At 64.4% G+C, this 57254-nt stretch carries 55 protein-coding genes and 2 pseudogenes (1 of these 57 running past the window's edge); 40 read left to right on the top strand and 17 right to left on the bottom strand.

Translation table 11 applies throughout. The annotated features are described in order from the left end of the window. Positions 1 to 27: 27 nt before the first annotated feature. Positions 28 to 171: a tautomerase family protein gene (locus tag ACQP2U_RS15530; RefSeq protein ID WP_433716476.1), complete on the bottom strand. Its 144-nt coding sequence runs from the start codon at positions 169 to 171 to the stop codon at positions 28 to 30. A 28-nt stretch (positions 172 to 199) separates the two neighbouring features. Here ACQP2U_RS15530 and ACQP2U_RS15525 point away from each other — a divergent pair, with 28 nt between their 5' ends. After that, a complete protein-coding gene (locus ACQP2U_RS15525; protein ID WP_433716827.1) occupies positions 200 to 838 on the top strand; it encodes a hypothetical protein in 639 nt (212 codons plus the stop codon). A gap of 177 nt (positions 839 to 1015) precedes the next feature. Here the strand turns inward: ACQP2U_RS15525 and ACQP2U_RS15520 are convergent, their stop codons facing one another. From ACQP2U_RS15520 to ACQP2U_RS15505, 4 genes and pseudogenes are all read right to left on the bottom strand, one after another. Further along, positions 1016 to 1651, bottom strand: a complete 636-nt coding sequence (locus ACQP2U_RS15520) for a hypothetical protein (protein ID WP_433715299.1) — start codon at positions 1649 to 1651, stop codon at positions 1016 to 1018. A gap of 302 nt (positions 1652 to 1953) precedes the next feature. Further along, a pseudogene (locus ACQP2U_RS15515) lies at positions 1954 to 2037 on the bottom strand (LysR family transcriptional regulator); the annotation flags it as partial. A 132-nt stretch (positions 2038 to 2169) separates the two neighbouring features. Continuing rightward, positions 2170 to 2874 carry a hypothetical protein gene (locus ACQP2U_RS15510; protein ID WP_433715298.1) on the bottom strand — a complete coding sequence of 235 codons (705 nt, stop codon included), beginning with the start codon at positions 2872 to 2874 and terminating at the stop codon, positions 2170 to 2172. 358 nt (positions 2875 to 3232) lie between these two features. Beyond that, a complete protein-coding gene (locus ACQP2U_RS15505; protein WP_433716475.1) occupies positions 3233 to 4762 on the bottom strand; it encodes a phytoene desaturase family protein in 1530 nt (509 codons plus the stop codon). 151 nt (positions 4763 to 4913) lie between these two features. Between ACQP2U_RS15505 and ACQP2U_RS15500 the strand changes: the two genes are divergently transcribed. The 3 genes from ACQP2U_RS15500 to ACQP2U_RS15490 are packed head-to-tail and all read left to right on the top strand — an operon-like array spanning position 4914 to position 10129. Further along, entirely contained in the window at positions 4914 to 6464 is a 1551-nt protein-coding gene (locus tag ACQP2U_RS15500; RefSeq protein ID WP_433715297.1) for an amino acid permease, read from the top strand. 43 nt (positions 6465 to 6507) lie between these two features. Continuing rightward, positions 6508 to 8901, top strand: coding sequence for an ATP-binding protein (locus ACQP2U_RS15495; protein ID WP_433715296.1), 2394 nt, complete (start codon positions 6508 to 6510; stop codon positions 8899 to 8901). A 58-nt stretch (positions 8902 to 8959) separates the two neighbouring features. Further along, the gene (locus ACQP2U_RS15490; RefSeq protein ID WP_433715295.1) at positions 8960 to 10129 is read left to right on the top strand and encodes a glycoside hydrolase family 19 protein; all 1170 of its coding nucleotides are present in this window, start codon (positions 8960 to 8962) and stop codon (positions 10127 to 10129) included. Between the two features lie 5 nt (positions 10130 to 10134). Here ACQP2U_RS15490 and ACQP2U_RS15485 read toward each other — a convergent pair whose 3' ends face one another. Together ACQP2U_RS15485 and ACQP2U_RS15480 are read right to left on the bottom strand one after the other, a co-directional pair. After that, complete coding sequence (locus ACQP2U_RS15485) at positions 10135 to 10749, bottom strand: dihydrofolate reductase family protein (protein WP_397034120.1); 615 nt, start codon at positions 10747 to 10749, stop codon at positions 10135 to 10137. An 83-nt stretch (positions 10750 to 10832) separates the two neighbouring features. Continuing rightward, positions 10833 to 12029: pseudogene (locus ACQP2U_RS15480) on the bottom strand (PucR family transcriptional regulator); the annotation flags it as partial. Positions 12030 to 12208: 179 nt separating this feature from the next. Between ACQP2U_RS15480 and pruA the strand changes: the two are divergent. The 11 genes from pruA to ACQP2U_RS15425 all read left to right on the top strand — a co-directional run bounded on the left by pruA (position 12209) and on the right by ACQP2U_RS15425 (position 25474). Further along, positions 12209 to 13855 (top strand): L-glutamate gamma-semialdehyde dehydrogenase, encoded by a 1647-nt coding sequence (gene pruA, locus ACQP2U_RS15475; RefSeq protein WP_433715294.1) that lies wholly within the window; start codon positions 12209 to 12211, stop codon positions 13853 to 13855. Next, a complete protein-coding gene (locus ACQP2U_RS15470; protein WP_433715293.1) occupies positions 13855 to 14814 on the top strand; it encodes a proline dehydrogenase family protein in 960 nt (319 codons plus the stop codon). The genes pruA and ACQP2U_RS15470 overlap by 1 nt, the downstream gene beginning before the upstream one ends. Before the next feature lie 164 nt (positions 14815 to 14978). Beyond that, complete coding sequence (locus ACQP2U_RS15465) at positions 14979 to 16412, top strand: amino acid permease (RefSeq protein ID WP_433715292.1); 1434 nt, start codon at positions 14979 to 14981, stop codon at positions 16410 to 16412. Positions 16413 to 16542: 130 nt separating this feature from the next. After that, positions 16543 to 16875 (top strand): divalent-cation tolerance protein CutA, encoded by a 333-nt coding sequence (gene cutA, locus ACQP2U_RS15460; protein WP_433715291.1) that lies wholly within the window; start codon positions 16543 to 16545, stop codon positions 16873 to 16875. Between the two features lie 534 nt (positions 16876 to 17409). Next, a complete protein-coding gene (locus ACQP2U_RS15455; RefSeq protein ID WP_433715290.1) occupies positions 17410 to 18210 on the top strand; it encodes an NAD-dependent epimerase/dehydratase family protein in 801 nt (266 codons plus the stop codon). Beyond that, positions 18153 to 19712 (top strand): sugar porter family MFS transporter, encoded by a 1560-nt coding sequence (locus ACQP2U_RS15450; protein ID WP_433715289.1) that lies wholly within the window; start codon positions 18153 to 18155, stop codon positions 19710 to 19712. The genes ACQP2U_RS15455 and ACQP2U_RS15450 overlap by 58 nt, the downstream gene beginning before the upstream one ends. Next, positions 19709 to 20713, top strand: a complete 1005-nt coding sequence (locus ACQP2U_RS15445) for a lactonase family protein (RefSeq protein ID WP_433715288.1) — start codon at positions 19709 to 19711, stop codon at positions 20711 to 20713. Before ACQP2U_RS15450 ends, ACQP2U_RS15445 begins: the two co-directional genes overlap by 4 nt. A gap of 124 nt (positions 20714 to 20837) precedes the next feature. Continuing rightward, on the top strand, positions 20838 to 21728 hold the full coding sequence (locus ACQP2U_RS15440; RefSeq protein WP_433715287.1) for a LysR family transcriptional regulator: 891 nt from the start codon (positions 20838 to 20840) through the stop codon (positions 21726 to 21728). A gap of 10 nt (positions 21729 to 21738) precedes the next feature. After that, on the top strand, positions 21739 to 22653 hold the full coding sequence (kdgD, locus tag ACQP2U_RS15435) for a 5-dehydro-4-deoxyglucarate dehydratase (RefSeq protein ID WP_433715286.1): 915 nt from the start codon (positions 21739 to 21741) through the stop codon (positions 22651 to 22653). Positions 22654 to 22752: 99 nt separating this feature from the next. Then, the gene (locus tag ACQP2U_RS15430) at positions 22753 to 24195 is read left to right on the top strand and encodes an aldehyde dehydrogenase (NADP(+)) (protein WP_433715285.1); all 1443 of its coding nucleotides are present in this window, start codon (positions 22753 to 22755) and stop codon (positions 24193 to 24195) included. Between the two features lies 1 nt (position 24196). Then, positions 24197 to 25474, top strand: a complete 1278-nt coding sequence (locus ACQP2U_RS15425; protein ID WP_433715284.1) for a glucarate dehydratase family protein — start codon at positions 24197 to 24199, stop codon at positions 25472 to 25474. Here the strand turns inward: ACQP2U_RS15425 and ACQP2U_RS15420 are convergent. Both ACQP2U_RS15420 and ACQP2U_RS15415 read right to left on the bottom strand, forming a co-directional pair. Then, entirely contained in the window at positions 25460 to 26128 is a 669-nt protein-coding gene (locus ACQP2U_RS15420) for a cyclase family protein (protein ID WP_433715283.1), read from the bottom strand. The two genes, ACQP2U_RS15425 and ACQP2U_RS15420, sit on opposite strands and share 15 nt — an antisense overlap. Positions 26129 to 26193: 65 nt before the next feature. Beyond that, the gene (locus tag ACQP2U_RS15415; RefSeq protein ID WP_433715282.1) at positions 26194 to 26751 is read right to left on the bottom strand and encodes a TetR/AcrR family transcriptional regulator; all 558 of its coding nucleotides are present in this window, start codon (positions 26749 to 26751) and stop codon (positions 26194 to 26196) included. Between the two features lie 94 nt (positions 26752 to 26845). Between ACQP2U_RS15415 and ACQP2U_RS15410 the strand changes: the two genes are divergently transcribed. The 5 genes from ACQP2U_RS15410 (at position 26846) to ACQP2U_RS15390 (ending at position 31600) form a co-directional block, all read left to right on the top strand. After that, a complete protein-coding gene (locus ACQP2U_RS15410) occupies positions 26846 to 28441 on the top strand; it encodes a GMC oxidoreductase (protein ID WP_433715281.1) in 1596 nt (531 codons plus the stop codon). A 253-nt stretch (positions 28442 to 28694) separates the two neighbouring features. Then, on the top strand, positions 28695 to 29099 hold the full coding sequence (locus ACQP2U_RS15405; RefSeq protein WP_433715280.1) for a hypothetical protein: 405 nt from the start codon (positions 28695 to 28697) through the stop codon (positions 29097 to 29099). 263 nt (positions 29100 to 29362) lie between these two features. After that, positions 29363 to 29878 (top strand): gluconokinase, encoded by a 516-nt coding sequence (locus ACQP2U_RS15400; RefSeq protein ID WP_433715279.1) that lies wholly within the window; start codon positions 29363 to 29365, stop codon positions 29876 to 29878. Next, complete coding sequence (locus tag ACQP2U_RS15395) at positions 29875 to 30648, top strand: SDR family oxidoreductase (protein ID WP_433715278.1); 774 nt, start codon at positions 29875 to 29877, stop codon at positions 30646 to 30648. The genes ACQP2U_RS15400 and ACQP2U_RS15395 overlap by 4 nt, the downstream gene beginning before the upstream one ends. Before the next feature lie 25 nt (positions 30649 to 30673). Next, a complete protein-coding gene (locus tag ACQP2U_RS15390) occupies positions 30674 to 31600 on the top strand; it encodes a D-isomer specific 2-hydroxyacid dehydrogenase family protein (RefSeq protein WP_433715277.1) in 927 nt (308 codons plus the stop codon). Here the strand turns inward: ACQP2U_RS15390 and nac are convergent. Continuing rightward, positions 31594 to 32505 (bottom strand): nitrogen assimilation transcriptional regulator NAC, encoded by a 912-nt coding sequence (gene nac, locus ACQP2U_RS15385; protein ID WP_433716474.1) that lies wholly within the window; start codon positions 32503 to 32505, stop codon positions 31594 to 31596. The genes ACQP2U_RS15390 and nac overlap by 7 nt on opposite strands. A gap of 276 nt (positions 32506 to 32781) precedes the next feature. Here nac and ACQP2U_RS15380 point away from each other — a divergent pair, with 276 nt between their 5' ends. Genes ACQP2U_RS15380 through ACQP2U_RS15345 form a run of 8 tightly spaced genes read left to right on the top strand, consistent with a single transcriptional unit; the run spans position 32782 to position 40511 of the window. Continuing rightward, entirely contained in the window at positions 32782 to 33588 is an 807-nt protein-coding gene (locus tag ACQP2U_RS15380) for a LamB/YcsF family protein (protein WP_433715276.1), read from the top strand. Further along, positions 33576 to 34286 (top strand): 5-oxoprolinase subunit B family protein, encoded by a 711-nt coding sequence (locus ACQP2U_RS15375; RefSeq protein ID WP_433715275.1) that lies wholly within the window; start codon positions 33576 to 33578, stop codon positions 34284 to 34286. The genes ACQP2U_RS15380 and ACQP2U_RS15375 overlap by 13 nt, the downstream gene beginning before the upstream one ends. After that, entirely contained in the window at positions 34279 to 35367 is a 1089-nt protein-coding gene (locus ACQP2U_RS15370) for a biotin-dependent carboxyltransferase family protein (protein WP_433715274.1), read from the top strand. The genes ACQP2U_RS15375 and ACQP2U_RS15370 overlap by 8 nt, the downstream gene beginning before the upstream one ends. Continuing rightward, positions 35364 to 36722, top strand: coding sequence for an MFS transporter (locus tag ACQP2U_RS15365; protein WP_433715273.1), 1359 nt, complete (start codon positions 35364 to 35366; stop codon positions 36720 to 36722). Before ACQP2U_RS15370 ends, ACQP2U_RS15365 begins: the two co-directional genes overlap by 4 nt. A gap of 38 nt (positions 36723 to 36760) precedes the next feature. Then, positions 36761 to 37516, top strand: a complete 756-nt coding sequence (locus ACQP2U_RS15360) for an SDR family oxidoreductase (protein WP_433715272.1) — start codon at positions 36761 to 36763, stop codon at positions 37514 to 37516. A 14-nt stretch (positions 37517 to 37530) separates the two neighbouring features. Beyond that, complete coding sequence (locus tag ACQP2U_RS15355) at positions 37531 to 38571, top strand: L-idonate 5-dehydrogenase (protein ID WP_433715271.1); 1041 nt, start codon at positions 37531 to 37533, stop codon at positions 38569 to 38571. Between the two features lie 30 nt (positions 38572 to 38601). Then, positions 38602 to 39810, top strand: coding sequence for an aspartate transaminase (locus tag ACQP2U_RS15350; RefSeq protein ID WP_433715270.1), 1209 nt, complete (start codon positions 38602 to 38604; stop codon positions 39808 to 39810). A gap of 29 nt (positions 39811 to 39839) precedes the next feature. Beyond that, a complete protein-coding gene (locus ACQP2U_RS15345) occupies positions 39840 to 40511 on the top strand; it encodes a 4-carboxy-4-hydroxy-2-oxoadipate aldolase/oxaloacetate decarboxylase (protein ID WP_433715269.1) in 672 nt (223 codons plus the stop codon). A gap of 3 nt (positions 40512 to 40514) precedes the next feature. On the opposite strand, the gene ACQP2U_RS15340 is transcribed toward ACQP2U_RS15345, so the two are convergent. Then, positions 40515 to 41519 carry a LacI family DNA-binding transcriptional regulator gene (locus ACQP2U_RS15340; protein ID WP_433715268.1) on the bottom strand — a complete coding sequence of 335 codons (1005 nt, stop codon included), beginning with the start codon at positions 41517 to 41519 and terminating at the stop codon, positions 40515 to 40517. Between the two features lie 165 nt (positions 41520 to 41684). On the opposite strand from ACQP2U_RS15340, the gene ACQP2U_RS15335 reads away from it, so the two are divergent. The 7 genes from ACQP2U_RS15335 to ACQP2U_RS15305 all read left to right on the top strand — a co-directional run bounded on the left by ACQP2U_RS15335 (position 41685) and on the right by ACQP2U_RS15305 (position 47981). After that, positions 41685 to 42680: a sugar ABC transporter substrate-binding protein gene (locus tag ACQP2U_RS15335; protein ID WP_433715267.1), complete on the top strand. Its 996-nt coding sequence runs from the start codon at positions 41685 to 41687 to the stop codon at positions 42678 to 42680. Then, the gene (locus ACQP2U_RS15330; RefSeq protein ID WP_433715266.1) at positions 42677 to 43645 is read left to right on the top strand and encodes an ABC transporter permease; all 969 of its coding nucleotides are present in this window, start codon (positions 42677 to 42679) and stop codon (positions 43643 to 43645) included. Before ACQP2U_RS15335 ends, ACQP2U_RS15330 begins: the two co-directional genes overlap by 4 nt. A 9-nt stretch (positions 43646 to 43654) precedes the next feature. Continuing rightward, positions 43655 to 44425: an ATP-binding cassette domain-containing protein gene (locus ACQP2U_RS15325; RefSeq protein ID WP_433715265.1), complete on the top strand. Its 771-nt coding sequence runs from the start codon at positions 43655 to 43657 to the stop codon at positions 44423 to 44425. Then, positions 44422 to 45366, top strand: a complete 945-nt coding sequence (locus tag ACQP2U_RS15320) for a ribokinase (RefSeq protein ID WP_433715264.1) — start codon at positions 44422 to 44424, stop codon at positions 45364 to 45366. The genes ACQP2U_RS15325 and ACQP2U_RS15320 overlap by 4 nt, the downstream gene beginning before the upstream one ends. Before the next feature lie 26 nt (positions 45367 to 45392). After that, complete coding sequence (gene rbsD, locus ACQP2U_RS15315) at positions 45393 to 45782, top strand: D-ribose pyranase (protein ID WP_433715263.1); 390 nt, start codon at positions 45393 to 45395, stop codon at positions 45780 to 45782. A 180-nt stretch (positions 45783 to 45962) separates the two neighbouring features. Then, positions 45963 to 47351, top strand: a complete 1389-nt coding sequence (locus ACQP2U_RS15310) for an amidase (protein ID WP_433715262.1) — start codon at positions 45963 to 45965, stop codon at positions 47349 to 47351. Positions 47352 to 47411: 60 nt separating this feature from the next. After that, positions 47412 to 47981 carry a DJ-1/PfpI family protein gene (locus ACQP2U_RS15305; RefSeq protein WP_433715261.1) on the top strand — a complete coding sequence of 190 codons (570 nt, stop codon included), beginning with the start codon at positions 47412 to 47414 and terminating at the stop codon, positions 47979 to 47981. A gap of 108 nt (positions 47982 to 48089) precedes the next feature. On the opposite strand, the gene ACQP2U_RS15300 is transcribed toward ACQP2U_RS15305, so the two are convergent. Next, the gene (locus tag ACQP2U_RS15300) at positions 48090 to 49004 is read right to left on the bottom strand and encodes an EamA family transporter (protein ID WP_433715260.1); all 915 of its coding nucleotides are present in this window, start codon (positions 49002 to 49004) and stop codon (positions 48090 to 48092) included. Positions 49005 to 49239: 235 nt separating this feature from the next. Here ACQP2U_RS15300 and ACQP2U_RS15295 point away from each other — a divergent pair, with 235 nt between their 5' ends. Further along, complete coding sequence (locus ACQP2U_RS15295) at positions 49240 to 49755, top strand: Lrp/AsnC family transcriptional regulator (protein ID WP_433716473.1); 516 nt, start codon at positions 49240 to 49242, stop codon at positions 49753 to 49755. Here ACQP2U_RS15295 and ald read toward each other — a convergent pair. The 3 genes from ald to ACQP2U_RS15280 form a co-directional block, all read right to left on the bottom strand. After that, positions 49752 to 50861, bottom strand: a complete 1110-nt coding sequence (gene ald, locus ACQP2U_RS15290) for an alanine dehydrogenase (protein WP_433715259.1) — start codon at positions 50859 to 50861, stop codon at positions 49752 to 49754. The genes ACQP2U_RS15295 and ald overlap by 4 nt on opposite strands. A 537-nt stretch (positions 50862 to 51398) precedes the next feature. Further along, a complete protein-coding gene (locus tag ACQP2U_RS15285) occupies positions 51399 to 52376 on the bottom strand; it encodes a quinone oxidoreductase family protein (RefSeq protein WP_433715258.1) in 978 nt (325 codons plus the stop codon). A gap of 53 nt (positions 52377 to 52429) precedes the next feature. After that, a complete protein-coding gene (locus ACQP2U_RS15280) occupies positions 52430 to 53167 on the bottom strand; it encodes a PP2C family protein-serine/threonine phosphatase (protein WP_433715257.1) in 738 nt (245 codons plus the stop codon). Between the two features lie 168 nt (positions 53168 to 53335). Between ACQP2U_RS15280 and ACQP2U_RS15275 the strand changes: the two genes are divergently transcribed. Continuing rightward, positions 53336 to 54160 (top strand): class I SAM-dependent methyltransferase, encoded by an 825-nt coding sequence (locus ACQP2U_RS15275; RefSeq protein WP_433715256.1) that lies wholly within the window; start codon positions 53336 to 53338, stop codon positions 54158 to 54160. Between the two features lie 81 nt (positions 54161 to 54241). Further along, positions 54242 to 54433: a hypothetical protein gene (locus ACQP2U_RS15270; RefSeq protein WP_062987240.1), complete on the top strand. Its 192-nt coding sequence runs from the start codon at positions 54242 to 54244 to the stop codon at positions 54431 to 54433. Positions 54434 to 54464: 31 nt separating this feature from the next. Here ACQP2U_RS15270 and ACQP2U_RS15265 read toward each other — a convergent pair whose 3' ends face one another. After that, positions 54465 to 54860: a hypothetical protein gene (locus ACQP2U_RS15265; protein ID WP_397034190.1), complete on the bottom strand. Its 396-nt coding sequence runs from the start codon at positions 54858 to 54860 to the stop codon at positions 54465 to 54467. Positions 54861 to 55035: 175 nt separating this feature from the next. On the opposite strand from ACQP2U_RS15265, the gene ACQP2U_RS15260 reads away from it, so the two are divergent. Next, positions 55036 to 55887, top strand: a complete 852-nt coding sequence (locus tag ACQP2U_RS15260; protein ID WP_433715255.1) for an alpha/beta fold hydrolase — start codon at positions 55036 to 55038, stop codon at positions 55885 to 55887. A gap of 19 nt (positions 55888 to 55906) precedes the next feature. Here ACQP2U_RS15260 and ACQP2U_RS15255 read toward each other — a convergent pair whose 3' ends face one another. Next, complete coding sequence (locus tag ACQP2U_RS15255; protein ID WP_433715254.1) at positions 55907 to 57118, bottom strand: FAD-dependent monooxygenase; 1212 nt, start codon at positions 57116 to 57118, stop codon at positions 55907 to 55909. A 94-nt stretch (positions 57119 to 57212) separates the two neighbouring features. On the opposite strand from ACQP2U_RS15255, the gene ACQP2U_RS15250 reads away from it, so the two are divergent. After that, on the top strand, positions 57213 to 57254 hold the start of the coding sequence (locus ACQP2U_RS15250; protein WP_433715253.1) for a TetR family transcriptional regulator. It continues 702 nt past the right edge of the window; 42 of the gene's 744 nt are visible here — the first part of the coding sequence; the start codon lies at positions 57213 to 57215; the stop codon falls past the right edge of the window.

The raw sequence follows: 57254 nt of genomic DNA, 5'->3' as shown, positions 1-57254 counted from the left end.
GGTCGGGCTTCGGCATTCTGCGGTCGGCTATTTCTTATCGACGGTCAGCTGTCCGGCCGCGCCCCAGCTGTCGGCGGGCGTCTCGTGAATCCACACCTGGACGGTCTCGGCCGGAATCTGGTAGGCATCGACGAAGGCGTCGGTGATTCGGCGGACCAGATCCCGCTTCAGTTCGACGGTGCGCGGACCCTGCTGGACGGTGACGATTAAGTTGGCGCTGCCCCGACCGCCGGAAGTGGTCGCTCCCCATCGATGGGTAGAGGCTGCCAGTCTTGGGAATGCAGCTCGTGAGCGGCCGAGCGTCGCGATGTACCGTTTTCCTCGCCATGTCGGATGCCCTTGCTGTGCAGCGGAATCAGTCGTGTGTCGTTCGCCTCTGCGCAATCGACAGCAGCACACGACCATAGCGCAGCAACAATACAACTTTGGTTACATTGCCGTTGAAGCGAGGGAAATGATCGCAGTAAAAATACTTGCGTGGGGCTTGGTTGCGGGATTTGTCCACACGCTGGTGATGATGGTTGTATACGGAAATCCGCGGGTGGCACGGATACATGCCGGTCAAGGCTGGTCGAGCGTTGGCGATGATACTCGACGGCGGAGGCCGCACTATTTCAAGCTTAATTTTTGGGGTACTCAAATCGAGGCGTATGTGATGACCATCGGATATGTCTGGTTACATCCTCTACTGCCATTGAACGGAATGATCGGGGCGATGTTGCTGGCCGTGCTCTTTGCGGCGTTGCGGGTCTGCGCTCCGGTCTGGGCGCAATGGATGGAGGGTACCTACTCCAACAGCTACCTTATCGTAGAGATTTTCGCGGGGGGTGCTCGGTAGCATCGTCATTGCGTGCGTGCTCTATGTCCTCACGTGAGGACTACTGCGGATCGATCTATGCCGCCCTGGCGGGTCGGCCGGGAATCCGCCTAATCGAGAAGTGCGAGCCGTTCGGTGAGGTCAACGGCTAGGATCGGGCCGACGCCGCAGGTCTGCGAGACCGCTGCGACGACGCGACTATTCGGCCCATCCGGACAGTGCCCGGCGTTGCCAGAACCGCTGTTCGACGGATTTGACATACGTGGAAGGTTCGACTGCGGGTGACGTTTGCTCGAGTTCTCCGTCGTCGGTGACGTAGTAGGTCTCATCGATGCGCTGACGCTTGAGCGCGGAGATGTACACAATCCAGCCCACGATCCAGCCCACGCTGAAGCGCTCGGCCACCAATCTTCCCGGTGAACCTGCGTTCGTATCGAAATTACGGCTGAGTAGGTGCTTGCGGACCTTCGCAATCGCCTGCGCCTCCAGCATGGGTTCAACTCCATCGTCAGGAGAATTATCTACTCCGACAGTTGGACCTTCCGTGGGGTTCGGCTCCTCGATGCGACCGGGTTCTGCGTCGAGCTCGTTCTTTTCACCACTATCAGTGGTAACCGCCTCTGCAAGCGCCCTGACTCGACCATGTGTAACTCGTGGATCTTCTATTGAGACGCGACTTCTGTCGGCAGGGGAACCCGTATTATCATTGTCGCTGGATGGCGATTCCGGATTCGACGACCGACCGAATGGGTAGGCGACAACAGGAGTTTTCCTCAGATCGATAATTTGGTGATCACCAGAGGTGTATAGCCAGTTTTGAGGTCCACCATTCATACTAGCTTCCTCTTCGTCGCATATCGGCAGCAGCGGCTCGTGATCGGGCTTCAAGCGTAAGCCCGTGCCAGCTCGAGGTTGTTCCTGCTGTTGGTGGTGCCGTCCGGCGGTCGCGCCCGCATTTCGGCTCTGGGTGGCGGTGACGGCCCGAGCGAGACCATCCCGCCACGAGATGGGGCACGGCGTGAGGGTTACCGAAGTCTCGCGGGCCGCGGAAGTCGCTGCAAACGAATGCACGGTCACCTCCTCCTCGAGGCACGCGAATGTCAGTCATGGCAGGTGATCTGTCAAGTATCGCGCCGCGCCGTTAGCAGCCGCTCAGCCGCGCGCCCGAAGTGCAGTTCCTCGGCCACGGTGACGAAATAGCGCAATTGGCGCAGCTCCATGGGGCAGGCTCCTCGGGATAGCGGTCCTTGTCGATTGACACTGCACGCTAGCTCGGCGACCGGCAACTTCGGGACAGACAGAACAAATCGGCGGGCGCTCGGTTCGAGCGCCCGCCGATTTGGGTGTCGGGGTTACTTCGGTGCCGTAAAGGGCTGATTGATGGTGGTGAAGTACTGGATTGCGGCGGCGATGGCGACCGGGGCCGTGACGAAAATCTGTCCGGCGAGGGTGCCTAGCGCGCCAACGGCGATGATGCCGCCGATGCAGCCGATTGCCGCGGCCGGGATGAATGGGCCGAAGAGTCCGACAATGGTGGCTGCGGCGACGGTCGCGCCCGCGATACCGCCGAGGACACAGCCGACAGCGCCGCCGCCGAGGCCGCCGACCAGGGTGCCGACGGTGGCGCCCATGCTGATGGTACTGGTCAGGCGGTTCCAGGCTGCTTGCTCACGGTCGTAGTCGGACTTCCACGGGGCCTTGTCCTCGAACGGCAGCGCGACCGGCTTGTACACGGCATGGGCCATATCGAACTGCGGAGTGAGCGTCGCACTGTGATCCTGGATATCCGCTGCGATCGGGAAGACGAAATCGTCCACCCGGAACGACAGGTCGGTGCCCGCAACGGTGGTTCCGTCGACGGCCTTGATCTTGAAGACACCCTTCTCGTCGACCAGCGAACCGACATCGGTCTTGATAATGGTCGAGGACGGGGTCGTGGTAGCCGTGTAGTTCACGACGCCGTTGTCGGTTTCGGGAGCGGCATTCACGGTCCCGGCCGTGACACCGACCGCCGCGATCACCAGCGCCGAGGTCGCGGCGAATTTCCTCATCAACATGCTTTGGTTCCTAACGGGGTGGACTTCGGAAGCAGCCCCATTAAAGCCGCAGCACGCCAAGGGTGCGTGATCAAATTGTTATCATTTGCCCATCAATTGCCACTGAGTCATGCTCGGATCGATCATGATGAGATCTACATCACATCAACACCCCGCTTGGCGTTGACACCAACCGATGGCAACCTCGTGCGGGAAATCGGAACGCCGCAATCGGATTCCATCATGCGCAAACCGAATCCTCCACCAAAAACCGCCGTGACACCATCCAGCTTCAATCACTCCACGCGGGACGGTAATGCGTAATACGCATGAAACAATTCCAAATGTGATTCCGCCCACATTGGCGACCCGCTCGCAGTCAGCGCGTTTCGAGAACCGCCATTGCGGCATTGTGGCCAGGGATACCGCTGACGCCGCCGCCCCGAATCGCGCCCGCACCGCAGATGAAGACGTTGGGGACGTCCGTAGCCACACCCCAGCGAGCCGCCGGAGTGTCGGCGTCCTCGCCGCGATAAGGGAACGCCAGGTCGCGGTGGAAGATATGCCCGCCGGGAAGACCGACCTCACGTTCCAGATCTACCGGCGACTTGGCCTCGATACAGGGGGCACCGTCCTCGTCGAGCGCGAGGCAATCGACCAGTGGTTCGGCGAGTACCGCATCCAGTTGGGCGAGCGCGGCCTTCACGGCCATCGCCTTCGCCGCCTCTGGATCGGACTCGAAAAGTCTTGCCGGAGTGTGTAATCCGAACAAGGTGAGGGTGTGCAGATCGGAATCGGTCGCGAGTATCGACGGATCGGTCAGGGTGTGACAGTAGATCTCCGATGGTGGCACCGAAGGAATCCGCCCGGCGCACGCTTCGCGATATGCATGCTCCAATTGCGAATACGACTCGGCTATATGGAAGGTTCCGGCAAACGCCTCGCGTGGATCTGTCGAAACATCGCGCAGCCGAGGTAACCGGCGCAGCACCATATTCACCTTCAATTGGGAGCCTTCGGGTTTCGACTCCCCCGGTATTCCGAGCAACTGCGTGAGCTCATGCGGTGCCGCATTGACAAGCACATGCCGGGCACCGACCACACCGTCCGCATAGCGCACTTCGGCTGTGAAGTCGTCGGATTCGATCTCGGCCACGGCACATCCGGTGATCAGCTCCGCACCGGCCGCGCGAGCGGCGTCGGCGAGTGCGTCGGTGAGCGCGCCCATCCCGCCGATCGGCACATCCCAGTCGCCGGTGCCACCACCGATCACGTGGTAGAGCAAGCACCGGTTCTGCCGCAGTTCAGGATCGTGCGCATGGGTGAAGGTCCCGATGAGCGCATCGGTGAGAACGACCCCGCGCACTGTGTCGTCGGAAAAGGTGGACTCGACCGTCTCCCCCAGCGGCCGCTCGAACAGTGCCGCCCAGGTCGCGGGATCATCGACAACTCGCTCGAGCTCCGAGCGCGTCGGCAATGGTTGCGTCAACGTAGGAAACACCCGCTGCGCGAGCCGCCCGGTCGCGCCGTAGAACTCCTGCCACGCCCGGAAATCTCGCTCCGATCCGGTGAGCCGTACGAAGCTTTCCCTGGTCCTGGCCTCGGAACCGGTATCGACCAGCAGTCCATCGTCCCCGACCGGCGTATACGACGAGATCCGCCGACGCCGCGTTGTGAACCGTAGCCCCAGATCCTCGATGATCCGACGCGGCAGCAGACTGACCAGATACGAATACCGCGACAACCGCGCGTCGACACCCGCGAACACCCGCTCCGAAACCGCGGCCCCACCGGTGTGCTCTCGGCGCTCCAGCACCAGCACCGAACGCCCGGCTCGCGCCAGGTATGCGGCGGCCACCAGCCCATTGTGACCACCACCGACCACCACCACGTCATAGGAGGAGCGCATCGGTCGCATCCGTCCTGCCTACCACGGAATGCGCGATTGCCGAGAGATTACGGCCCGGTTTCCATATTTCCCTGCGATTGACCAGCACTCACTTCACACTTAGCTTCTGGCAAACGCCGTATGAGGGCTGCGTTTTCACCTGGGAGCGATCATGACCGAAGCCACCACACCATCCGATGACGAACGGCGCCTCGCCGAACTCGGCTACAAACAGGAATTGGCCAGATCCTGGTCCGGATTCTCCAACTTCGCCATCAGCTTCACCATCGTCTCCATCCTTACCGGCGGGTTGGCCAGTTATGGCATCGGTCTGGCCAACGGCGGCCCGATCACCATGGCGTGGGGCTGGCCGCTGGTCTCGGTCATGGTGTTGTTCGTCGGCCTCGCGATGGCCGAATTGGCGTCGGCCTACCCGACTTCCGGCGGTCTGTACTGGTGGGCGTCGGAATTGGGCGGCCCGGTCTGGGGCTGGTTCACCGGGTGGTTCAATCTGATCGGCCAGATCGCGGTGACCGCGGCCATCGACTACGGCGCCGCCATCTTCACCACCGCGGTACTCAATGTGATCGGTATCAATATCGGAACCGACCGCACCGCAATCTTTTTGGTATTCACCGCGATTCTGGTCCTGCACGCCGTACTCAATGCGATCGGCCCGCATCTGTCCGCGGTGATCAACAATATTTCGGCCTGGTGGCATGTCGGTGGCGTGGCGATCTTCGTCGTCGTCCTCGGTTTCGGGGCGAGCCACCATCAGAGCGTCGGCTTCGTCTTCACCGAAACCGTCGACAACAGCGCGGTCGGCTTCGGCGGCGTGGCATTCAGCTTCCTGCTCGGATTGCTGCACGCGCAGTACACGTTCACCGGCTACGACGCATCCGCGCATATGTCGGAGGAAACACACGACGCGGCGCGCACCGCGGCGAAGGGCATCATCAATACCATCGTCGTCTCGGCCGTCGCCGGATACCTGCTCATCATGGCAGTGACCTTCGCCATCCCGAATCTCGACGATGCGCTGGATCCGACGAAGAACAGCGGCTATCCGGTGATCTATATCCTGGAGAACTCGCTGAATTCGTTCTGGTCCGGTCTGCTACTGATCATCGCCGCGATCGCGCAGCTGTTCTGCGGCTACGCCTCGGTCACCTCGGCCTCGCGCATGCTGTTCGCCTTCTCCCGTGACGGTGCGGTGCCGGGATCGGCCTACTGGTCGCGACTTTCGGTACGCAAGGTGCCGGTGCACGCGGTGCTGTTCATCTCGTTCTTCTCGTTCGTCCTGCTGATCCCCTCGATGCTGGTGCCCGCGGAGAACGCACCGACCGCGTATGCGGCAGCCACTTCCGTCGCCACCATCGGCCTCTACATCGCCTACGGCATCCCGATCCTCTTGCGTCAACTACATGGCAGCCGATTCCATACCGGCCCTTGGCAACTCGGCGCCTGGTACCGACCTATCGGCATTATCGCGCTGATCTGGACCGCGTTGATCAGCCTGCTGTTCATCCTGCCGACCGATGACCGCGGCTATCCTTGGAACAGCGAATTCACTTGGAACACCGTCAATTACGCACCGATCACCCTGGTCGGCGTGGTCGGCGCGATCGGCATCTGGTGGCTCGTATCAGCCAAACACTGGTTCACCGGACCCAGGCGAACGGTCGCCGAGAGCGGCGAGTCCGAGGCGCCGGTACAGGCCTGACCTGCCCATATCGCTGGACGCACGGTGGGGATAGAGTCGATATGTGTCCGTGGAACTCGATTTCCGCGCCGTGTTCGAGTCCGCACCAGGTCTGTACCTGGTACTCGATCCCGACCTGTCTATCGTCGCGGTGACCGACGCATATGCCGCCGCGACGATGACCGAACGCCAGCACATCCTCGGCAAGAGCATTTTCGAGGTATTTCCGGACAATCCAGACGATCCGACGGCAGAAGGAGTCCGCAACCTGCGGGTTTCGCTGGAACGGGTGCTGCATGACCAAGTCACCGATGCGATGCCGATACAGCGCTACGACATCCGCAGGCCCGACGGCACCTTCGAACAGCGATTCTGGAGCCCGACCAACTCTCCGGTCCTCGGTACCGACGGCGAGCTGCGCTATGTCATCCACCGCGTCGAGGATGTCACCGATTTCATTCGGCTCGAAGCATCCGATGCGGCGAAACAGCAGGAAACGGCCGCGCTGCGGGCTTCGAGGCAGGAAATGGAACAGGAGGTGTTCGCCCGAGCCCACGAGGTCGCCGAAACCAGCCGACAGCTCAAGGAGGCCAATGCCGAGCTGGCCCAGTTGTACGCTCGCGCGAAGGAGCTGGACGAACTGAAGAGCCAGTTCGTCGCCAATATCAGCCACGAGCTGCGAACCCCACTCATGTTGATCTCGGCGCAGACACAAAAGTCGCTCGACCGGTGCGCGCCCGGCGACCGCGATGGGCTCGAGTTGATCCTGCGCAATGCGCGCATACTGCGGCGTCAGATCGACGACCTCCTCGACGCCTCGAAGCTGGAGACGGATGCGATACGACCCGATTACGCCTGGATCGATGTTACCGAGCAGGTCCGGGTCGGCTCGGCGTTCTTCGAGTCCATGGCCGTTGACCGCGGCATCCGCTTGGCCGTCGACGCGCCGCAGCCCGTTCCCGCCGCGCTCGATCCCGACCACTTGCAGCGCATCCTGCTGAATCTGCTGTCCAACGCCTTCAAGTTCGTCACCGAAGGAGGCGTTATCCGCTGCACGGTGCGCCCTGCCGAGGAGGATGTGGTCATCGAGATCGCCGACAGCGGCCCAGGCATTCCGGCGTCGCACCGCACCGCGGTCTTCGAGCGGTTCCGTCAGGTCGATGGCGGGGCGACCCGTTCGGTGGGCGGCACGGGTTTGGGTCTGAGCATCGTCCGCGATCTGGTGCGTCTGCACCGTGGTGACATCACCATCGGCGACGCACCGGAGGGCGGGGCGGTGATCGTTATCGAGCTACCGCGAGCCGCCCCTCCCGGCACTCCGGTCCGCCGGTCGGACACCGAGCCGACACCGATTCGGACAAGTAACGCCGCCGACGCGGTGATCGCGGAGCTGACGCCCGAACGTGGCGACCGCACCACCGTCGTGGATACCGGATCGGATGAGTCGGAACCGAAGCCGTCGGTCATTGTCGTCGAGGACAACGCCGATCTCAACGCCCTGATTCGGGAAGCGCTTTCCGATTCCTATCGGGTCGTCACCGCCGATAACGGCGGCACGGGACTGCGGCTGGCGCGAACCCACCAGCCGGATCTGATCCTCTGCGACATCATGATGCCGGGCATGAGCGGCGACGAACTTCTGCGCGAGGTACGCAACGACCACGAGCTGCGGAACACCCCGGTATTCATCGTCAGCGCACGCGCTGACGAGCAGTCACGATTGGATCTGCTGCGTGCCGGTGCCAACGACTACCTGCGCAAACCATTCGAGCTCGCCGAACTCCGAGCACGGGTGGACCATCTGGTCAACCTCCGGCTGGCCGAGACGCGACTGCGGGCATTGCGGGTCATCAACGAACGCGACCGCATCGCCCACGAACTGCATCGCACGGTGATCGATCAACTGTTCGGCATCGGGATGCGATTGAGCGGGATCCGCCCCCTGGCCCGCGTACCGGCCGTCGCCGCCCGCATCGATGCCGCGGTCCAAGAACTCGACGCCGTCATCCATCACATCCGCCATACCGTCACGGGACTCGCCTCGGAGGTCGAGAACGAGACCCCGTTCCGCACGCAGATCATGGAGTTCACCAGCGAGGCCGCCGAGGCACTCGGCGCACAGTCCCAAGTCTGCTTCGAAGGACCGGTCAACGACCTCGATCCCGCTCTCGCATCCGCCGCGCTCGAAGCCGTGGAACGGGTACTACGGACATTGAGCCAGCGGGCAGTCGCCGAGGATATCCGGGTCAATGTCACCCTCGATGATCGTCAACTTGCCATCGATACGCACGAAATCACTTGGGCACCAACTAATCTCGCAATAGCCGACGATGCACCCGGACCATTGCCGGAAACACTTGTCAGCTACGGTGCGACCCTGACTGTGACCACGCCCGCCCCAACCGAAACCACTTGGACCCTCGCCGTCCCGCGCACCGAGCAGGCGCTGAGCGAATAGCGCCTAGGCCCACCGCTGGGGAGTCGAGGCCCGAAAGCGCAGAGCCTATTGTGCGACAATGCCGCGGGTGGACGGCCCCTACGATCCGATCGAGCTCGATCCTTGGGGTAAAGCGAAATATGGACTGCTCACCCCGAAAGCGCTGAAGCAGACCGCATCGCCGGTAGTGGCCGAGGCGCGCGAGCAGATCGACAAACTGGCGGCACCGCCCGGCTCTTCGAGGACCGTGCAGCACGCGGTCGAGCTCGCTCGGACGGCATTTCGATTGATGGTCGACCAACTCGGCACCGGGAATCCCTCCGATATTCCTGATCTGACGGCCCTGCTCGATGCGGCGAACCTCTACGATGTGGCCAACAAGTCCGTGGTGACAGCGCATTACAATACGAAATCGGCCGAACTCGCAGAGCTGACCGCCGGTTTGAAAGAGCGCGATACCAAGCTCTCGGGCAAAGTTGGGGATGTCGCGGGCGATAATGCCAAGATGGCCAAAGAGATCCGGGACGAAGCGCAAATGCTGGGGTTGGTACTGCAGGCGGCTTCGTTGGCTGTTTCCGCACGATCGAACAAGTTGACGGCGACTGAGGAAAAATCGCTGTTGGCCGAAATTGTCACGAAGGTCCTGCATGTGGAGAACGACTTCCGCGACCTCCTCGGAACGAATTCGGAACGGGCCGGGAAGATGATTCCGGTGACCTTGGAACAGCTCGCAGCGATCTTCCCCCACACGCCCAAGAGCAAACTGGAGAAGTATCTGCCCTACCTCGACCAGGCGATGCGTGACTACGGGATCGATACGCCCGAGCGCGCGGCCGCATTCCTCGCACAGGTCGGAGTGGAGACGGACAATTTGAAAACCCTCGAAGAATACGGTGACAAGGCCTACTTCGAGGGAAATTACGGGGCACGTAAAGACCTCGGAAACAAGCAGTCCGGCGATGGCAGCCGCTTCCGTGGTCGGGGCGCCCTGCAACTTACCGGACGCACCAACTATCAGAAGGCCAGCGATGCCCTCGAGGTCGATTTCGTCGCAAACCCCGACTTGGCCAAAGACCCCAAGTACGCCTTCGCCACCGCGGGATGGTATTGGGATGATAAGGATTTGAACGACGACGCCGATAAATCGGACATCGGCGCGATCACCCAAACGATCAACGGCGGCAGTAATGGGAGCGCGGAGCGCAACCAGAACTACAGCCGCGCTCGCAAGGTCCTCGACGCGGATTGAAAATCTCAATCCTCTTGGGGCAGGAACTGTTTCGCGTATTCGTATCCTTCTGCGCCTTCAGCCGCCGCCTTGGCGTAAACCAGATGGATGACACCGGTTTTGAACGTGTCGGACGAAAGCAGTTGCAGCGGAAGCGCGGAATCGGTTTCCTCGAACAATCGCAAACCCTTGCGCACCGCGATCGGGTGCACCAGCAGGTGCAGTTCGTCCAAGAGCCCGACCTCGAGCAGCTGGCGGACGATGGATACCGAGCCGCTGATTCCGATGGGTGCTTCGCCGGGTTCGTCCTTCAGCGCCGTCACAGCCTCCACCAGATCACCCTTCAGCACTTCGGAATTGCGCCAGGTGAAGCTGAGATCCTGATGCGTGACCACGATCTTGCGCGCGTCGCCGAGCTTCTTGGCCATTTCGGCGTCCACATCACCAGCGGCCTCCCGCTCCGGCCATGCCCCGGCGAAACCCTCGTAGGTCTTGCGGCCCAACAGCAATGTATCGGCCGCGCCGAGCTGGCTGTCGACGGCCGCGCCCATCTCCTCGTTGAAGTATGGGAAGTGCCAATCCTGGGGGTTTTCGACAACGCCGTCGAGCGCGATGAACAGTCCGGCGGTGATTTTCCGCATCGGTATCTCCTTGGTCGGTTATTGATGCCGTGTCACCAGATCAGACGGACCGGAACCGGAATAATCATCGCTCGCGCGCTCCCCTATTCGGCTGATCGGCGATGCAAGGCGAGTTGGAGTTCGAGCAAAAGACGATCGGCGGGATCGGTGAGGTCCATCCCGACAATGTCCTCGACCCGGCGGATCCGGTAGCGCAGAGTGTTCGGGTGCACCTGCAGTGCCGTCGCGGCATTGCGCACATCGCCGTGCTCGCGCAGGTAGGTCTCGACGCTCTCGCACAGATTCGCGGAGTGCTTGCGGTCGTAGTCCAGCAGCTTGCGCAGGCGCGGATCGTGCAGTTCGGGCCGCGTGCGGACGAGATCGAGGATTTCGGCGAGCAGTACCGCGGTGCGCGATTCAGCCAGCGTGGTCACCCGACCCCGCGGATAGGTCGCGGCCGTGCTGTCGAGGACACGGTCCACCTCCGAACGCGCGCCCGCGACATGCGCCAGATCCGGTATGGGACAGGCGATGGCGGCGCGCAATTCGAGTGTGGCTTCGAGTTGTTCGACCAGCTGACGGGTCCACGCGGTCACCGCATGCGCGGATCGGTATTGCGGCAGTAGCACATACACCCGATCGCCGAGGATGGTTGTCACCGAATCACCGCGAAATGAACTGGCGCGCAAGCGAAGCATATTGCCGAAGGCGGCGGGGGACTTCCCGCCGGGAGCGACCGCGAAGCCGACCACCGCTGCCGGACCGGTCAGCGGCAGATTCAACGCACTCGCTACTGCAGGCACGTCCGTGGTCCCACCACCGGTTCCGAACAACCGTTGAATCAGCAGCGCCTCGGTGGATGGCGCGTCCAGATTGCGCGAAATCAGGCGGGCGGCGATGGCCGACGCGCCGCGCAGGATCTCCGCGGCATCCGGCTTGAATGGCCGGTCGCCCTGTTGCAGCCAGATCGAACCGAGCACCCGCGGGGCATTGTCCTCGGCGTGCTCGCGAATGCTCACCACCAGGCGGCGCTTGATATCCAGTTCTTCGTGCGCCGGTATGTCGATGACATCGTCGGTTCCGCGCAGCCGATCGAACACACCCCACTTGCGCAGCACCTGCAGATAATCCCGCGGTCCCTCCCGGCCGAGGATCGACAGCACCCGCAGTTGATCGGCCGCTTGATCCGAGGCCGAATACGCGAGCACATGCGATTGCGGGTCCTCGATGGACACCATCCCGCCGGCATTCTGGGCAACCATCTGCGCCAATCCGAACAGGTCCAGGTCCGCGGCCACCAACTCACCCTCGCTAGCCACGACCACTGCCCACTTTCATACGACTCGCCAATCCGGTCATCCCATCTTTGTCCGCTTGTCCGATTCTGCGGGCTGTTTTGCGGTGTTGACTTCGGCTCACCGTCATATACCAGCACCGCCAGCGATTGCTTGCAGGTCGCTCGAACAGCACAGGAGGACCCATGGACGCCATCGTGTCCACGCCACGCCCGGCCAATGAGCCGGTCGGCACCTTCGCACCGGGCAGCGCCGAACGCGCACGACTGCGGGCGAAGCTGACCGAACTGGCCGCGACACCGACCGAGATCCACCATGTTATCGGCGGCGAGCACCGGCGCACCTCGGGTAAGAGCATCGACGTCGTGCAGCCGCACAACCATGCCGCCGTACTCGGCACGCTCACCACCGCCGAGGCCGGTGATGTCGAGGATGCGATCGCGGCCGCCACCACCGCCGCGCCCGGATGGCGGGCGCTGTCCTTCGAGGATCGCGCCGCGATCTTCCTGCGGGCAGCGGATCTGCTGTCCGGTCCGTGGCGCGAAACCATTGCCGCGGCAACCATGTTGGGGCAGTCCAAGACCGCTTATCAGGCCGAGATCGACGCACCGTGCGAATTGGTCGACTTCTGGCGTTTCAATGTGCATTTCGCCCGCCAGATCCTAGCTGACCAGCCGATCTCCACCCCGGGTGTGTGGAACAAGGTCGAATACCGCCCGCTCGAGGGTTTCGTCTACGCGATCACCCCGTTCAACTTCACCGCGATCGCGGGCAATCTACCGACCGCACCCGCCCTGATGGGCAATACCGTCTTGTGGAAGCCGTCGCCTACGCAAGCGGTGGCCGCGTATTGGACGATGAAACTGCTCGAGGCCGCGGGTCTGCCGCCCGGTGTCATCAATATGGTGCACGGCGCGGGACCGAAGATCTCCGATGTCGCGCTGACCGATCGGCGGCTGGCGGGCATCCACTTCACCGGTTCGACCGCGACCTTCCAGCATCTGTGGCGTTCGGTCGCGATGAATATCGCCGACTACAACACCTACCCGCGGCTGGTCGGTGAGACCGGAGGCAAGGATTTCGTGCTGGCGCACAGCTCGGCGGATCCGGATGTGCTGACCACCGCGCTGATCCGCGGCGCATTCGACTATCAGGGCCAGAAGTGCTCGGCCGCCTCGCGTGCCTTCATCCCGAAGTCGGTGTGGGCCAAGATGGGTCGCGATCTCATCGATAAGGTCGGCGCGCTGAGCTACGGCGATGTCACCGACTTCTCGCATTTCGGCGGCGCGGTCATCGATCAGCGCGCCTTCGATCGCAATGCCGATGCCATCGCCCGCGCCAAGGCCACCTCGGGTCTGACCATCGCGGTGGGCGGACATGCCGACGACTCCGTCGGATATTTCGTCGACCCCACCATCCTGCTCGGTGACGATCCCACCGACGAGGCATTCAGCACCGAATATTTCGGCCCGATTCTCGCGGTCCACGTCTACGACGATTCGGTCGCCGGATCCTTCGAGGCGGCGCTCGACCTGGTCGACGGCGGTTCGGCGTACGGCCTGACCGGCGCGATCATCGCCGACGACCGCGGTGCGGTGGCCAAGGCGACCGAAAGCCTGCGCTTCACCGCGGGCAACTTCTACATCAACGACAAGCCCACGGGCGCGGTCGTCGGTCAGCAACCCTTCGGCGGATCTCGCGCGTCGGGCACCAATGACAAGGCCGGGTCGCCACAGAACCTGTTGCGCTGGACCTCCGCCCGCACCATCAAGGAAACCTTCGTCCCGCCGACCGAGCACACCTATCCGCACCAGGCACCCGAGGAGATCTGATGGCTATTTCCGGTCTGCTTCGCCCCGCCATGCTGGCCGCCTCGCGCTCGCCGCGCATGGAACGCACCGTCACCCGCATGTCGACCACCAAGAAACTGGTGGACCGCTTCGTCGCCGGTGAATCCGAGCCGAATGCGGTTGCGGCCGTGGAGAATCTGCTGAGCTCGGGTCGGTACATCTCCGTCGATTACCTCGGCGAGGACACCACCGATATCGAACAGGCACGCAATACGGTGACGCACTATCTGTCACTGCTGTCGTTGCTCACGTTGCTGCGTGAGTCCGGAACCGTTGGACCACTGGAGGTTTCGCTCAAGCTCTCGGCGCTCGGCCAATCCTTGCCAGTGGATGGCCATGCGATCGCCTGCGAGCACGCGCACCAGATCTGTACCGCCGCAGCGGATGCGGGCGTGCTGGTCACCATCGACGCCGAGGATCACACCACCACCGATTCGACGCTGTCGATCGTGCGGGAGCTGCGTGCCGACTTCCCCTCACTCGGCACCGTTCTGCAGGCCTATCTGCGGCGCACCGAGGCCGACTGCCGAGACTTCTCCGGTCCGGGCTCGCGAATTCGCCTGTGCAAGGGCGCATATCGCGAACCCGCGTCGGTGGCATATCAGAGCCGGGCCGAGGTCGACCAGTCCTATCTGGACTGTCTGCGGGTGCTGATGAACGGTGACGGCTATCCGATGGTCGCTACCCACGATCCGGCACTGATCGAGGCCGCTGGGGTATTCGCTACCACAAACCGGCGCAGCTCCGATGATTTCGAGTTCCAGATGCTCTACGGCATCCGCGACGCCGAACAACGCCGACTCGTCGGCGAAGACCGCCACGTTCGGGTCTATGTGCCCTACGGCGATCAGTGGTACGGCTACTTCATGCGCCGTCTCGCCGAACGACCGGCCAATGTGGCGTTCTTCCTGCGCTCGCTGCGACCGGGCAGCCAGCGCTGATCCCCAGCTCGGCGGCCTTGTCTGTGCAGTCGGACAAGGCCGCCGAAGTTTATTTATCCAACTCGCCGATCACAGCGCGTTTATGGTCCGATTAGCTGAGTGCTGCTGAGAATGTGATCTGCGTTACTGATGTCGGGTAACGCAGAGGATCGAAAGGAAGACCCATGTCCCTCGCGGAGTTGCGCAGCCAGATGTTGCGCCGCAAACCCCTCGAGCAGATCGAGGAGGAGGCCGGGCCCGCGGACGAGCAACTGAAACGCTCACTCGGGCTGTGGCAGCTCACGGCGATCGGCGTCGGCGGCATTATCGGTGCGGGCATTTTCGCCCTGGCCGGTTCGGTCGCGCATTCGGTCACGGGCCCGTCGGTGCTCATCTCGTTCCTGATCGCCGGTGTCGCCAGCGCTTGCGCCGCGCTGTGCTACGCGGAATTCGCCGGGATGGTGCCGAAGGCCGGATCCGCCTACACCTACGGCTATGTTTCCCTCGGCGAGATCGCGGGCTGGTTCATCGGCTGGGATCTGCTGCTGGAGTACATCGCAGTGGCTGCGGTGGTGGCGATCGGCGTCTCCGGATACTTCAGATTCCTACTGGGACAAGTCGATATCACGCTGCCGGATTGGATGATGGGCGCGCACGGCACCGGCGAGGGCCACGTTATCGACGTCTTCGCGGTGCTGTTCTGTCTGGGCACCGCGTGGTTGCTCTCCCGCGGCATCAAAAGTGTCGGCCGCTTCGAGACGGTCGCCGTCGGTATCAAGGTCGCGTTGGTCGTGCTGATCATCGTGCTCGGCGTCTTCCATATCGACAGCACCAACTACACCCCGTACTTCCCATTCGGCGCGGGCGCGGTGTGGACCGGTGCGGCAACGGTCTTCTTCGCCGTCTTCGGCTATGACGCGATGAGCACCGCCGCCGAGGAATCCGTCGACGGCAAGAAACATCTGCCCAAGGCCATCATCTACTCGCTGGCCATCGCGATGGTGCTGTACGTACTGGCCACGCTGGTGCTGACCGGGATGCAGAAGTACACCGAAATCAGCCCGACCAGCGGTTTCTCCACTGCCTTCGAATCGGTCGGCATGCCGGGCGTCGCCAATATCATCGCGATCGGCGCGATCGTCGGCATCATCACGGTGGTGCTCACCTTCATGCTCGGCGTGACGCGCGTGTGGTTCGCGATGAGCCGCGACGGACTGCTGCCGGAGTGGTTCGCCAAGACGCATCCGGTGCGCAAGGTGCCGACCCGGGTGACCTGGATCGTCGGCATCGGATCCGCGACCATGGCCGGTCTGCTCGATATCACCGTGGTCGCCGAACTGACGAATATCGGCATTCTGATGGCCTTCATCGTGGTCTCGGTCGCGGTCATGGTGCTGCGCCGCACCCGCCCCGATCAACCGCGCGCGTTCACATTGCCGCTCATGCCGGTGGTGCCGCTCATCGGCATCGGCTTCTCGATCTACCTGATCTGGTCGCTCCCGTGGGAGACCTGGGTGCGCTTCTTGGTGTGGCTGGTGATCGGCCTCGCCGTGTACTTCGGGTACTCGCGAATGCATTCCAAGTTGGAGCGCAGCGGGGACGTCACGCTGGCGAAGTAGAGCGAATCCGGTTGGGCGGGTGGACAAATGGCGACCCGCCCAACCGCAGGGCACTGCGGCGACGAAACGCACGATCACTCGCGTCGCGTGTGGGTGACCCTGCGTGATGAGACCGCCTAGGGTGATTGCCATGACGGCAGCACGAGTGTGGTCGGTTACCTCGACAACCCCCACCGAAGACGACGCGCGAGCCATCGCGAAGGCGGTTGTCGGCGAACGGCTGGCGGCCGGTGCCGAGATCACCGGACCCGCGGTGTCGGTTTTCTGGCATCGCGGCGAACTCGGCGAAGGACTGGAGTGGCGGGTGACGCTGCGCACCGCCACCGCTGGCCGTGAACGGCTGGCCGCGCGTATTGCCGAACTGCACCCGTGGGACAGTCCCGAAGTAACCGCGATTCCGGTCGAGTGGTGTCTGGACAGCTACGCCGAATGGGTCGAGCGCACTACAACTCTGTCAGAATAGGCATCCGTGCGGCAGCGGCACGACGCGCGAGCTCGGCACCGCCCGCGCCTCTGGTGGCACACCGCTGCGCGACTTCTCGCACTCGTGCCAGCGGGCGCACCGATGCGACGCGGCCAGCCAAAGTGAGCGCCTGGTCGGCGGCCGTGATGGCACGCGAGTCGTTGCCTGCATCCAGATAGGCGTCTGCAAGCCCATGAGTTTCGCGAGATGGGCGACGGTACGAGGACCAGGGCAACTCGGATGAGCGGCTGGCTCGGGTTGCTACTGGCAGTCGGGCCGCCATTGGCGGTGCTCATCTGGGCGATTTACTGGCCGCGCCGATGAATGGCCTACGTAAGTGATCAACCGATACCCGTGTGGCATCGGTCGATATATAAACGGTGTTGGACAGGCATCAATTCGACGCCATACCCTTCTGGCACGTTCGAACGGAAGTGACCTACCCCACACTTTCGCTCGCACACAGGAGGACACAATGTGCGAAAACAGCAGTTCTGTCGGCATTTTCGGTTGTATGAGCGAGACCGATGCCGAATGAATGAGCACCGAATTCTGATTACCGGCGCCGGGGGCGGTATCGGCACGCTTATGCGGCCCCGGCTGCGGCGTCCCGATCGCATTTTGCGGCTACTGGATCTGACCGAACTTCCGGCGCCGACCGCAGGCGAGCGGGTCGAGCTCGTCACCGGATCGCTGACCGATCCGACCACCATGGCCGCGGCCTGCCGGGATGTGGATGCGATCATCCATCTCGGCGGAATCAGTCGAGAAGACAGCTGGGACAACGTTCTCGCCGTCAATATCGATGGCACGCATACGGTTCTGGAGGCGGCGCGGCAGGCCGGTGTGCCGCGGGTCGTGCTCGCTTCGACTAACCATGCCGTGGGATTCCGCGCCGTCGGCGATGAACCGATTCCCGGTGACGCCGCCCCTCGACCCGATACCTATTACGGTGTCAGCAAAGTGGCCGTCGAGGCACTCGGCAGTCTCTATCACTCCCGCTTCGGCATGGACGTGATCTGCATCCGGATCGGCTCGTGTTTCGAACGTCCACACGATGCGCGCGGACTGTCGATGTGGTTGTCGCCCAACGATTGTGCGCGACTGTTCGAGGCGTGCTTGGCCGCCGAGCGACCCGGCTATCGGGTGATCTGGGGTGTCTCGGCCAATACCCGTGCCGTCGTATCCCTCCGCGAGGCCGAAGAGCTCGGCTACCACAGCCGAGACGATGCCGAACAATTCGCCGCCGATATTCCCACTGTCGGCGATCCCAGTCCGTGGCTTATCGGTGGCCCCTTCGTGGAAACCCCGCTCGGCAAACCGAATCCGCTCTGACCTCACCGAAAACGCAGCCCGATACAGAGACGGAATCGTCTTTCTCCGAACCTTCGCACCATCAGCATGTGACGCTGATGAGCTTTGCTCCACCGCGAAAGAAGTACAGCACAATGCAATTCAATACAACGGCCGCGCCGAAATCGGCACTCGCGTCCAATGTCAAATTTCTCTATTTCTTCGGCGCTCTCGGCGGCATTCTCTTCGGCTACGACCTCGGAGTCATCTCCGGTGTGCTGTTGTTCATCAAGAAGTCCTGGCATCTGTCCTCGGTGACGCAGGGTGTGATCGGAGGCTGCCTGGCCGCCGGTGCGGTGATCGGCGCGGCCATTGCCGGACGGATCACCGATCGGCTCGGGCGCAGGCGAACCATCATGTTGGCGGCCGCGGTCTTCTCGGTCGGCGCGCTGGGCTGCGCCGTCGCGCCCAATGTGACGGTGCTGGTGATCGCCCGTTTCATTACCGGTATCGCGGTGGGATGTTCGTCGGCGACGGTACCCACCTACCTGTCCGAACTCGCCCCGACCAGGGCGCGCGGTGCATTGTCGACTCTGAACCAGCTGATGATCGTGTCGGGCATCCTGATCGCCTACATCGTGGACTGGGCGCTGTCCGGCAGCGGTAACTGGCGCATGATGTTCGCTGTCGCGGCGATTCCCGCGGTAGCGCTGTTGGCGGGTATGTCGGTGCTGCCGGAGACACCGCGTTGGCTGGTTCATGCCGGGCGCGAGGAAGAAGCGCGGGCCGTGCTGGCGGGTACCCATCGCGCCGATGAGATCGAATCGGAGATCAGCAGTATTCGTTCGGTCATTCGATTGGATGAGCAGCAGAAGGGGCGGTTGCGCGATCTTTTGGCACCGTGGGCGCGCCCCGCATTAGCGGTCGCGCTTATTCTCGCTGTCGGACAACAGTTCTCGGGCGTCAATGCCGTGAATGTCTACGCGCCGACGATGTTCAAGGATCTCGGCTTCGGGAATTCGACTTCGCTGCTGGCTTCCATTGTGCTGGGTGCGATCAAGGTAGCATTCACGGCCTGGGTGATCTTCGTCGTGGACCGTTGGGGCCGAAAGCCTTTGCTGCTGCTCGGCAATGTGTGTATGGCCTCGTCGCTGTTCCTGCTCGGCGCCATTGTGCTCGGCGTGCACAATCACACGATTACTGGACTCACCACGCTGATTCTGCTCAATGTCTATCTCGCGGGTTACGAATTGGGTTGGGGCGCAGTGGTATGGGTGATGATGGCCGAAATCTTCCCGCTGCGGGTACGCGGTGTCGGCATGGGCGTCGGCAGTGTCGTGCTGTGGAGTTCGACCTTCGCCATCACATTCCTGTTCCCGGTGATGAACGATCATCTCGGACTCGGCTATTCGGCCTGGATCTTCGCCGCGGTCAGCGTGGTGATGTTCATCCTGGTGCAGCGATTCGTGCCGGAGACCAATGGTCGCAGTCTGGAGCAGATCGAGTTGGAGCTGCGGGCCCGGGTCAGCGGTAAATCCGCATGAGCGTGGTCTATGTCTCGAATGCCGACAGTCGCGAAATCTCGGTGCTGCGACTCGATGACGACGGTGCACTGACGCTCGTCGAGTCGCAGCCGGTGGCCGGTGCGGTGATGCCCATGGCGATGAGTCCGGACCACCGGTACCTCTACGCATCACTGCGCTCGGCACCCTTCGCGGTGGCGGTATTCGCCACAGATCCGGTGACGGGGCGATTGACACCACTGTCGACCGCGCCGTTGCCGGACAATATGGCCTATCTGGCGACGGATCGGAGCGGGCGTTATCTGTTGAGCGCTTCGTATTCGGGCGACAAGATCGCGGTCAGTCCGATCGCATCCGATGGTGGCATCGGACCGCCGGTCGCGGTGGAATCCACACCGCCGCATGCGCATTCGATACTCACCGATCCGTCGAACCGGTATCTGTTCGCGGCATCACTCGGCGGTGATGTGATTCTGCAGTACCGCTTCGATGCCGAAACCGGGCGGATCACACCGAATGAGCCGCCGGGGGTCGAGACCGCGGCTGGGGCTGGTCCACGTCACATCCTGTTCCATCCGACCGGCTCGTTCGCCTTCGCGACGAATGAGCTGGACGGCACGGTGAACAGTTACCACGTCGAATCCGCGGCGGGCACACTGACGCTCATCGCATCGACACCCGTGCTACCGCCGAATTCCGGTGGGCCACCCTGGACTTCGGAGCTGCGCTGCACACCCGACGGCCGCTATCTGTATGTGTCCGAGCGGACATCGAGTACGACCACCGGCTTTCGCATCGAACCGACAACCGCGCTGCTCGTTCCGCTCGGACACACACCCACCGAGACCCAGCCGCGCGGATTCGCCATCGATCCGAGCGGGCGGTTCCTGGTCGTCGCGGGGCAGAAATCCGGGTCCGTCACCAGCTACGCCATCGACCCCGCGACCGGCTCGCTCACCCCGCGACAACAGCTCGGCGTCGGCCGCGACCCCAATTGGGTCGAGATCGTCGCACTCGTATGAATACCTTCAAGGTATCGGTTGATGCCGAATTGGCGTTGGACGAGTATCAGTAGCAAGCCATAGCCTGCGGAGAGCGCAATCTGCGGGCGAGGCGGAGTGCACGCCACAACGCAGGAGGAAAACGATGTCGATGCTGTCGCTGGAGCAGGTCCGCGGCTTCGTCACGGTGGCCGAGGAGGGCAATTTCCGCCGGGCGGCCGAACGCCTGCGGATGACGCAGCCGCCGCTGAGCCGTCAGATCCAGAAGCTCGAGCGCGATATCGGCGTAGAACTGTTCGACCGCACCCAGCGCCAGGTGCAGCTGACCCCGGCCGGGGAGGTCTTCCTGACCGAGGCGCGCCGCCTGCTGGCCCTGGCCGGTGCGGCGCCGGGCACCGCCCGCCTGGTCGCCGCTGGCGGGGCGGGCACGGTGCGGATCGGGTTCACCGCCGCGTCGGGTTTCGGGTTCCTCGGCCGGTTCCTCAATCACATCGAGGCCGGACTCGACCGCGTCGAGATCGTGCTGCGCGAAATGGTCAGCTCCGACCAGTTCGAGAACCTGCGCAGCGGCAGTCTCGATCTCGCGCTGGCCCGCCCGCCGTTCGACCGCACCGAATTCGATTCGCGGCTGGTGCATTCCGAAGGCCTGATGCTGGCGGTTCCGCAACAGCACAAGCTGGACGGCGACGGTCCGATCGCGATCGAGGAACTGGGCGGGGAAACGCTGCTGGTCTATGCGCCGGGCCCGGCCCGCTATTTCGCCGATCTGGTCTCCGGCATCCTCGCCGCCGTGCCCTACACCGCCACCCACGAACTCACCCAGGTACACACCATGCTCGCGCTGGTGGCCGCCGGGCGCGGCTTGGCCCTGGTACCGGAAACATCCACCCATCTGCATCCCGACGGCGTGCGGTTCCGGCCGCTCATCGGTGTCGAGGATCCTGTTGTCCTACACGCGATCTGGCGACGCGACTGCGCCAATCCGGCCATGCGCCGAGTCATCGAACTGCTCGACTCGCTGCCGCCCGCTCCATGAAAGGATCCGCATGTCCCATCTGTCCGCCGACGAGCTGGGCCCGGCACTAGGCCGCGGGCTATTGTCCTTCCCCGTCACACATTTCGATGCCGAACTGGCCTTCGACGAGGCCGCCTATCGCAAACATATCGCCTGGCTGTCCCAATACGAGGTGGCGGGTCTGTTCGCCGCGGGCGGTACGGGTGAGGGTTTTTCGCTGACGCCACCCGAGATCGATCAGGTGGTACGCGCCGCGGTCGCCGAAACCGGTGGCCGGATCCCGGTGATCGCACCGGCCACCGCGGGCACCGCCGCGGCGGTCGAACAGGCCCGCTCCGCCGAAACCGCCGGCGCCGAAGGCATTCTGCTCATGCCGCCGTATTTGACCGAGGCCGGACCCGACGGGCTGGTCGAACATGTCGCGGCCGTTTGTGCCGCCACCTCGCTCGGTGTCATCTTCTACAGCCGCGCCAATGCCACCTGCAATGACGTGACCTTGGCCAGGATGACCGAACGCTGCCCCAATTTGGTCGGGTTCAAAGACGGTGTCGGCAATATCGAGACGATGACCCGCATCTATGCCCGGCTCGGTGACCGGCTCACCTACATCGGCGGGCTACCGACAGCGGAGACCTTCGCACTTCCCTATACCGAAATGGGTGTCACCACATACTCTTCCGCGATCTTCAACTTCGCGCCGGAGTTCGCGCTCGACTTCTACCGGGCCGTGCGGGCCCGGGATCGCGACGAGGTCTACCGACGGTTACGCGATTTCGTCATCCCGTATCTGGATATCCGTGACCGTGGTCCTGGATATGCGGTCTCGATCGTCAAGGCCGCACTGACGGCCATTGGCCGCCCGGCCGGGCCGGTGCGGCCGCCGCTGACCGATCTCACCGGGCCAGAGCTCGCCGAACTGACCGCACTGATCGCCACGATCGCATGAACAGCACCACGCCCAGCGCGGCCACCACCATCACCATCAGCAACCAAACCCGCACCCAACACACCATCCAGGCATACCGACTACCTTCGGGAGATCTTCATGGACACCGCTCCTGACGAACTGCAGCGAATCATTGCCGAAGCGACCGCCGCCGCAGGCGGTCTCGCCGACACCACCCCCACCGAACGCGGACAGTGGCTCACACATATCGCCGACGCCATCGACGCCGCCGCCGATGAACTCGTCCCGCTCGCCGCGGCCGAGACCCATCTGCCCGAAACACCGCGCCTGCGTGGCGAATTGACCCGCACCACCTTTCAGTTGCGACTGTTCGCCGAGGTGCTCGCCGACGGCGAATTCCTCGCCGCCACCGTCGATCACGCCGATCCGAGCTGGCCGATGGGACCGCGCCCCGATATCCGGCGCAGCCTCGTGCCGATCGGCCCCACACTCGTTTTCGCGGCGAGCAACTTTCCGTTCGCGTTCAGTGTCGCAGGCGGCGATACCGCCTCGGCACTGGCCGCGGGCTGTCCCGTTGTCCTCAAAGCACATCCAGGTCACCCCCGCCTCTCCGAACGGACCGGCGCGATTGTGCGCGAAGCATTGACCACGGCCGGTGCCCCGGCAGGCACCTTCGCGGTCATCCACGGCGTCGAGGCGGGCACCAGCGCCCTGCGTCATCCGGATATCGCCGCCGCTTCGTTCACCGGCTCCCTGGCAGGTGGCCGTGCGCTGTTCGATATCGCATCGTCGCGACCGCGCCCGATCCCGTTCTACGGCGAACTCGGCAGCGTCAATCCGGTAGTGGTGTTTCCTGGCGCGATTCGCGAGCGCGGACAACAGATCGTCGAGGGTTTCGTCGGATCGTTCACCCTCGGTGCCGGGCAATTCTGCACCAAACCCGGTGTGCTGCTGCTGCCTTCGGGTCATGAACTCACCGATGCGCTGACTGCCGCGGTCGCCGCCGTGCCGCAACGGCCGCTACTCAACGAGCACATCGCCAAAGGCTTCCGATCACGCGTCACCACCCTGCGCGAAAGTCCCGCAGTCACTGCCCTTTCCGCACCCAAGGACCTGCTCGCTGCGACATTACTGAGCGTGCACGCCACCGATTTCCGCTCAGGCGGTGCGGCCCTGCAGGCGGAATGCTTCGGCCCGGCGGCACTGATCGTCGAATACTCGAATCCCGTTGAGTTGGAGCAGGTTCTGCACGAGCTCGAACCCGGACTCACCGCGACTATCGTTGCGGAGAACTCCGAGATCGACGACGTGCGCCCACTCCTGCCCGCACTCACCGCACTCGCGGGCCGACTGCTGTGGAACGACTGGCCAACCGGTGTCACCGTCAGCTGGGCCCAACAGCACGGCGGACCCTACCCGGCCACCACCGCACCGACCACCACCTCGGTGGGTACCGCGGCCATCGCCCGCTTTCTGCGCCCGATCGCCTGGCAGGGCTTCCCGGATGAACTGCTTCCACCCGCCCTGCGCGAAGCCAACCCGTGGCGGCTGCCGCGCCGTGTCGACGGAAAGCGAGACTGAGATGTCACCCGTTATCACCGATGTTCGTCTGACCCCGATTCTGATCGCCGACGCTCCCCTGCTCAACGTCGGCGGCGTGCATCAGCCGTATACGCCGCGTCTCATCGTGGAGATCGAAACCGATAGCGGCGCTTGCGGTCTCGGCGAAACTTATGGCGATCGCGTCTATCTCGATCGTGCTGGCGACCTCGCCACCCAGTTGATCGGCATGCCGGTGGCCGCGATCAACGCCATCCGCCTGGTCGGCGCGAACACCACCGGGGAGGTGCTGATCGACAACCCCATCGCGGGTGGTCTGCGCGGCACCCTCACCACCGACAAGGTCCGACTCAGCGTGATATCGGCCTTCGAATCCGCCGCACTCGACGCCCACGGTCGCGAACTCGGGCTGCCGGTGCACGCCCTACTCGGCGGCAAGGTTCGCGACCGGGTCGACTACTCCGGCTACCTGTTCTACAAGTGGGCCGACCATCCGTTCCCCGACGCACCGACCGACGACTGGGGCGAGGTGATCGACCCTGACGGCGTCGTCGGCCTAGCCGAAAAGTTCGCCGCCCACGGCGGATTTCGCTCGTTCAAACTCAAAGGCGGCGTCTTTCCGCCCGAGGAGGAAATCGCCGCGATCCAGGCGCTGGCCAAGGCATTTCCGGATCATCCGCTGCGGCTGGATCCCAATGGCGGTTGGTCGCTGAGCAGCGCAACGACTGTCGCCGAACAGCTTTCGGGCGTGGTCGAATATCTGGAAGACCCCACCGCACGCCGCGAGGATATGGTCGAAGTGCATCGCCGCACCGGAATGCCCTTGGCCACCAATATGATCGTCACCTCAATCGAGGAGGTGCGGCCAGCCTTCGATATCGATGCCGTCCAGATCGTGCTGTCCGACCATCACTTCTGGGGCGGACTCTTCGCCACCCGCGACCTGGCCGCGGTCTGCCATGCCTACGGCAAGGGTGTTTCGATGCATTCCAATACCCACCTCGGAATCAGCCTCGCGGCAATGACCCATGTGGCCGCCACCGTTCCCGAGTTGACCTACGCCTGCGACACCCACTACCCGTGGCAGCCCGAGGATGTGATCACCGAACCCTTCGTCTTCGAGGAGGGTGCCGTCACCGTTCCCGACGCGCCCGGCCTCGGCGTCCAGCTCGATACAGACGCACTCGAGCGCCTGCACAACCGCTGGAAAGCCTTGCCGCAGTGGCACAATCGTGATGACATCGCGGGCATGCGCCTGGTCGATCCGACATACCGGCCGCCGACCTCACCCAAATACTGAGAGATCGATCCAGGCAACAGCCCGCACCGGAAACGAGCCCATGCCGTGCACCGGCGCCGGGAGCGCGACCAGCCTGGCACCGGTGTCGGGGACCGCGTCCAGATTGGTCAACTGCTCGATGATCGGGATCCCCGCCCCCAGCAGGGTGTGGTGGCACGGCCGCGTCGGCAGGGACGTGTCGTCGACGTCGAGCGAGTCGATGCCGACCAGTGCCACATTGGCGGCGACCAGTGCATCGGCGACCTCGCCGACCAAATACGGATGCCCGGGGTCTCGATAGTCGGACGAACCCCATCGCGCCGACCAGCCGGTGTGCACGAGCACCGCCTTGCCCCAGAGCCGTGCCGGATCGCCGAGCACATCAGGTCCCACGACGCGGATACCCGTAGCGCGGATCATCACGATCGGCACGTTGAACAGCCGTTCCAGCGGCAGCTCGGCGATATCTGCGCCTTCGGCATGGAAATGGAAGGGCGCGTCGATATATGTCCCGGTCTTGCCGAGGGTATCCATGCGGGCGATCTCGTAGGTCATACCGATCAGCGCCGATCGGTCCCGCGCAATATGTGTGGTGACTCGCGGTCCGGGCAGGTCCGGATAGGTGAGCATGCCGTGCGAGATCGGATGAGACAGCTCAACTATGGCCTTGCTCATGGTGCTGACCGTACTCGCCGATCCACGTCCACGCGGCGAGCTACCGCACACTCTGGCCACGGGCATCACGTGCGCAGACCGCGCTCCAATATCGACCATGCCTGCCGGGATGTGGCCTGCCGGGATTTCAAGTCGGTCTTCGCCAGCAGGGCCGCCAGCATCGCCACCGCGATGACGATGTCGGTGGCCGTGACGTCGGCGCGGATATCGCCGCGCTTGCCGGGGTCGTCGAGCATCTGGGCGATCAGGCCGAGCAGCCGCCATGCCGCGCCGAGCAACTGCTCGTCCTCGGTGTTCGACGGATAGATCATGGCGAGAAAGGCCGCGGAGGCGGTCAGCTGATCGACGATCAGGGCCAGCACGTCCCCGACCGTGGTCGCCGGGTCGGCGGCAAGTACTTCGATCTCGACGATATTCTCTTCGAATACCGCGATCGCCATGGTCTCCCTGGTGGGAAAGTGCCGGTACAGCACGCCCTGCCCGACACCTGCCGCGCGCGCTATCAAACTGAATGGTGCGTCGAAACCATTCTCCGCGAACACAGTTCGAGCTGCTCGAATCAGAGCCGCCCGGTTTTCGGCAGCGGCTTTCGGTCCGGGGTTCGCTCGCCGCGACGCTGTCATCCACCCAACGCTACCGCTTGACTCCGCCGACGGTCTCCAGCAGACTATCGAGCCAACCGGACAAGACCGTCCGGTTAAGTGTGTAAGGAAGAGCATGTCGGTGATCACCCGCCGGACCCTGTTGACCGCGACCGCAGCTGCCGGGGTCGCCATCCTCGGCTCACGAAACACCACCCCGACGCCCGGTATCGCCGCACGGGTCAACAGCGTCCCGCTCACCCGGGAGGAACGCCGGGTCGTGGTGATCGGATCCGGATTCGGCGGCGGGGTGACCGCGCTGCGCCTGGCCCAGGCAGGGGTCCCGGTGCTACTGCTCGAGCGCGGAATGCGCTGGCCGACCGGGCCCAATGCGGAGACCTTTCCGCACGCCTCGGCGCTCGACAAACGGGTGCTCTGGTATCGGTCCAGTCCGACCCTGTTCGGTAGGCCACTGGTTTTCGAACCCTATACCGGCCTGGTCGAAGCGGTGCCCGGTGACAACATGACCGCACTGTGCGCTGCGGGCCTCGGCGGCGGCTCGCTCGTCTACCAGGGCATGTCACTGCAGCCCACACAGCCGGTATTCGATGCGAATCTGCCCGAGGAACTCGACTGGGCGACCATGGATCGAGTGCACTATCCGAGGGTGGCCCGCATGCTCGGCCTCGCGGTGGCGCCGGACGAGTTGATCGCGGACCGAAACTACACGGCCGCACGCGTATTCGGTGACCGCGTACGCCAGGCCGGACTGCCGCTGTCGAAGATCCCGATGCCCATCGACTGGAACTACGCACTCGCCGAGTTGCGGGGTGAGATGAAACCGTCGTACACCAACGGCGACGGCGCGATGGGTGTGAACAACGGGGGCAAACATTCGGTCGATGTCACCTACATCGCCGCGGCCGAGGCGACCGGACGGGTCGAGGTGCAGACGCTACACCAGGTCACCGATATCGAACGCGCCGCCGACGGCCGCTGGGTCGTGCATGTCGAACGGCTCGATACCTCCGGCAATGTGCTGGAAAACAAGATCATCACGACCAATGCCCTCGTGCTGTCGGCAGGCAGTCTGAACACCACCAAGCTGCTGGTGCGGGCCGGTGCGAAGGGGAAGATTCCCGATCTACCCGATGAGCTCGGGCAGCAGTGGGGCACCAATGCCGACCGGATCTACGCGTGGACCGACCCCATCGCCGATTTCGGTGCGGCACAGGGCGGTCCGGTGGTCTACGGAAGTAAGAACTGGGACGATCCTCAGGCCGCGTTCACCGTCATCCAGGCATCCATGCCGCCGATGCAGATGGACGCCAAGAGCACCATGTTGGTCGGATACGGCGTCAGCGCGGACCGCGGCCGGTTCATCTACGATTCGGCGAACGATGACGCGATCCTGCAGTGGCCGAAGAACGGCGACGCGAGTATCCAGAACAATCACATCGACCCGACCGTGCGCCGAATCGCCGGTCCGACAAGCATTTTGATCGACACCAACGCCGTGTTCCCGTCTACCTGGCATGCCCTCGGCGGCGCGAGCATGGGGTCGGTCTGCGATCTCGATGGCCGGGTCCTGGGTCAGCGTGGCCTCTATGTGGTCGACGGTGCGCTCCTGCCGGGCAATGCCGCGGCCTGCAATCCGTCGATGACGATCGCCGCCGTCGCGGAGCGAGCCCTCGACCATCTGGTCACCCACGACATCGGCACCGAGATCTGACGCCTACGGGCGCGGCCAGGAGTCGGCTAGCGCCAGAAGTTTGCCGAATGGCCCACTCCGAGAATTGATTAGGCTCACCATCCGCCACGACCGGGCCCTGATGCGGTGTGCGGGTTCTCAAATCTGGGAGGCCGCAAATTCCCAGTGACCAACTGCTGCCGTAGGTTCGGCGTCGCAGCCGCGCGAGTTTGCATGCAGAGCGGGCGGGGTAAAAAGCCGAACGCTAGATGTCACATGGAGGAAGGGTTCAACATTGATCAACGCCAAAAAGCCGATCGCCGTGTTATCGGCCGCGATCGGGATCACTGCCGGGATGGCGGTATTCCTCCCGGGCACTGCATCCGCGGCAACATACGGCGGCCAGTGCGGTGAAGGCTTCAATGTGATCGACAAACACGATTTGAAGGGCGGCACAGTCTTTCTCACCTACAACGGTCGAACCAACTGCGTAGTCACCGTCCGCGATAAGCCGGGCGAGCCGATCTCGATGGGCGCCGCCGTACGACAGTCGAAGGACCACTCCCAGGTCGTCATAAACGACGACCGCACCTTCACCGACTTCGCATACGCCAAGGTCGAAGCCGAAGGCAAATGCATCGACTGGGGCGGCCGCATCAAAGACGACCTCTGGGAAGAATTCGGAGTGCACTGCGGATAACGAGCCTCTGCACACCGACGGTCTCGCGGCCGTCGGTGTGGCTTGCTACCAGCCCACTGCCGCTCAGTGTATTTCTTCTTTACGCGGCTGGTATCCGGGCCGCGAGCTTGCTCGGCGGCTGCGTCGGTCGCCGACCAAAGCGTTCAGCCCTCGTCTTTCGTTATGACGTCCTACAGAACCGGTATCGCCTGATCATTGCCCTGATGTAGCGGGTTCGGGCATGGTCGATCTGCATATCTGGACATCGGCGGACGGGAAAATTCATGGGCAGCGATCGCCAACCCCACATCGTCGTGATGGGCGTGACGGGTTGCGGGAAGTCGACGATCGGGCGGCAGGTTGCCGAGCTGACGGGCGGGGAGTTTCTGGATGCCGATGACCTGCATTCCCCATCGAATGTCGCGAAGATGGCCGCGGGCATCCCCCTTACCGACGCGGACCGGGCACCATGGCTCGAGGCTGTGCGCGACTGGATGGGCACGCGAAATGCTGGCGTGGTGGCGTGTTCCGCGCTGCGTCGGCGGTATCGGAATGTGCTCCGAAATGTCACTGCGCCAGTCGCTTTCGTGCACCTCGACGGTGCGCCAACTACTATTCGGTCACGGATGGCGGCACGTCGCGGACATTTCATGCGGCCCGTCCTGCTCGATTCTCAACTCGAATTGCTCGAGCCCCTCGAGCCGGATGAGTTCGGGGTCGTATTGGATGTCGGGACGGGGCCGGACGAGATCGCGCAATCGGTGGTCGAATTCGCGCGGGAGCGGGCGATGGCGCGGTGAGTGCGCATCGGAGTTTCGATATCGAGGGCAAGGTCGCCCTCGTCACCGGCTCGAGCCGCGGGATCGGATATGCGCTGGCAACCGGGCTCGCCGAGGCCGGAGCAACGGTCGTCCTCAATGGCCGTGACGTGGCGGTACTCGCCCGCAGCCGGGACGAGATCGCAGACAAGACCGGTGCGGTAGTCCACGTTCGCGCGTTCGATGCGACAGACTCCACGCAGGTGACCGCCGCAGCGCAGCGGGTCGAAGACGAGATCGGCCCGGTGGATATCGTCGTGAACAACACCGGAGTCCAGCATCGCAGCCCGCTGCTCGGATTCTCCGACGCAGATTTCCGTCGCGTGCTCGATACCAATCTCTTCAGCGCCTTCTGCGTGGGGCGCGAATTCGCCCGCGCGATGGTCGAACGTGGACGCGGCAAGATCGTCAATATCTGTTCGGTGCAAAGCGAATTGGGCCGGGCGGGTATCGCCCCGTATGCGGCGAGCAAGGGCGGACTGAAGATGCTCACCCGCGGCATGTGCGCGGATTGGGCTCCACTGGGACTGCAGATCAATGCGATCGCGCCCGGCTACTTCGATACCGAGTTGACGTCCGCGCTGGTGAACGACGCCGATTTCAGCGCCTGGCTCGCCAGGCGCACACCGGCCGGACGCTGGGGACGTACCGAGGAATTGGTCGGTGCGCTGCTGTTTCTCGTTTCGCCCGCATCGGATTTCGTCAACGGTCAGATCCTCTATGTCGATGGCGGTTTGACCGCCGTCGTCTGATCCACTTCCAGCTCGAAAGGCAACCGTGCCGAATATCAGCCGTCCCCGAATCCATCTCGGTCCCGATTCCGACTCCGCCCTCGCCAAGGGCATCGAGCAAGGTGGCGGCATTCTCGTTCCACTCGCCGACGCGGACGCGGTGGTGTGGACGCAGGGACCGGTCACCTTTCCCGACCGGCTGCCCGATGCAGTGCGCTGGGTGCAGTTGCCCGCCGCCGGCGTCGAACCCTGGATCTCCGCTGGGATCATCGATGAGACTCGCGTCTGGACCTCAGCGGCCGGTGCGTACGCGCGCAACGTCGCCGAGCACGGCGTCCTGCTGCTGCTCGCCGGTGTACGGGTCCTTGCCGAGCAGATACGCGCGACATCGTGGCGCAAGACGGATTTCGATCCACGGGTCGGGACGCTGTACGGCTCGAGCGTGGCAATCGTAGGCTGTGGCGGCATCGGCCGCGCCATGATCCCCTTGCTCACCGCATTCGGTGCGCAGGTGCTGGCAGTCACCCGGTCGGGCGCGCCGGTGCCCGGCGCCGCCGAGACGGTCGCCGCGGATCAGACAACTGAAATCTGGTCGCGGGCAGATCATTTCGTACTCGCCGCACCGGCCACACCGGACACCGCACACCTCGTGGATGCGGACGCTCTCACCGCAATGAAGTCGACCGCTTGGATCGTGAATGTGGCTCGCGGCTCGCTCATCCACACCGATGCGCTGGTACGCGCACTCGAGCACGGATCGATCGGCGGCGCCGCCCTGGATGTGACCGAACCGGAACCACTTCCGGCGGGTCATCCCCTCTGGATGTTGCCCAACGCCATCGTCACCCCGCATGTCGCCAATCCCGCGACGGGCCTCACCGCGGTGCTCGCCGATCATGTCACGGCGAACGTCGAACGGTTCGCCACCGGAGAACGGCTGCTCGCGACCATCGACATCCGACGGGGTTATTGAGCCGTACGGCCCCCACTGTTCCTGACGTAGTTGGCGACGACGGCGCGCAATATCTCGCGCACGGCCTCCGCCGGTTTGGACAGCGGCTGATTGGTCGGGGTGCCCAGCGACACCTGGATCGTGATCGCCGGTTCGATGCGGCGCAATTCCAGATTCTCGACCGTCATGATCCGACGGGCGACCGACAATGGTAAAACAGTGGCCCCCAAGCCATTTCGCACTGCCTGCGCCATCAGCGCCACCGACTCGACCTCCCCCACGACATGCGCATGTTCGAGCGCGTGGTCGTATGCCTGCTCCACGACCTTCCGGATCGTGTGCATCGGGCCGGGCAGCAGCAGCGGCAGGCCCTTCAACTGCGCGATCGAGACCGCGGAACCGGTCGTACCGGGCAGGCCGGTTCCCGTCGGTGCGACGACCATCAGTTCTTCGGTGAGCAGTCGCTCGAAGGTCACCCCCTTGATCGGCCCGGCGTCGTACAACAGCGCCATATCCATCCGGCCGGTCATCATCGCCTCGCTGAGCACTCCGCCGAAGTTCTCGTTGATGTGCAGCAGGATGCTCGGATACCGCTCACGCACCGCGGTCAGCAATGGCAGAGCGATCGCGTTGACCGTGCTGTAGGGTGCCAGCCCGACGGAAACACCGCCCGCCAGTTCGCGGCCGACCACACTCACCTCGGCCTGTGCGCTCTGCACCTGACGCAGGATGATCTGCGCGTGCCGGTACAGCGCCCGGCCCGCATCGGTGGGTTCGACGCCTTGTTTGTGCCGGATCAGCAACTGCTGACCGAACTGAGCCTCCAGGGCCGTCATCTGCTGGCTCAGAGCGGGCTGGGCGATGTGCAGGATATCCGCGGCACGGGTGATGCTGCCGGCATCCACGATGCGCACGAACGAAAACAAGCGTCGGGTATCCACGTCGTCGATCCACCTCTCTCGCAGCAACGTCGTCGCACGCGATGATTTCCGTATTGTTGCTCTGCGGAAACGCGCCGGTACCGAATTCCCGGCCAACAATGTGAGCCCGCCGCATAGTGGCTGCTCAAACACCATAGAGGTTCGTTATCGCCTCACCCGAAACCGGTATTACCCGCGCCAGGACGAACCTGCGTAGCGTCCTTTTCACACCGCACGTTCACTCATACGGTGCTCGCAGTTTCCCACCCCGCGGAGGCATCCATGGCATGGAAGATCGATCTCGTCGCCGATATCGGTGAGAGTTTCGGGGCGTGGACGATGGGCGATGACAACGCACTGCTCGACGTCCTCACCTCCGCCAATATCGCCTGCGGCTTCCACGCGGGCGATCCGCAGACCATGGACCGGACGGTCCGTCAGTGCGTTTCCCGCGGCATCGGTATCGGCGCGCACCCCAGCTTCCCGGATCTGGTCGGCTTCGGTCGGCGGGCCATGGACCTCTCCGCCGACGAGGTGCGCACCGATGTGCTGTACCAACTCGGCGCGCTGCACGCCTTCGCCGTCGCACACGGCACCACGATGTCGCATGTGGCACCGCACGGCCGCCTGGGCAACCTGGTGGCGACCCGCGCCGACTACGCCGCCGCCGTGGTCGACGCCGTCGGGTCGTTCGATCCGAACCTGATCGTGCTCGCCCAAGACGGCGAACTCGCCGACCACGCCCGCGCACAGGGACTTCGCGTCGGCATCGTCGGCATCGTCGATCGCGCTTATCGCGCAGACGGCACCCTCGTCCCGCGATCCGAGCCGGGTGCAGTTATTCACGACCCCGAGGTACTCGCCCGCCGAGCGGTGCGCATGGTGACCGAGGAGATCATCGAATCCGTCGACGGCACAAGCCTTTCCGTCCGTCCGAACACACTGCTTCTGCACGGCGACAACGCAGACGCTGTGCGCAGTGCACGGGCGATCCGGACCGCGCTCATCGCGGCGGGTGTGCACATCGTCGCGCTGCCCGAGGTACTCGCGGATCGTGCCGGTAAGGAAAGCGAACCATGTCCGGCGTAGCGGGAGTCGCCTTCCACGTCGCGGCCTGCGGTGACTCCGCCGTACGCGTCACCGCGCAGGGTGCCGACCGAGAAGAATGCTGGCGAGCTGTGCACGCGATCGCGGCCGCGATGGACACCGATGCGGACCGCTTCGCGATTACCGGCCTCATTCCGACCTACGACGCCGTGCTCATCGAATTCGACTGCGCGGCAGGCACTCACGACGATATTCGACAGCTGCTCGCGAATCTCGTACGAGAATCGGTGGCACCGATACCACGCCCGGTCCGGCATTTCGATATCCCGGTGGTCTACGGCGGCGAGTACGGTCCGGATCTCGACGACGTGGCCGACCAGCTCGGGCTGTCCCCGACCGAGGTAATCCACGTGCACGGATCCTCACCGCTCACCATGCGCTGCTTCGGATCTCCGGGCGGCGCGCCGATGCTCGACGGTCCCGCCTTTCCGCGGCCGGTACCCCGACGTGTCGTCCCGCGCCCGCATGTACCCGCCGGGGCCGTGGCAGTGGCCGGTCGACAGGCTGTCGTTTCGGCACGGCCCGCGCCCGGCGGATGGCCCGTCATAGGTCGAACCCCGCGCACCATGGTCGACCCGACGACCGAGCCGTTGTCCGCCTTCCAGCCCGGCGACACGTTTCGGTTCCATGCCATCGCGGCCCACGAATGGGCCCGGTTCGAGGGGGTGCTGCGTGGCTGAGACCATCACCGTGACGACCCCGGGGATCACCACTGTTCAGGATCTGGGTCGCCGACGGGCCTCACGGATCGGCCAGCTGACCGGCGGTGCCCTCGACCAGTACAGTGCCGAGGTCGCCAACGCCCTCGTCGGCAGTGCGGCCACCGCACCGCTGCTCGAACTGGTCGCGCTGGATTTCGGTGCCGTCGCGAGCACCGATCTGCTCGTCGCGATCACCGGTGCACCCGCCGACGTACGCGTCGACGGTGTCACCCGCGCCCAGTGGGAACCGTTCATCTGGGCCGCAGGCACCGAGCTCACCGTTCGCGACATCCGCGACGGTCTTCGGGTCTACATCGCGGTGCACGGGACGATTTCGGCGAACTATTTGCTCGACAGCTGCGCTCCGGATCCGGTACTGGGTTTCGGTCGACAACTGACGGAGGGTGCGAATGTCGACGTCGAGACCGACGGGCCGCTACTCGACCACCCACATTTTCGAATTCCGTTGTTCCACTTCGACATTGCCCGCCCCACATGCACCGGAAGTTGGACCATCGATGTCACCGATGGACCCGATATCGCCGAATTCGGCAGCACCGCCACGCGACTGTTCGAGACCTCGTTCGTCGTCGGCGACAACAGCAATCACATCGGACTCCGGCTCAGTTCCGATGGTGCCGTCCCGCAACGAGAGAGCCGGACCGAGATCTTATCCCGGGGCGTACCGATCGGAGCCGTCGAAGTGCCCGCCGGAAAAGAAGTGCTCGTGCTGCACCGTGGCCGCGGCGTGACAGCGGGCTATCCAGTGCTCGCAGTCGTCACCGCAACCGGCTTGTCGCAACTGGGACAGGCCCGGCCCGGTCAGCGAGTCCGATTCCGGCACATCGGTATTCCCGACGCGGTGCGGCGCTACCGCGCACAGCAGGCGGCGATCGATCGACTACGCACCCGTGTGGCAAATGCCTACGACTGCCTCCGAATTCCCGTCCACACCAACACTTGCCACCGGCCTGCTCAGGCCCCGAATGCGGCAGCTTGCGTAACCACGCAGGGGCCCCGCGCAGACCACATCCGCCACAGTCACCTGGAGTACCCATGACCGACACGATCTCTCCGGCCCCGGCCGGGTCCGTGCCCACCGACCACACGCATCCGGCGCCGTCCGGCTCGATCCGCAAGGTCGTACTGGCCGGCTGCGTCGGCATCTTCGTCGAGCTATACGACAACGGCATCTTCGCCTTCATGGCAACTGCCCTTGCCATCGTGTTCTTCGATGTCTCCAAGTCGAGTGACGCATTGCTGCTGGTCTTCGCCGGATATGCGATTTCCTTCTTCGTGCGTCCGCTGGGCGCGGTGATCTGCGGCATCCTCGGCGACAAGATCGGCCGCCAGAAGATGCTCGTCTTCGTCATCATGCTGATCAGCGTCGCGACGGCGGGTATCGGTGTGCTGCCGACCTATGCGGCCATCGGCGTCGCGGCACCCGCGTTGTTGATCGCTTTGCGGTTGGCACAGGGATTCTCGGTCGGCGGTGAGGCCGCCGGTGCGATGACCTTCCTCGCCGAACATTCGCCCGAGGGCAAACGCGGACTGATCACCAGCTACGCCCAGATCGCCTCCTTCCTCGCCCTGCTGACCGGCACCCTGGTCGCCTTCACGATGTCCCCGTGGTTGAACGCGAGTGCCATCCACGGCGGCGGATTCGGCAGCTGGGCCTGGCGGATTCCATTCCTCATCGCGATCCCGATGGGCCTGATCGGCTGGTACATCCGCCGCGCCATCAGCGACACCCCGAATTTCGGCAAGCTCAAGGAATCCGGCGGCCTGTCACGCAACCCGCTGAAAGAAGCGTTCGCGTCGCCCGAACACCGTAGGGCGATGCTCCTTGCCCTGTTCATCCCGTTGATGAACGGCTCCGGCTATTACGTCCTGTTCTCCTACATGCCGACTTTCCTCAAGGGCGACAAGATCGGATTCTCCACCGGCACAGCACTTATCGTCACCGCCGCCAGTCTGGTCGCGATCAGCATCGCGATTCCGTTCATGGGTGCACTGTCGGACAAGCTAGGCCGTAAGAAGGTGATCGCCGGTGCCGCGATCGCGATGGCCGTCGGCGCTATCCCCTGCTACGCCCTCATCGCGACCGGCAGTTTCGCACTCGCGGTGCTCGGCGCCTGCATCATGGCCGTCATCTTCGCCGGGCACACCGCGGTCATCCACATCCTCATCGTCGAACTGTTCCCGACCCGGGTCCGGTACTCCGCCTACGGGCTCGGCTACAACATCTCCTCGGCGCTGTTCGGCGGCACCGCACCGCTGCTGATGACCTGGCTCATCCCGCATTTCGGCATCTACGTCCCGGCCGTCTATGCCGTCGCCACCGCACTCGGCACGCTCGCGGCGGTCAGCACCGTCACCGACCGTGCCCACCTGCCGCTGCGCGACACGCTCTGACCACAAGCAGAACGGCCTCACCCGAGACAAGGAGTGTCATGCCTTTCGACGACTACCGAACCGCACTCGTCACCGGAGCCAATACCGGGATGGGAGCCGCGATCACCGAGACGCTCGCCAAGCGTGGCCTCACCGTGTATGGCGTCGCCCGCGACGCCGCACGGCTCGACGAGGTGGCCGCACGGACCGGGATGATCCCGCTCGCTGTCGATGTCACCGATACCGTCGCACTGACCAGTGCGGTCGGCCACCTCGAAATCGACATCCTGGTCAACAACGCCGGGGTATCGGCCACCGGGAATATCCTCGACGCAGCACCGGAATCGGTCGATGCCATGGTCGATGTCAATCTCCGTGCCGTGCTGCATCTGTGTCGGCTGTTGATGCCGGGCATGGTCGAACGAGACCTCGGCCATGTCGTCAATATCAGCTCCATCGCGGGTCTGTACAACTTCTACGGCCACACGGCCTATCACGCGACAAAGGCCGCGATCCACCAGATCTCGCGCCAGCTCCGCAACGATGTCATCGGCAGGCGTGTCCGGGTCACCGAGATCTGCCCCGGCCGGGTGGAGACCGAAATCTTCGGACGCAATCTCGGCGGCACACCCGAGGCGATGCGGGAGGCCTGGCAGACCTATTACGAAGGCTACGAATCCATTACGACGAAAGACATCGCCGACACCATCGAATTCGCGATCGACGCGCCGCGGCATGTGAATTTGGGCCTGATCGAGATCACGCCGACGTTCCAGGTGCCCGGTGGGCTCGAATTCGTCCGGCGGCAGGATTGAGGTCGCCGCTACCGATGGCCGAATTGCCTTCTCACACATTGGGAGTCGTGGCGCATGCGGCGGGCGATCTGCGCGTCGAAGCCATTGCTCTTACCCTACCGGGACCGTCCGATACGGTGGTGGAAATCGCGTACGGCGGCATCTGTGGATCCGACCTGCATTACTGGACCCATGGAGCCGCCGGCGAATCGATCCTGAAGGTACCGATGCTGCTCGGACACGAGGTGGTCGGCACGGTGGTACAGCAGGCCGCAGACGGCGGCGGACCCGGACCGGGCACCCGGGTGGCGGTACATCCGGCGACACCGAGCGGCAACAGCCCGCGCTATCCCACCGATCGTCCCAACCTGTCGCCCGGGTGCACCTATCTCGGCAGTGCGGCTCAATTCCCTCATACACACGGAGCATTCACGCGTTATGCGGTGCTGCCGTCCCGGATGCTCCGACCGCTGCCCGATGGTCTTCCGCTGCGAACGGCAGCCGTAGCGGAACCGGCTTCGGTTGCCTGGCATGCGGTTTCGCGCGCGGGGGACGTCGCGGGAAAGATCGCGCTGGTGATCGGTTGCGGTCCGATCGGCGCGCTGGTGGTGTCGGTGCTGCGCCGCGCCGGTGCCGCCACGATCACGGCAGTAGACATCCATGATTATCCACTGGCTATTGCTCGCGAACTCGGCGCAACCACACTGTTGAAGGCAGACGACACCGACATGATCGCCGCGGTGGACGCCGACATCGTCATCGAATGCTCCGGCAACCGGTTCGGACTCGAATCCGCCATTCGCGGCGCCACCCGGGGTGGCCGGGTGGTCCTGCTCGGGCTACTGCCCGCCGGACTTCAGCCCGCGCCGCTGTCGCTGGTCGTCACGCGTGAACTCGAGGTCGTCGGATCGTTCCGGTTCAACGACGAGATCGACGCGGTGCTCGATGCGCTCGCCGATGGGAGCCTGGTCGTCGAGCCGGTCATCAGCCACGAGTTTCCCGTTCGAGATGCCTTGGCGGCCTTCGCCGTCGCCAAGGATGCCGCGGCCTCCGCCAAAGTGCTGCTGGCTTTCTGAACCCTATGTCGATCTTCCCAGGAGGAAAGCATGTCCCCATTCGCCCTCGCCGCCCGCGTCGAGCGGATGCGAGAATCCCCGAGTTCTGCTGCCGCACAACGGGTTCGCACGCTGCGCGAGTCGGGTCGGGTGATCCTCGATCTGACCGTCGGCGAACCGGATTTCGACACGCCCGATCATGTGAAAGCCGCAGCGATCAGAGCCATGGACTCCGGACTCACCAAATACACGGCGGTGAACGGTATTCCGGAGCTGCGTCAGGCAATCGCGGCGCGGATACTCGACCGGACCGGAACCACAGTCGACGACAACGAGATCACCGTCGGCGGCGGGGCCAAGCAGGTCATCTTCATGGCGCTGATGGCGACGGTCGAAGAAGGCGATCAGGTCATCGTGCCGTCGCCGTACTGGGTGTCCTATCCGGATATGGTCTCACTCCACGGTGGCACGCCCATTGTCGTGGACTGCCCTGAATCGGACCGATTCCTGCTCACTGCAGCAGGATTGGCGGGGGCGATCACGCCTGCCACGAAATGGGTGATCCTCAACGGACCGTCCAACCCGACCGGCGCGGTGTACAACACGGAGGAACTCGCGGCCCTTGCCGCCGTGCTGGAGCGGCACCCGCACGTGAACATCTTGTGCGACGAGATCTACGACGAGATCGTATTCACCGCTCAGCGCACCCCGAGCCTGCTGTCCGTGGCGCCGCAACTGCGCGATCAGATCTTCGTCGTCAACGGAGTTTCCAAGTCCTATGCGATGACCGGCTGGCGACTCGGGTACGGAGTGGGGCACCCACAGCTCATAGCGGCGATCAACAAACTGCAGTCGCAGAGCTCGTCCTGCCCGTCCTCGATCAGCCAGGCAGCCGCGGCCGCGGCGATTGCCGGCGACCAGAGCTTCGTCGCCGAGTCGATCGTGCGCTACCGCGCGCGCCGCGACCTCATGTTCGACCTGCTCGCCGACGTGGACGGACTCGCACCGGTGCGGCCGCAGGGCGCCTTCTACCTGTTCGTCGGATGCGCCGGAATCCTCGGCAAGCGGACACCGGACGGACGAGTGCTGCACGACGACCAAGACGTCGTGCTGTATCTGCTCGAGGCCGCCTCGGTCGCAACGATCCAGGGCTCCGCCTACGGCGCGCCGTCATACCTGCGCATCTCCTTCGCCACCTCAGCGGACGTGCTGCGCACCGCCGCCGTCGAAATCGCGAAAGCCATTGCGGCACTGAGCTGACCACAGCCCGACCCGATCACGGAGAAACCATGGTTCACGTCACCACCAAGATCGACCGCGCCGACCGCGCACTCATCGACGAACTCGGCACCTTCTCGGCGGCCACCATCCACGAGGCCCAGGGCCGCACGGGCGCACTCGACTCGGGCATCAAACCCATCGACCGCGACATGTCCTTTTGCGGATCCGCATTCACCGTCGTCTGCCACCCCCGCGACAACATCATGCTGCAGGTCGCGATCAGCTACGCCCAACCCGGCGACGTGCTCGTCGTAGCATCCGGCGACCAGCCCGCCGGGCAATTCGGCGACGTCCTCGCCAATGCGTGTGCCGCCCGCGGCATTTCCGCCCTCGTCACCGACGGCGGCGTACGCGATACCCGAGAAATCCGCGAACTCGGATTCCCGGTCTTCGCCAAACACGTCTGCATCGAGGGCACCGTCAAAGAAACGCTCGGCCCGATCAATCAGCCCCTCGTCTTCGGCGGCCAGGTCATCTATCCGGGCGATATCGTCAAGGGCGACTGCGACGGCGTCGTCGTCATCCGACGCGAAGAAATCCGATCCGCAATCGCCGCCTCCCGCGAGCGCGACTCCGCCGAGGCGACCTACATCGAACGCTACAAAACGGGTGAGACTCCCATTCAGGTCTCGAACCTGGCTACGATCTTGGAAGCCAAAGGCCTCACCGTCGACCAGTAGCCTTCAGAACTCGTCGGGGCAGCCGCAGGAGCCGCGGGGGTGAAGTACTGCTTCGAGGTTCAGGACTCCGGGGCGGGGGATTTGGTCGTCGAGTTGTTGTAGCAGTAGGTCAATTGCGGTTTCTCCCATTAGGCGGGTGGGCTGGACCATGGTTGTCAGGCCCGGGCGGGTGTAGCGGGAGTATTCGATGCCGTCGAAGGCGACTACCGCGAGGTCGTCGGGGACGCGCAGCCCGGCATCATAGGCGGCACGGAGCATACCCATCGCCTGCAGATCGCTCGTCACGAAAATTGCTGTGGGGCGGGGTGAGTCGGCCATCAGGTCGGCCAGTGCGTGGTAGCCCGCGGCACCGCCGAAATCCGTTCGCACGATGCGTCCTTCGGCAAGTCCGGCGGCGGCCAAGGCATTTCGGTAGCCCTGTACGCGGTCCTCGGCAGTCGACACGTGTGGGCCGCTCAGGCAGGCGATTTCGCGGTGGCCGTGTTCGATGAGATGGGCGACGGCCTGCTCCGCGCCCGCGACCGAATCGCACATGACGTGCGCGCAACGCGCCGGATCGATGACGCGGTCCAGCGCCACCAGCACCATGCCCGCCTCCTCGCACGCGTCGGCGATGCCGGTCTCCCAGGACGATGAAATCGCAAGCAGCCCTTCGACTCTGCGATCGATGAAGGTGCGCACATAGGCGCGTTCGCGTTCCGCGTCACCCGCGGCATTGCCGACGAACAGCGGATACCCCCGTGCGAAGGCGGCCGCCTCGATCACGGCGGACAATTCGGCGAAGAACGGGTTGGCCCCGTCCGGAATCACCATGCCCAGCGCATGTCCGCGGTTCATGCGCAGGCTGCGTGCGGACATATTGGGTCGGTAGCCGAGTTCGGCGATGGCCGCCTCGATCCGGACCCTGGTCGCGGGCGCGACCTGCCGCGGTCCGCCATTGAGCACATAGCTCACCAGCGCCGGTGATGTACCCGCCAGCCGCGCCACGTCGGCTCGTGTGACTGCCATCGGAAATCTCTCCTTGCTCCGACCGTCCATCCAAGCACTGCGCACAAGTACTTGACAGCCGGTGACTCGAGTCACACACTACTCATCAACTCGCGTTGATCAACACGAGTTGATACCTGAGATGGATAGGTCGAACTCACGATGAATGCTCGATTCAGGCGTGCAATGGCGCCGCTTGTCCTCATCGGCGCACTTGCCGCCGCTGCCTGTGGTCGCGGTGGACAGGACGGGAGCGATGGCGATTTCAAGATCGCGATCGTCACCCGGAACTTCACCAACCCCTATTGGGCGGCATTGCGCGACGGCGCCCTCGCGGAGGGACAGAAGCTCGGGGTGAAGGTCACGGTGCAGGCCGGGCAGTCCGAGACCGACGCCGACGGTGAGAACGCCCAGATCTCCACCCTGGCGGCGCAGGGCTACGACTGCTTCGGCGTGGTGCCGGTCAATGCCACCAATGTGATCACTCCGCTGACACCGGTGGCGCGCAAGAACATTCCGATTCTCGACCTCGACACCCAGATCGATGCGAAGGCCTCCGCGCAGGCCGGGGTGTCGTATGCGAGCTTCATCGGTTCGGACAATCTCGACGCGGGCCGTATCGCCGGGCAGAAGATGCTCGAGGCGCTGGGCGGCACCGGCAAGGTTGTCATCCTGCAGGGCATCGCGGGCGAGCAGAACGGTATCAACCGCGACCAGGGCTTCACCGATGCCGTGGCGGGCAAGCTGGAGGTCGTCCAGAAGGCGCCCGCCGACTACGAGCAGGATAAGGGTCTGCAGGTCACCGAGGCGATCCTGAAGGCACATCCGGATATCACCGGCATCTTCGCCGCCAACGACACCATGGGTCTGGGCGCCGCGCAGGCGATCAAGAACGCGGGCCGGACCGGTCAGATCAAGGTGATCTCCGTCGATGGCATCCAAGCCGCCCTGGACGCCGTCAAGGCGGGCACCCTGACCGGCACGGTGACCCAATACCCGTATGCCGAAGGTCAACTCGCGGTGCAGAGCTGCCTGGCCGAGCATCAGGGCAAGAAGCTGCCCGAGCGCGTGGTCTCCCCCATCGCCTTCATCGGCAAGGACAATGTCGAGCAGCAGATCGCGGCGTTCCCGCGTCCGATCGTCGCCTTCGACAACCCGGTGGAAGGGCTGTTGAACAAGTGACCGCAGAGGCAACCGAAGAGCTCCGCGCGCGTGAGGGGCGCACGGATCTCCTCGCCAAGGTCGCCGAATTCGCGGCACCGCTCGCGCTGGTCGTGTTGTGGGTGGCGTTCTTCATCGCCACCCCGAACTTCCTGACGGCGGACAATATCGGCGATCTACTGGTCGCCTCGACCATCCTCACCGTGCTCGCGCTCGGCCAGCAATTCGCGATCACCGTCGGTGGTATCGATCTGTCGGTCGGCGCCAACTTGCCATGGGCGGCTGCCGTTCTCGGGTATCTGGCCAGCCACGGCTACCCGATGGCGGTGGCCATCGGGGCGGCGATCCTGGCCGGACTGGCGGTCGGCATCGTCAACGGTGTGCTGGTCGGCCGACTGCATATGACCGATTTCGTCGTCACGCTCGGCATGCTGAGCGTGCTCAACGGCATCACCCTGCTGCTGACGCACGGCAATACCGAGGCCGTGAGTTCCCGCTTCCTGCAGCGGCTCGCACTCGACGGCATCGGACCGGTGCGCTGGTTCTGGCTGCTGGCACTGCTGGCCGCACTGGTCGTGGCGGGCATTATCTTCCGCACCCGGATCGGCACCCATCTGCTCGCCACCGGCGGACGACTCGAGGCCGCGCGCGACACCGGTATTTCAGTGAACCGGATCCGGCTGTTCGCCTACGCCATGTCCGGATTGCTGTGCGGCATCGCCGGTGTCATGCTGGTCGCCCGCAACGGCGGCGCGGATCCGTCACTGCAGACCACCTACCTGCTGAGCTCGATCGCCGCGGTGGTGCTGGGTGGTTCGTCACTGTCCGGCGGCAAGGCGTCGGTGCTCGGCACCGTCTGCGGTGCGGTGCTGTTCACCTCGCTGATCAACGGGTTCACCATTCTCGGCATCTCGCAGTACTACCAGCCGGTCGCCGTCGGCGCCGTGCTGCTGCTGGCCGCCGGGATCGCCCGGTTCCGAAAGTAGGCCGAAGAGATGACGATTCCATTGCTGGAGGCGCGCGAGCTCACCAAGTCCTTCGACTCGGTGCGGGCGCTGGCCGGGGTCTCGCTGACGATTCCCGAGGGCGAAGTCACCGCGCTGGTCGGCGACAACGGTGCGGGTAAGTCGACATTGGTGCGCTGCCTGACCGGCGTGCAGGCACCGGATACCGGGCAGATCCTGTTCAAGGGCGAACCGGTGCGCCTGCGCTCACCGGAGGATGCGCGCAAGATGGGCATCGAGACCGTGTATCAAGATCTCGCCCTCATCGACGATCTGGCCGTATGGCAGAACCTCTTTCTCAATCGCGAGTTGGTGTATCCGCTCGGCATCGTCAACCGCAGGGCGATGATCGCCCGCAGTGGTGAGATCCTGCGCGATCTGGATGTCGATGTGCCCTCGGTGCGCACCACCGTGCGCCGGATGAGCGGCGGTCAACGCCAAAGCATCGCCATCGCCCGCGCGGTGGCCTGGGGTAAATCCATGGTGATCATGGACGAGCCGACCGCCGCACTCGGCGTGCGTGAGACCGCCGCGGTCGAGAAGTTGGTGCGCGGCCTACGCGAGCGCGGGATCACCGTATTGATCATCAGCCACGATCTGGCTCAGGTCATGCGGATCTGTGACAACGTCGTCGTACTGCGGCGTGGCAGATCCGTTGCGGCGCATCGGATCGACGAAGTGAACGGCGACCGGCTGGTCGCATTGATCACCGGTGCCGCACCCGGCAATCTGGAGCTCACCGCGAACGGAGCCGAGTCGTGACGGTTGTCGTCCTCGGCTCGGTCAACCAGGACATCGTCTGTGAGGTGCAACAGCTGCCGCGGCCCGGCGAAACCGTGCTGGCACTGCGCTCGCGAACCAACCTGGGCGGCAAGGGTTCCAATCAGGCCGTCGCGGCGGCACGAGCGGGTGGCCGGGTCGAATTCATGGCCCGAATCGGGCGTGATGCCGATCCCGGACTACGAAAATCGTTGCGCGAGTACGGCGTCGAGCTCAGCGCGCTGCGTGAGGTGCGGGATGCGCGAACCGGCACGGCCTATATTACCGTCGCCGATGGCGAGAACCAGATCGTGGTCGACCCCGGCGCCAACTTCCGGTGGGAATCCGAATCCGAACTCGACACTATGACCGAGGCCGATCTGCTGCGCTCGGCCGAAGTCGTTGTCGCACAGTTGGAAGTGCCGCCGAACGTGGTCGAATGGGCCGCGCGGCGGGCGCGCCGTTTCGTCCTCAATGCCGCTCCGGCGACGGAGCTGCCGGATGAGCTGTTGCGCCGCTGCCACCCGCTGATCGTCAACGAATCCGAGCTGTCGGCACTGACGGGAGCCAGCGCGCGGACCCCCGAGCAGGCATTCCACCTGGCCCGTTCGCTGTGCCTGCGCGGTGTGGAGTCCGTCGTCGCCACCTTGGGTGCCGCCGGGTCGGTGTGGGCGCACCGCTGCGATGTGCCCGCGCCGGTCGTGGGCGGGTATCAGGCTGCGCCACAGGTGAATTCGGTGGACTCCACCGGTGCGGGCGACGCCTTCGTCGGTGCGCTGGCCACCGCACTCGCCGATGGTATGCCGCTCGGCGGCGCCGTGGCCTATGCCACCGCGGCCGGTGCGCTCGCCGTCCAAACACCGGGAACCCACGCCTCCTACCCCACCGGGGACCAGATCGTCACGGCGCTCGCGGCCATCCCCGCGGCCTGGCCGCTCGTCTGAACCCCTCTTCGAGAAAGAATCGCACTGTGCGTACCAGCGGACTCATTCACGCCGAATTACTCGCCGCGCTCACGGCGCTGCGCCATACCGACCTCTTCGCCGTCAGCGACTCCGGCCTGCCGACACCCGTCGGCGTGCCGGTCATCGACCTGGGCATCAGCTACGGATTTCCCAGGTTCGAGCCCGTCCTCGAGCTGATCCTCGAGGAGGTCACCGTCGAAGCGGCCTGGGGCAGCCGCGATGTCGCTGAGCAGAATCCGGAGGCCGCGGCTCTGCTCAGCGGCCGCCTGAACGCGGAGTTGATCGACCACGACGACTTCAAACAGCGCATCGGGGCGTGCCGGTTCGTGGTGCGCACCGGTGAGGCCCGCCCGTATGCCAATGTGTTGCTGCGGTCCGGGGTGCCCTGGTTGTAGCGTGGGAAATATTGTTACCTCAGATATTGAACCCAGCGCACGCGCGGGCCGTATCGATTGCGGGAATGGTCAGTTGACTGATTACTGTCCGGTGCTCGGATCAAGGACTGATTCCACAGGTCACGCTGCTTTGCGACGGCTCGCAACTCGCTGACATGTGGGTCGGGAGGAGCGGTGGAGATGGATCTTCGCGAGGTCGTATCCGCGGGTGTGTGGGAGCAGCGGCAGCTGCTGGAGCAAGGGGTGCTGACGGCCCGTGAGCTGATCGAGGCGACGCTCGACGGGATCGATCAGGCGGGTGAACTGAATGCCTTCACTCGGGTACTGCACGAACAGGCCGTCATCGAAGCCATCGAACGGGATCAGCAGGATATCGGGGAGCGCGGACCGCTGCACGGTATCCCGATCGCGGTGAAGGACGAGATCGACGTGGTGGGCGTCCCGACCACATTCGGCACCCGCGCCAATCTCACCCCGGCGGTCGCCGACGCCGAGGTGGTGCGACGGCTGCGGGCGGCCGGCGCGGTCATTGTCGGTAAGACCACCATGCCCGAGTTCGGGCAGTGGCCATACACCGAATCCACCACCTATGGTTTGACCCGCAATCCATGGGATCTGACCCGCTCGACCGGCGGCTCCAGCGGTGGTTCCGCCGCGGCGGTCGCGGCGGGGCTGGTACCGGCCGCGCTTGGCGGCGACGGCGGCGGCTCGATCCGGATTCCCGCCGCCTGCTGCGGACTCTTCGGCCTGAAAACCCAGCGTGGACGGGTGCCGACCGCACCGAACGAACATCTGTGGTGGGCATTGGGCGTCATCGGCCCGCTCACCCGAAGCGTGCTGGATTCGGCGATCATCTACGACGTCATCTGCGGAGCCACACCGGCCGACCGTTTCCAGGCACCCGATCCGATGCTGTCGTTCGAGGATGCCGCGCGGCGCACCCCGGAGAGCCTGCGCATCGGCTACAGCACGAAATCGCAGACGATGCTCGCGAGAGCGGTGCCCGAACATGTGCGCGCGGTGCACGACACCGCCGAACTCCTTGCCCAACTGGGCCATACGGTATTCGAGATCGATCCGGAATATCCCGATTTCACGGTCGCCTTCTATCCGCAGTTCTACGGGGGCGTGCGCGCCGAAATCCCGCTGATCGACCACCCGGAACGGCTCGAACGCCGTACTCGCCAAACCCTGGCGCTCGCTTCCTGGGCACGTCGACCGGTCGTCGAATGGGCCATGCGCCGCGGTGACGCCTTGGCCCGCAAGGCCGATCGCATCTTCGATAAGTGCGATCTGTTGCTGACACCCACCATCGCGCACCGCCCGCCGCGGGTCGGTGTCCTCGACAATGCGAATACCGTCCGCGCACAAATCGCCTCGGTCCCCATGGTCGCCTTCACCGGATTCTGGAATGTGACCGGACATCCCGCCGCATCACTACCCGCGGGCATGGCCAGCGATGGACTCCCGCTGGCGGTCCAACTGGTCGGACCGTCGAATGGTGAGACCACCATCCTGTCCGTCGCCGCCCAACTCGAACGAATCCGCCCGCATCCCCGCCCCGCTTAGCCCGAAAGTCCCTGTCTGCGCTGGCATTGTCGATAAAATTCACCCCGGAGGTGATGTGCCGTGACAAGCGTGTTGCTGATCACCGGAGACGCGGCCGAAGACCTGGAGGTCATGTACCCCTACCAGCGGCTGCTCGAGGAGGGGTATGAGGTCCGAGTGGCCGCCCCGACCGCCAAGCAGCTGCAGTTCGTGGTGCACGATTTCGTCGACGGTTTCGATACCTATACCGAGAAGCCCGGACACACCTGGCCCGCCGATATCGCGCTGGCCGATGTCGATCCGAGTCGCTACGCGGCATTGGTACTGCCCGGCGGACGGGCGCCGGAGTACCTGCGCGGCGATGCGGAGTGCCGCCGGGTCGTCAAACATTTCGTCGACGAGGACAAGCCGATCGCGGCACTGTGCCATGGTCCGTTGATCCTGCTTGCCGTCGGCGCGCTGAACGGTCGTTCGTCGAGCGCCTATCCGGCGTTGGCACCGGATCTGAACGCCGTTGGCGCACAATGGGAAGACAGTCCGGCCTATGTCGACGGCAATATCGTGACCGGTCGCGCTTGGCCGGACCATCCACAGTGGATGCGCGCTTTCTTGGAGGTGTTGCGCGCCAAAGCGCCCGCACCGGGTCAGTAAGGTCTCGCCGAACCGGCAATTCCCACTCCTCCGGCAAGGTGCGCGACGCCGGTGAACCCGCCACTGGCCCCAGCGAATCGGTCGCGTGGCGGCGTCGCGCACCAGCCGTCAGCGCTCGCGCGCGCCGAGTGTCAGGAATGCGAGACCGAGTGCCAGCACGGCCAACCCGCCCCATGACATGATCGGTAACCGCTCACCGACGACAACCGCACCGAGCACCGTTGCCACGGCAGGCTCGGCGAGCGTCAATGTCGTCGCCACCGCCACGGTCGTATGCCGCAGGCCGTAACCGAACAGGCGGTAGGCGACGAAGGTGGTGAATACCGCAAGATGCAGCGCCACCGCGATGCCGCGACCAGTGTGCAGCCAGGATGTGTTGGTGCCCAACACAACCGGCAGCACCAGCAATCCGGCAATACCGAACATCGTGCCCATCACCGCATTCGAAGAATGACCGTGCGCGATGAGCCTGCCACCGATCAGCGAATAGACGGCGTAGGTGAATCCACCGAATGCGGCCAGCACAATGCCGAGCAGATCGACCGGTGCGGTCCCGCCCGTCACTTCGGGTCCGAGCACGAGGACCGCACAGCCGATTACCGCCGCCACGGTGGCACCGACCCACCGCTGGTTCGGCCTACCCTGTCCGGAAACCCAGGCCAACAGCCCGGCGAAAACCGGCGCGCTACCGAGCGCGATCACCGTGACGACAGCCACGCCAGTCCGCGCCACGGCCGGATAGAAGGTCACCGGATACCCCGCCACCGCCAACGCCCCGAGCACAACCAACCACCATTCACCGCGCGTGCACCGCAACCGCGCACCAGTCGACAAGAACAACAACAGCCCACCAAGCACCAACCCGGCAGATCCGATCGCCGCAGCGGACGCACCCGCGGGAGCCAATGAACTCGTGGTTCCCGTGGTCCCCCACAGCACCGCCGCCGTCAGGATGGGAACCGGGCCACTGAACGCCCCGGCACGCGAACCACCAACCGCAACAACATCTTTGATATCAGACATGGCCATGCACTTCCGTCATCGAATTCGACAGGGATTCGAAAACGGGCGCACGACATCACCCCAAGACTGCCCTCGACAAACAGCTCGGACCGCGAATCAGGAATTCAGCAGGTGCGCCCGATCAGGCGCACGGCGGCGGCGTAACGGCATGCCAGTAGATATCCACGCGACGATCCTAACGCGATGACCGGCCCTGTATCGAATGATCTTCGATACAGTTGGCCCGGTGAGGAAGATTGATTCGCCGATCGGACCGCCGATCGGTGCCGTGCGGACCACACCCGGTCCGGCGGCGCAGTTGGATGACATCGACCGGATACTGCTCGATCAGCTCGCACGGGACGGGCGCATGACCAATAGCGCCCTCGCCGATGTCGCGGGGATCGCGCCGTCGACGTGTCTGGGGCGGGTGCGGTCACTGGTGGAGCGCGGCGTGATTCGCGGATTCCACGCCGATATCGATCCGGCCGCGCTCGGCCGGAATCTGCAGGCCATGATCGCGGTTCGGGTGCATGGCAATGCACGTCCGCACCTCGCCGAGTTCGGAGAGCAACTGGCCGAACTCGACGAAGTGCTGAACGTGTATTTCATCGCTGGCGCCGACGACTATCTGATCCATGTCGCCACCGCCGACACCGAGGGACTTCGGGTCTTCGTACTGCAACATTTGAGCGCACATCCCGCGGTCGCCTCCACCGAGACGATCCTCATCTTCGAGCACGTGCGCCCGCGAACCAGCCCGATGGCTTAGGCGGCGGCTAGCGTCTCTGCGGCATAATTGTGTGCCGCCGCAACGGATTCGGACAGCAGGCGGCCGCGGTGCGTGCTCAGACCGGCGGCCAGGCCCGGATCCGCGGCGACCGCGTCGCGCCAGCCGCGCTCGGCGAGCGAAATCGCATACGGCAGTGTGGCATTGGTGAGTGCGACGGTCGAGGTGTACGGCACCGCACCGGGCATATTGGCGACGCAGTAGAAGACGGAATTGTGCACCCGGTAGGTCGGCTCGGCATGGGTGGTCGGGCGCGAATCCGCGAAGCAGCCGCCCTGATCGATGGCGATATCGACCAGCACCGAACCCGGCTTCATCTGTGCGACAAGGTCATTGGACACCAGCGTCGGCGCCTTCGCGCCGGGCACCAGCACCGCGCCGATCACCAGATCCGCCTCCCGGACCAGACTCTCCACCTCGAAGCTGTTGGAGATGATGGTGCGCACCTGACCGTGATACTGCTCGTCCAGCGCACGCAGGCGCGCGATGTTCAGATCCAGCACCGTTACGTCCGCGTGCATACCGACCGCGACGGCGATCGCGTTGCTCCCGGAAACACCGCCACCCAGCACCACAACCTTGGCCGGACGCGCGCCCGGCACACCACCCATCAGCACGCCGCGGCCACCGCCGCTGCGCATCAGGTGATATGCGCCGGCCTGGGGCGCGAGCCGTCCCGCGACCTCGCTCATCGGCGCGAGCAGCGGCAGCGATCCGTCCTTACCGGTGACGGTCTCATAGGCGATCGAGATGATCCCAGAGTTCAGCAGCGCGTCGGTGCAGTCCTTGGAGGCCGCCAGATGCAGGTAGGTGAACAGCAACTGCCCCGCGCGCATGCGCGAATACTCCTCGGCCACCGGCTCTTTCACCTTGAGCACCATTTCCGCGGTACCCCAGACCTCATCCGGGGTATCCAGCACCCGCGCCCCGACGGCCGCGTACGCCATATCCTCGAACGCGGACCCCTGACCGGCACCGGCTTCGATATACACCTCGTGTCCGCGTGACACCAGCTCGTGCACCCCGGCGGGTGTGCATGCGACCCGGTACTCGTGGTTTTTGACCTCGCGGGGAATTCCGATCTTCATCAACACTCCTGTACGTCGATCCGATGGGATTGGCGACATGTGATCGTTCGATCACCTCGGGGTAAGTATGAAGATCGTTCAAGGCCAGGTCCATATTGATGAAGATAGTTCTCTATATCAACAATACGGCGTCCTGATATTCATCCTCGAAGGTCTCTGCAACTATCGGTTCGAAAGATATTCGGAGACCCTGGCCTCGCGCTGCGAGATCTGACCGCTCGCCCGGCCGGCCCGCTCCTGGTTTATCGCAGAGAAGCGCTTCCCCACTCCACCGCGTAGCCGGACAGATGCGCCATTGTCCAAGTCGATCGACGCCTCGAGTGCGACCACTGGGATCGAGCCTCTCGCGGATGCGGTGTCATATCGGACAGGTCGTCACGGGCACACGATTGGGAACAGCGCCGAGAAAGAAGACGCACACGGCATTTCGTTGCGCGCCAGTTCGTTTCGGCTTGGTCGTGTTGATTCCTCCCTCGCCTGGTGGCGGGGATTCCGACTCGTGCCGCCCGGTCGCTCGGCGAGCGACCGGGCCCGATCTCAGCCGTTGACCGCGAGCACCAGCTTGCCGGTCGAGGTACGACTCGCCATCAACCGATGCGCCTCGGCGACCTCGGACAGCGGGAACTCCGCGGTGATCGGCAACTCGACTTGCCCCGTAGTGACCAACCGGAACGCGCGATCGGCGATCTCCCGCAATACCTGCGGCGCATCGGCGGTGAGCCCGAGGATCGAGAATCCGGAGATCGACAGGCCCCTCGGGTAGAGCTCGGGCTGGCCGATCTGCCAGCCCGGCTCACCGCTGGCATTGCCGTAGGAGATCAGCCGCCCGAACAGCGCGAGCGATTCGAGACCGCGCCGCAAGGTCTGCCCACCGACCGGGTCGAGCACTACATCGACACCGCGTCCACCGGTCGCCTCCCGGATATCGGTCTCGAAGCTCTCGGCCAGAAAGGCATCGTCGTAGCCGAGCTTGCGCGCGTAGTCCGCCTTGGCTTCGCTGGAGACCACGCCATATACCGCACCCGCGCCCGCCAATTTGGCGACCTGCCCGACCACGGTGCCAACGCCGCCCGCCGCGGCCTGCACCAGCACGGTCTCCCCTGGCTGCACTCTGCCAACGGTATTGATCAGCGCATACGCAGTGGGCAGGACCGTGGGAAGGGTTGCGGCCGTTCGCAAATCGACACCATCGGGCACCGCGAACACCGTCGCGGCGGTCACCACCGCAACCTCGGCGTAAGCGCCGCCCTCGGTGATCGCGGCCACCGGCTGGCCCACCGTGAACCCGTCGACATCGGCGCCCATCGAGCGCACCCGCCCCGAAAGCTCGAGCCCCGGCACGAACGGCAGATCCCGGACCCGATACCCCACCGAACGAGCCTGCAGATCGGCGAAGTTCACCCCGACATATTCGACGTCGATCGCGATCTCACCGGGACCCGGCGTCGGCGCATCGAGTTCCACCTCCCGCAACACCTCGGGTCCGCCCAGCTCACTGATCTGAATCGCCCGCATAACCCCACACTCCACTAGAAACACCGACCGGATAGTTCTAGCAGGAAATGGGTTCAGCGGCAGTCCACCACGAGTGCCGTCGCATTATCGGTGCTACCGGCCTGCAGTGCGTTGTCCACCAAGGTTTCCGCGGTAAGCGCCGGGGTCCGACCCGCGACCAGTATCGACTTGATCGCGACCATATCGAGCCGCTTATGTACGCCGTCGGTGCTCAACAGCAGTCGGCCCCGGCTCGATCCGGTGGCGGCGCGACCGATGACATCCGGACCGGCGGTGCGAGTGGAGGTGGTGACCAGGTGGTCCATGCGGCTCGCCGGGCGAACCCCCCTGGCACGCATGAACTCCGCGACGGTGTGGTCGGTGGTGATCTGATGCAGTACCCGGCCGTTCCAACGGTAGGCGCGACAGTCGCCGACCCAGGCGATATCGCAGGGGCCGTCGGGCTGATCAGCGGCGGGTAGCACGGCGATCACCAGCACACTGTCGGCCTGCTCCTCCGGGAATTCACGCAGCAACTCCTGCTGGGCCGCGACCACCCCGGCCAGCGCGCCATTGCCCGCACCGATCCGCGCGGCGACCGATGCCGCGGTCCGCGCTGCCCTGGCCGCGGGCAGGCTGTCGCCCACACCGTCGGCGACGACGAATGCGGTGCGGCCGGCGGCCGGGTCGGTATAGGTGGCGAACGCGTCCGCATTGAGTGAACGCCGCCCACGCGCGCTCACCACACCGGGCGTGATGCCGAGCCTTACCGGCTCGGGGCGGACGATGGCGATCGAAGCGGTTGTCTGCAAGGTCTGACCTCCTTGGGCTGGACCTGCCCCTACGCTGCCGATCCGCACAACTCTGTAACTCCAGTGAACCTCGGTTTTCCAAGTACCGTGCCAAAATTACCCAAGGGAACGCTGTGAATCCTGCGCGCACCCGCCGTGGGAGCCCGGTTTCCCGAATACGATGGCTCGGTGGAAAGCGTCGACGGCCTCGATCCGCTGCTGGCGAACCGCGGTAACTGGGATGCTCGTGCCCCGATTCACGCGGCCAGCGAGTTCTATCGCAATCGCGATTCGGCGTATTGGTTCGCGCCCTTCGAATGGGATGCCCTCGGTGACGTGCGCGACCGCGATGTGCTGCACCTACAGTGCCATCTGGGGACGGAGACAATCGAATTCGCCGAACGCGGGGCGACGGCGGTCGGTCTCGACTTCTCCCCTGCCTCGATCCGGCACGCCCGAGAGCTCGCCGCCGATGCCGTCGAATATGTGTGCGCCGATGTCTACGATGCTCCGAAGGCATTGCGACACAGGAAATTCGATATCGTCTACACGGGCAAGGGCGCGCTCTGCTATCTGCCCGACCTGCCGCGCTGGGCGTCGGTACTCGCCGAACTACTGCGTCCGGGCGGCCTGGTATACATCGTTGAATTCCACCCGCTGCTGCATTCCCTCGGCCCCACGCCTTCCCCTGGTGTCGATCCGGATTCGCTTGTCCTGCATGATGATTACCTCGAAGGGCGCGGACCTCAGCGTCGCGACAGCGACCACACTTACACCGACGGTCCGGCACTGGCCAGTGACACCACAGTCTACGAATGGCGCCACGGACTCGGCGAGGTGATCAACGCCCTGATCGGCGCGGGGCTGCACATCACCGATCTCACCGAAACCGAGATGCTGCCGTGGCCGCGCTGGTCGCGGATGATCCGCACCGATAACGGCTGGTTCCGGCTCCCGCCACCGGATCCCATCCTCCCATTGCTGTACGGATTGGCGGCGACCAAACCGGGCTAGCAGCAGCGATTCCCGCAACTTTGCTACGCGATAGCCATCGAACTCCTTACACTGCGACGATCCACATCGAGGGAGCGTCGAGTGTCCACTACCGTTCAGGTCTTGTTCGTTGTCGTCGCCGTGCTCGTCGGCATCATCGTCGCGGTGATTTCCGGAATCCTCTCCAAGGTCAGCGGCTCGCCCGCGGGCATCGTGATCCGCGACGGCGGCGTCGCCTTCGCGGGTACGGCCGGCCTGACCCTGCTACTACTCAAGGCCATCGGGGTGTTGTGAGAGCCCCCATCACATAACCGCGCCACTCAGATCAGCTGCCGAAGACGACGCAAGCGAAGCTGACGTGTACGCCGGTGCCGACGCGAACGTCCACCGTTCCGATGGGTGTGACGTCGGGGGCCTGCACGGCGCTGAGTGTGTGCGGACCCGTTGTCTTCGGAATCCAGGTCACCAAGGCGATGCCGCCCAGCGGGCGGACCACTCCGAATAGGACACCGTTGTCGTAGAAGGAGACGAGTTCCGTCGCATTGTCGACATAGGCTTCCGCAGTGGCCGGGCAGTCGGTGCCGTAGTTGGTCGCCAGGCCGTAGTTCGAATCCGGCATCACCCCCACCCTGGTCACCGCGGCATTCGCCGTCGGCGCTGTGCACGCCGCGGCGATCGCGGTGCCGAGCACGGTCGCGGTCATGATCGTTCGGTAGCTCATAATTCGGTCCTCGTCGTGCGGTGCCGAGTTGCCAGCGGAGATCATAGATAGTCCGTCGAGCGCTGCGTCCTGAATCGCCCAGCGTTTCGCAATTATGTACCCGGCGGTTCGGTTTACGGGTCGATATCCGCGGTCGGACCCGATCCAAGTTAGAACGTGTTCTAACGTGTCGGGTATGGACGTGACATACGAAGGCACGAAACGCGAGCTCGCCACCGATCAGGGCGTGCTGCGCTATCACGAGGCGGGCGACGGGCCGCCGCTGTTACTGCTGCACGGCTCCGGAATCGGCGTCAACGGGTGGCGCAACTATCGCGGCAATCTCGCGGTCTTCGCCGAGCACTTCCACTGCTACATCCTCGAATTTCCCGGTTTCGGCGTCAGTGATCCGGTGGACGGACATCCCGTGCTGACCGCGGGCGCGGCAGTGCTGCGATTCATGGACGGGCTCGGCATCGAATCCGCGGCCATGGTCGGTAATTCGATGGGTGGCGTCGTCGGGGCGAATCTGGCGATCCAGCATCCGCAGCGGGTGCGCAAGCTGGTCACCATCGGCGGGATCGGCCCGAATATCTTCAGTTCCAGTCCGAGTGAAGGGATTCGGCTGCTGCAGGAGTTCGCCGACAAACCCGATCGGGACAAGTTGCTGCGCTGGTTGCGGGCCATGGTCTACGACCCCGCGGTGATCACCGATGAGATCATCGAGGAACGCTGGGCGGCCGCGCAACATCCGGATACCCAGAAAACCGCCGCCATGATGTACGGTTCGGCCGCCTGGGCCATGCAGCAGAAATTCCTGGCGAATTCGAATACGCCGCCCTATTGGTCGATGCTACACAAGGTGCAGTGCCCGACCCTGCTCACCTGGGGTCTGGATGACCGCGTCAGTCCGCCGGATATGGCGCTGGTGCCGATGCGGCAGATCCCCAATGCGGAACTGCACGTATTCCCGAACAGCGGGCACTGGGTCATGATCGAAGCCAAGGCGGCCTTCGAACGCGCCATCCTCGAATTCCTACGCCGCTGAGTCAGCGATCCGGATAGACCTACGCCGGACGGCATGTCTTGGCAGTGACCGGAATCTCGGGATATTCGGGCAAGGACTCGTTTGTCTTCGGCGCCATGATCCGTTCCAGACCTGCCATGGACTCCAGCACGGGCAGCCGCGTGAGGGTATTCCGAATTGCCATGCCCGAGCGGGTTTTCGGCACCATCAGCCGCAGGTTCGGTCCGATCTGCTGTTTGCGCTCGACCAGTGCGCGGTGACTCTGCTCGTAACGGTGGAAACCGGTGCGGTGCTCGCCGTTCGCGGCGGCGAGTGCCCCCGCCAGCCGGTATGCGCCGACAAGGGCGAGTTCGGCACCGGCTCCGGAGGCGGGCGAGGCGCAATAGGCGGCGTCACCGACGAGGGCGATGCGGCCGGTCGACCAGCTAGCCATCTGGACCTGCCCGAGGGAGTCGAAATACAAGTCCGGGTCGGCGAGTGCGCCGTCGAGCAGTTGTGCCACATGCCATGCGGATTCGGTGCCGAACCGCTCGGTCAGCAAGGCGCGGGCGGCGGCGGTATCCCGCGGATCGAGGTCGAGCAGTGGGCTGCGGAACATGAAGTACGCCTTGGCCTGTGCGTATTTGCCGGAACGGTAGATGCCCGCCATCGCGCCTGGCGTGTTGTAGACACTGACCCAGCGGTCGGGTCCGAGCGTGGCATCGGCGTTGCCGAAGGCAAAGTAGTGGTCCAGGTGACGGACGAAATTCGGTTCGGGGCCGAAGGCCAAGCGCCGCACGGTGGAGTGCAGGCCGTCCGCGCCGATGACGAGGTCGAACCGCTGTTGGGAGGCGTGCTCGAAGGTGACGGTGACGCCGTCGTCGTCCTCATCGAGGGCCCGAATCGACTCGCCGAACAGGTATTCCACGTCGACGTTGCGATCGTGCAGGATCCGGACGAGATCGCCGCGCATGATCTCCACCTCGGCGCTGGCGTATTTGTCCTTGATCTTCTGCATATCCACCTCGGCGATGGGATCGCCGGTGGCGTTCACGAACCGCATACCAGCGACATCGGCGGCCGACGACCGGATCTGCGCCATGATGCCCATGCGCTCGGCGACCGAGATCGCTTGATCCCGCACGTCCACCCCTTGGCCACCGATGCGCAGTTCTGCCGCGCGCTCGACGACGGTCGGCTGGAAGCCGTGCCGCGCCAGCCAATACGCCAACGTCTGTCCGGCGATGCTCGCACCTGAGATCAGAATCCGCATTGCCTACTCCCTGTCTCGAAATGTCTGACCATTGGTCAGTATGGCCACTGTATGGTGCTGACCAACGGTCAGTCAAGCGGTAGCATCGGTCACCATGGCCGACGATTCACGTGCCCGCATCTTGCGGGCGGCGCTC

This window comes from Nocardia sp. CA-084685, assembly GCF_050955785.1.
Lineage (GTDB): Bacteria > Actinomycetota > Actinomycetes > Mycobacteriales > Mycobacteriaceae > Nocardia.
This window is presented reverse-complemented; position numbering and strand designations above follow the sequence as displayed.

Excerpts from the sequence above, each read along its gene's own strand:
- ACQP2U_RS15520 (WP_433715299.1), bottom strand. The coding sequence starts at position 1,651 with ATGAATGGTGGACCTCAAAACTGGCTATACACCTCTGGTGATCACCAA.
- ACQP2U_RS15510 (WP_433715298.1), bottom strand. The coding sequence starts at position 2,874 with ATGTTGATGAGGAAATTCGCCGCGACCTCGGCGCTGGTGATCGCGGCG.
- ACQP2U_RS15505 (WP_433716475.1), bottom strand. The coding sequence starts at position 4,762 with ATGCGCTCCTCCTATGACGTGGTGGTGGTCGGTGGTGGTCACAATGGG.
- ACQP2U_RS15500 (WP_433715297.1), top strand. The coding sequence starts at position 4,914 with ATGACCGAAGCCACCACACCATCCGATGACGAACGGCGCCTCGCCGAA.
- ACQP2U_RS15490 (WP_433715295.1), top strand. The coding sequence starts at position 8,960 with ATGCCGCGGGTGGACGGCCCCTACGATCCGATCGAGCTCGATCCTTGG.
- ACQP2U_RS15485 (WP_397034120.1), bottom strand. The coding sequence starts at position 10,749 with ATGCGGAAAATCACCGCCGGACTGTTCATCGCGCTCGACGGCGTTGTC.
- pruA (WP_433715294.1), top strand. The coding sequence starts at position 12,209 with ATGGACGCCATCGTGTCCACGCCACGCCCGGCCAATGAGCCGGTCGGC.
- ACQP2U_RS15470 (WP_433715293.1), top strand. The coding sequence starts at position 13,855 with ATGGCTATTTCCGGTCTGCTTCGCCCCGCCATGCTGGCCGCCTCGCGC.
- ACQP2U_RS15465 (WP_433715292.1), top strand. The coding sequence starts at position 14,979 with ATGTCCCTCGCGGAGTTGCGCAGCCAGATGTTGCGCCGCAAACCCCTC.
- cutA (WP_433715291.1), top strand. The coding sequence starts at position 16,543 with ATGACGGCAGCACGAGTGTGGTCGGTTACCTCGACAACCCCCACCGAA.
- ACQP2U_RS15455 (WP_433715290.1), top strand. The coding sequence starts at position 17,410 with ATGAATGAGCACCGAATTCTGATTACCGGCGCCGGGGGCGGTATCGGC.
- ACQP2U_RS15445 (WP_433715288.1), top strand. The coding sequence starts at position 19,709 with ATGAGCGTGGTCTATGTCTCGAATGCCGACAGTCGCGAAATCTCGGTG.
- ACQP2U_RS15440 (WP_433715287.1), top strand. The coding sequence starts at position 20,838 with ATGTCGATGCTGTCGCTGGAGCAGGTCCGCGGCTTCGTCACGGTGGCC.
- kdgD (WP_433715286.1), top strand. The coding sequence starts at position 21,739 with ATGTCCCATCTGTCCGCCGACGAGCTGGGCCCGGCACTAGGCCGCGGG.
- ACQP2U_RS15430 (WP_433715285.1), top strand. The coding sequence starts at position 22,753 with ATGGACACCGCTCCTGACGAACTGCAGCGAATCATTGCCGAAGCGACC.
- ACQP2U_RS15425 (WP_433715284.1), top strand. The coding sequence starts at position 24,197 with ATGTCACCCGTTATCACCGATGTTCGTCTGACCCCGATTCTGATCGCC.
- ACQP2U_RS15420 (WP_433715283.1), bottom strand. The coding sequence starts at position 26,128 with ATGAGCAAGGCCATAGTTGAGCTGTCTCATCCGATCTCGCACGGCATG.
- ACQP2U_RS15415 (WP_433715282.1), bottom strand. The coding sequence starts at position 26,751 with ATGACAGCGTCGCGGCGAGCGAACCCCGGACCGAAAGCCGCTGCCGAA.
- ACQP2U_RS15410 (WP_433715281.1), top strand. The coding sequence starts at position 26,846 with ATGTCGGTGATCACCCGCCGGACCCTGTTGACCGCGACCGCAGCTGCC.
- ACQP2U_RS15400 (WP_433715279.1), top strand. The coding sequence starts at position 29,363 with ATGGGCAGCGATCGCCAACCCCACATCGTCGTGATGGGCGTGACGGGT.
- ACQP2U_RS15380 (WP_433715276.1), top strand. The coding sequence starts at position 32,782 with ATGGCATGGAAGATCGATCTCGTCGCCGATATCGGTGAGAGTTTCGGG.
- ACQP2U_RS15375 (WP_433715275.1), top strand. The coding sequence starts at position 33,576 with ATGTCCGGCGTAGCGGGAGTCGCCTTCCACGTCGCGGCCTGCGGTGAC.
- ACQP2U_RS15365 (WP_433715273.1), top strand. The coding sequence starts at position 35,364 with ATGACCGACACGATCTCTCCGGCCCCGGCCGGGTCCGTGCCCACCGAC.
- ACQP2U_RS15360 (WP_433715272.1), top strand. The coding sequence starts at position 36,761 with ATGCCTTTCGACGACTACCGAACCGCACTCGTCACCGGAGCCAATACC.
- ACQP2U_RS15355 (WP_433715271.1), top strand. The coding sequence starts at position 37,531 with ATGGCCGAATTGCCTTCTCACACATTGGGAGTCGTGGCGCATGCGGCG.
- ACQP2U_RS15350 (WP_433715270.1), top strand. The coding sequence starts at position 38,602 with ATGTCCCCATTCGCCCTCGCCGCCCGCGTCGAGCGGATGCGAGAATCC.
- ACQP2U_RS15345 (WP_433715269.1), top strand. The coding sequence starts at position 39,840 with ATGGTTCACGTCACCACCAAGATCGACCGCGCCGACCGCGCACTCATC.
- ACQP2U_RS15340 (WP_433715268.1), bottom strand. The coding sequence starts at position 41,519 with ATGGCAGTCACACGAGCCGACGTGGCGCGGCTGGCGGGTACATCACCG.
- ACQP2U_RS15335 (WP_433715267.1), top strand. The coding sequence starts at position 41,685 with ATGGCGCCGCTTGTCCTCATCGGCGCACTTGCCGCCGCTGCCTGTGGT.
- ACQP2U_RS15325 (WP_433715265.1), top strand. The coding sequence starts at position 43,655 with ATGACGATTCCATTGCTGGAGGCGCGCGAGCTCACCAAGTCCTTCGAC.
- ACQP2U_RS15310 (WP_433715262.1), top strand. The coding sequence starts at position 45,963 with ATGGATCTTCGCGAGGTCGTATCCGCGGGTGTGTGGGAGCAGCGGCAG.
- ACQP2U_RS15300 (WP_433715260.1), bottom strand. The coding sequence starts at position 49,004 with ATGTCTGATATCAAAGATGTTGTTGCGGTTGGTGGTTCGCGTGCCGGG.
- ald (WP_433715259.1), bottom strand. The coding sequence starts at position 50,861 with ATGAAGATCGGAATTCCCCGCGAGGTCAAAAACCACGAGTACCGGGTC.
- ACQP2U_RS15285 (WP_433715258.1), bottom strand. The coding sequence starts at position 52,376 with ATGCGGGCGATTCAGATCAGTGAGCTGGGCGGACCCGAGGTGTTGCGG.
- ACQP2U_RS15265 (WP_397034190.1), bottom strand. The coding sequence starts at position 54,860 with ATGAGCTACCGAACGATCATGACCGCGACCGTGCTCGGCACCGCGATC.
- ACQP2U_RS15260 (WP_433715255.1), top strand. The coding sequence starts at position 55,036 with ATGGACGTGACATACGAAGGCACGAAACGCGAGCTCGCCACCGATCAG.
- ACQP2U_RS15255 (WP_433715254.1), bottom strand. The coding sequence starts at position 57,118 with ATGCGGATTCTGATCTCAGGTGCGAGCATCGCCGGACAGACGTTGGCG.